At 32.0% G+C, this 51754-nt stretch carries 48 protein-coding genes, 1 tRNA gene and 1 other RNA gene; 34 read left to right on the top strand and 16 right to left on the bottom strand.

The genetic code is table 11. The features are described from left to right. The 3 genes from CCE28_RS19955 to CCE28_RS19945 form a co-directional block, all read right to left on the bottom strand. Positions 1 to 336 (bottom strand): Na+/H+ antiporter subunit E (locus CCE28_RS19955; protein ID WP_141228394.1); only part of this gene is annotated, 336 nt, incomplete at its 3' end. 10 nt (positions 337 to 346) lie between these two features. Further along, the gene (locus CCE28_RS19950; protein ID WP_095135681.1) at positions 347 to 733 is read right to left on the bottom strand and encodes a hypothetical protein; all 387 of its coding nucleotides are present in this window, start codon (positions 731 to 733) and stop codon (positions 347 to 349) included. A gap of 770 nt (positions 734 to 1503) precedes the next feature. Continuing rightward, positions 1504 to 2523, bottom strand: coding sequence for an alpha-hydroxy-acid oxidizing protein (locus CCE28_RS19945; protein WP_095135679.1), 1020 nt, complete (start codon positions 2521 to 2523; stop codon positions 1504 to 1506). A gap of 380 nt (positions 2524 to 2903) precedes the next feature. Between CCE28_RS19945 and CCE28_RS19940 the strand changes: the two genes are divergently transcribed. From CCE28_RS19940 to CCE28_RS19865, 16 genes are all read left to right on the top strand, one after another. Next, positions 2904 to 3773 (top strand): pyridoxamine kinase, encoded by an 870-nt coding sequence (locus tag CCE28_RS19940; protein WP_095135677.1) that lies wholly within the window; start codon positions 2904 to 2906, stop codon positions 3771 to 3773. Positions 3774 to 4008: 235 nt separating this feature from the next. Then, complete coding sequence (locus CCE28_RS19935; RefSeq protein ID WP_095135675.1) at positions 4009 to 4563, top strand: nitroreductase family protein; 555 nt, start codon at positions 4009 to 4011, stop codon at positions 4561 to 4563. Between the two features lie 370 nt (positions 4564 to 4933). Then, positions 4934 to 6256: a sodium-dependent transporter gene (locus CCE28_RS19930; protein WP_095135673.1), complete on the top strand. Its 1323-nt coding sequence runs from the start codon at positions 4934 to 4936 to the stop codon at positions 6254 to 6256. Positions 6257 to 6427: 171 nt separating this feature from the next. After that, on the top strand, positions 6428 to 7360 hold the full coding sequence (locus tag CCE28_RS19925) for a hypothetical protein (protein WP_095135671.1): 933 nt from the start codon (positions 6428 to 6430) through the stop codon (positions 7358 to 7360). A gap of 44 nt (positions 7361 to 7404) precedes the next feature. Next, a complete protein-coding gene (locus tag CCE28_RS19920; protein WP_095135669.1) occupies positions 7405 to 9405 on the top strand; it encodes a sigma-54-dependent Fis family transcriptional regulator in 2001 nt (666 codons plus the stop codon). 224 nt (positions 9406 to 9629) lie between these two features. Then, entirely contained in the window at positions 9630 to 10121 is a 492-nt protein-coding gene (locus CCE28_RS19915) for a Na+/H+ antiporter subunit E (RefSeq protein WP_176461939.1), read from the top strand. Next, positions 10111 to 10362 (top strand): monovalent cation/H+ antiporter complex subunit F, encoded by a 252-nt coding sequence (locus CCE28_RS19910; RefSeq protein WP_095135665.1) that lies wholly within the window; start codon positions 10111 to 10113, stop codon positions 10360 to 10362. Before CCE28_RS19915 ends, CCE28_RS19910 begins: the two co-directional genes overlap by 11 nt. 6 nt (positions 10363 to 10368) lie before the next feature. Next, positions 10369 to 10668: a monovalent cation/H(+) antiporter subunit G gene (gene mnhG / locus CCE28_RS19905; protein WP_095135663.1), complete on the top strand. Its 300-nt coding sequence runs from the start codon at positions 10369 to 10371 to the stop codon at positions 10666 to 10668. Next, positions 10655 to 10894 (top strand): Na(+)/H(+) antiporter subunit B, encoded by a 240-nt coding sequence (locus tag CCE28_RS19900; RefSeq protein WP_095135661.1) that lies wholly within the window; start codon positions 10655 to 10657, stop codon positions 10892 to 10894. The genes mnhG and CCE28_RS19900 overlap by 14 nt, the downstream gene beginning before the upstream one ends. Further along, positions 10891 to 11178: a hydrogen gas-evolving membrane-bound hydrogenase subunit E gene (mbhE, locus tag CCE28_RS19895; RefSeq protein WP_095135660.1), complete on the top strand. Its 288-nt coding sequence runs from the start codon at positions 10891 to 10893 to the stop codon at positions 11176 to 11178. The genes CCE28_RS19900 and mbhE overlap by 4 nt, the downstream gene beginning before the upstream one ends. Continuing rightward, positions 11171 to 11584 carry an MnhB domain-containing protein gene (locus CCE28_RS19890; protein ID WP_095135659.1) on the top strand — a complete coding sequence of 138 codons (414 nt, stop codon included), beginning with the start codon at positions 11171 to 11173 and terminating at the stop codon, positions 11582 to 11584. Before mbhE ends, CCE28_RS19890 begins: the two co-directional genes overlap by 8 nt. Positions 11585 to 11586: 2 nt before the next feature. After that, complete coding sequence (locus CCE28_RS19885; RefSeq protein WP_095135658.1) at positions 11587 to 11940, top strand: sodium:proton antiporter; 354 nt, start codon at positions 11587 to 11589, stop codon at positions 11938 to 11940. A 2-nt stretch (positions 11941 to 11942) separates the two neighbouring features. Then, a complete protein-coding gene (locus tag CCE28_RS19880) occupies positions 11943 to 13412 on the top strand; it encodes a complex I subunit 5 family protein (RefSeq protein ID WP_095135657.1) in 1470 nt (489 codons plus the stop codon). 9 nt (positions 13413 to 13421) lie between these two features. After that, positions 13422 to 14867 (top strand): complex I subunit 5 family protein, encoded by a 1446-nt coding sequence (locus tag CCE28_RS19875; RefSeq protein ID WP_095135656.1) that lies wholly within the window; start codon positions 13422 to 13424, stop codon positions 14865 to 14867. Positions 14868 to 14885: 18 nt separating this feature from the next. After that, the gene (locus CCE28_RS19870) at positions 14886 to 16850 is read left to right on the top strand and encodes a complex I subunit 5 family protein (RefSeq protein ID WP_095135655.1); all 1965 of its coding nucleotides are present in this window, start codon (positions 14886 to 14888) and stop codon (positions 16848 to 16850) included. A gap of 100 nt (positions 16851 to 16950) precedes the next feature. Continuing rightward, positions 16951 to 17163 carry a hypothetical protein gene (locus tag CCE28_RS19865; protein ID WP_095135654.1) on the top strand — a complete coding sequence of 71 codons (213 nt, stop codon included), beginning with the start codon at positions 16951 to 16953 and terminating at the stop codon, positions 17161 to 17163. A 44-nt stretch (positions 17164 to 17207) separates the two neighbouring features. On the opposite strand, the gene CCE28_RS19860 is transcribed toward CCE28_RS19865, so the two are convergent. After that, positions 17208 to 17453, bottom strand: a complete 246-nt coding sequence (locus CCE28_RS19860; protein ID WP_095135653.1) for a hypothetical protein — start codon at positions 17451 to 17453, stop codon at positions 17208 to 17210. 301 nt (positions 17454 to 17754) lie between these two features. Between CCE28_RS19860 and CCE28_RS19855 the strand changes: the two genes are divergently transcribed. The 3 genes from CCE28_RS19855 to CCE28_RS19845 all read left to right on the top strand — a co-directional run bounded on the left by CCE28_RS19855 (position 17755) and on the right by CCE28_RS19845 (position 20660). Next, positions 17755 to 18912 carry an MFS transporter gene (locus CCE28_RS19855; protein WP_095135652.1) on the top strand — a complete coding sequence of 386 codons (1158 nt, stop codon included), beginning with the start codon at positions 17755 to 17757 and terminating at the stop codon, positions 18910 to 18912. A gap of 344 nt (positions 18913 to 19256) precedes the next feature. Next, a complete protein-coding gene (locus CCE28_RS19850) occupies positions 19257 to 19841 on the top strand; it encodes an N-acetylmuramoyl-L-alanine amidase (RefSeq protein ID WP_095135651.1) in 585 nt (194 codons plus the stop codon). A 198-nt stretch (positions 19842 to 20039) separates the two neighbouring features. Beyond that, positions 20040 to 20660 carry a hypothetical protein gene (locus CCE28_RS19845; RefSeq protein WP_095135650.1) on the top strand — a complete coding sequence of 207 codons (621 nt, stop codon included), beginning with the start codon at positions 20040 to 20042 and terminating at the stop codon, positions 20658 to 20660. 55 nt (positions 20661 to 20715) lie between these two features. On the opposite strand, the gene CCE28_RS19840 is transcribed toward CCE28_RS19845, so the two are convergent. After that, positions 20716 to 23088: an ATP-binding protein gene (locus tag CCE28_RS19840; protein ID WP_095135649.1), complete on the bottom strand. Its 2373-nt coding sequence runs from the start codon at positions 23086 to 23088 to the stop codon at positions 20716 to 20718. A gap of 242 nt (positions 23089 to 23330) precedes the next feature. Here CCE28_RS19840 and CCE28_RS19835 point away from each other — a divergent pair, with 242 nt between their 5' ends. After that, on the top strand, positions 23331 to 24683 hold the full coding sequence (locus tag CCE28_RS19835) for an MATE family efflux transporter (protein ID WP_095135648.1): 1353 nt from the start codon (positions 23331 to 23333) through the stop codon (positions 24681 to 24683). Between the two features lie 31 nt (positions 24684 to 24714). On the opposite strand, the gene CCE28_RS19830 is transcribed toward CCE28_RS19835, so the two are convergent. Continuing rightward, positions 24715 to 24993 carry a 2Fe-2S iron-sulfur cluster-binding protein gene (locus CCE28_RS19830; RefSeq protein ID WP_095135647.1) on the bottom strand — a complete coding sequence of 93 codons (279 nt, stop codon included), beginning with the start codon at positions 24991 to 24993 and terminating at the stop codon, positions 24715 to 24717. Between the two features lie 632 nt (positions 24994 to 25625). On the opposite strand from CCE28_RS19830, the gene CCE28_RS19825 reads away from it, so the two are divergent. Together CCE28_RS19825 and CCE28_RS19820 are read left to right on the top strand one after the other, a co-directional pair. Beyond that, the gene (locus CCE28_RS19825; protein WP_095135646.1) at positions 25626 to 26657 is read left to right on the top strand and encodes a dipeptidase; all 1032 of its coding nucleotides are present in this window, start codon (positions 25626 to 25628) and stop codon (positions 26655 to 26657) included. A 43-nt stretch (positions 26658 to 26700) separates the two neighbouring features. Next, on the top strand, positions 26701 to 27648 hold the full coding sequence (locus CCE28_RS19820; RefSeq protein WP_095135645.1) for an ornithine cyclodeaminase family protein: 948 nt from the start codon (positions 26701 to 26703) through the stop codon (positions 27646 to 27648). A 10-nt stretch (positions 27649 to 27658) separates the two neighbouring features. Here CCE28_RS19820 and CCE28_RS19815 read toward each other — a convergent pair whose 3' ends face one another. The 5 genes from CCE28_RS19815 to CCE28_RS19795 form a co-directional block, all read right to left on the bottom strand. Then, on the bottom strand, positions 27659 to 28321 hold the full coding sequence (locus CCE28_RS19815; RefSeq protein WP_095135643.1) for a helix-turn-helix transcriptional regulator: 663 nt from the start codon (positions 28319 to 28321) through the stop codon (positions 27659 to 27661). A gap of 150 nt (positions 28322 to 28471) precedes the next feature. Beyond that, on the bottom strand, positions 28472 to 30220 hold the full coding sequence (locus CCE28_RS19810; protein ID WP_095135641.1) for an NADH-dependent [FeFe] hydrogenase, group A6: 1749 nt from the start codon (positions 30218 to 30220) through the stop codon (positions 28472 to 28474). A 19-nt stretch (positions 30221 to 30239) separates the two neighbouring features. Further along, positions 30240 to 32033: an NADH-quinone oxidoreductase subunit NuoF gene (nuoF, locus tag CCE28_RS19805; RefSeq protein ID WP_095135639.1), complete on the bottom strand. Its 1794-nt coding sequence runs from the start codon at positions 32031 to 32033 to the stop codon at positions 30240 to 30242. 48 nt (positions 32034 to 32081) lie between these two features. Continuing rightward, positions 32082 to 32474, bottom strand: a complete 393-nt coding sequence (locus tag CCE28_RS19800) for a (2Fe-2S) ferredoxin domain-containing protein (protein WP_242973040.1) — start codon at positions 32472 to 32474, stop codon at positions 32082 to 32084. A 2-nt stretch (positions 32475 to 32476) separates the two neighbouring features. Beyond that, positions 32477 to 32995, bottom strand: a complete 519-nt coding sequence (locus CCE28_RS19795) for an NADH-quinone oxidoreductase subunit NuoE family protein (protein ID WP_095135637.1) — start codon at positions 32993 to 32995, stop codon at positions 32477 to 32479. A gap of 274 nt (positions 32996 to 33269) precedes the next feature. Here CCE28_RS19795 and CCE28_RS19790 point away from each other — a divergent pair. From CCE28_RS19790 to dnaX, 3 genes are all read left to right on the top strand, one after another. Beyond that, positions 33270 to 33357, top strand: a tRNA-Ser gene (locus CCE28_RS19790). A gap of 22 nt (positions 33358 to 33379) precedes the next feature. After that, positions 33380 to 33643: signal recognition particle sRNA large type (ffs, locus tag CCE28_RS19785), an RNA gene on the top strand. Positions 33644 to 34026: 383 nt separating this feature from the next. After that, the gene (gene dnaX / locus CCE28_RS19780) at positions 34027 to 35673 is read left to right on the top strand and encodes a DNA polymerase III subunit gamma/tau (RefSeq protein ID WP_095135635.1); all 1647 of its coding nucleotides are present in this window, start codon (positions 34027 to 34029) and stop codon (positions 35671 to 35673) included. 12 nt (positions 35674 to 35685) lie between these two features. Here dnaX and CCE28_RS19775 read toward each other — a convergent pair whose 3' ends face one another. From CCE28_RS19775 to CCE28_RS19765, 3 genes are all read right to left on the bottom strand, one after another. After that, entirely contained in the window at positions 35686 to 37401 is a 1716-nt protein-coding gene (locus CCE28_RS19775; RefSeq protein WP_176461938.1) for a HAMP domain-containing sensor histidine kinase, read from the bottom strand. Between the two features lie 97 nt (positions 37402 to 37498). Next, positions 37499 to 38176 (bottom strand): response regulator transcription factor, encoded by a 678-nt coding sequence (locus CCE28_RS19770; protein ID WP_095135631.1) that lies wholly within the window; start codon positions 38174 to 38176, stop codon positions 37499 to 37501. A gap of 104 nt (positions 38177 to 38280) precedes the next feature. After that, positions 38281 to 39201: a hypothetical protein gene (locus CCE28_RS19765; protein ID WP_095135629.1), complete on the bottom strand. Its 921-nt coding sequence runs from the start codon at positions 39199 to 39201 to the stop codon at positions 38281 to 38283. Between the two features lie 221 nt (positions 39202 to 39422). On the opposite strand from CCE28_RS19765, the gene CCE28_RS19760 reads away from it, so the two are divergent. The 7 genes from CCE28_RS19760 (at position 39423) to CCE28_RS19730 (ending at position 49249) form a co-directional block, all read left to right on the top strand. Continuing rightward, a complete protein-coding gene (locus CCE28_RS19760) occupies positions 39423 to 39770 on the top strand; it encodes a YbaB/EbfC family nucleoid-associated protein (RefSeq protein ID WP_095135627.1) in 348 nt (115 codons plus the stop codon). Positions 39771 to 39816: 46 nt separating this feature from the next. Next, positions 39817 to 40416: a recombination mediator RecR gene (gene recR / locus CCE28_RS19755; RefSeq protein ID WP_095135625.1), complete on the top strand. Its 600-nt coding sequence runs from the start codon at positions 39817 to 39819 to the stop codon at positions 40414 to 40416. Positions 40417 to 40718: 302 nt separating this feature from the next. Then, entirely contained in the window at positions 40719 to 41021 is a 303-nt protein-coding gene (locus CCE28_RS19750) for a DUF2508 family protein (protein ID WP_095135623.1), read from the top strand. Positions 41022 to 41292: 271 nt separating this feature from the next. Next, positions 41293 to 41559, top strand: coding sequence for a pro-sigmaK processing inhibitor BofA family protein (locus CCE28_RS19745; RefSeq protein WP_176461937.1), 267 nt, complete (start codon positions 41293 to 41295; stop codon positions 41557 to 41559). Between the two features lie 166 nt (positions 41560 to 41725). After that, complete coding sequence (gene nifJ, locus CCE28_RS19740; RefSeq protein WP_095135619.1) at positions 41726 to 45259, top strand: pyruvate:ferredoxin (flavodoxin) oxidoreductase; 3534 nt, start codon at positions 41726 to 41728, stop codon at positions 45257 to 45259. A gap of 313 nt (positions 45260 to 45572) precedes the next feature. After that, the gene (locus CCE28_RS19735) at positions 45573 to 46985 is read left to right on the top strand and encodes a phospholipase D family protein (protein ID WP_207652938.1); all 1413 of its coding nucleotides are present in this window, start codon (positions 45573 to 45575) and stop codon (positions 46983 to 46985) included. A gap of 239 nt (positions 46986 to 47224) precedes the next feature. Continuing rightward, positions 47225 to 49249: a methyl-accepting chemotaxis protein gene (locus tag CCE28_RS19730; protein WP_176461936.1), complete on the top strand. Its 2025-nt coding sequence runs from the start codon at positions 47225 to 47227 to the stop codon at positions 49247 to 49249. A 48-nt stretch (positions 49250 to 49297) separates the two neighbouring features. Here the strand turns inward: CCE28_RS19730 and CCE28_RS19725 are convergent, their stop codons facing one another. Together CCE28_RS19725 and CCE28_RS19720 are read right to left on the bottom strand one after the other, a co-directional pair. Beyond that, positions 49298 to 49465 carry a (2Fe-2S)-binding protein gene (locus tag CCE28_RS19725; protein WP_095135614.1) on the bottom strand — a complete coding sequence of 56 codons (168 nt, stop codon included), beginning with the start codon at positions 49463 to 49465 and terminating at the stop codon, positions 49298 to 49300. Positions 49466 to 49605: 140 nt separating this feature from the next. Continuing rightward, complete coding sequence (locus CCE28_RS19720) at positions 49606 to 50007, bottom strand: four-helix bundle copper-binding protein (RefSeq protein WP_207652936.1); 402 nt, start codon at positions 50005 to 50007, stop codon at positions 49606 to 49608. Between the two features lie 200 nt (positions 50008 to 50207). Between CCE28_RS19720 and CCE28_RS19715 the strand changes: the two genes are divergently transcribed. Next, entirely contained in the window at positions 50208 to 50801 is a 594-nt protein-coding gene (locus CCE28_RS19715; RefSeq protein WP_176461935.1) for a 50S ribosomal protein L25, read from the top strand. Positions 50802 to 50904: 103 nt separating this feature from the next. Then, complete coding sequence (locus tag CCE28_RS19710) at positions 50905 to 51528, top strand: 50S ribosomal protein L25 (protein ID WP_095135611.1); 624 nt, start codon at positions 50905 to 50907, stop codon at positions 51526 to 51528. The last annotated feature ends 226 nt before the right edge of the window (positions 51529 to 51754 follow it).

Genomic DNA, 51754 nt, shown 5'->3' with positions numbered 1-51754 from the left:
TGAAATAATTGTTATAATAAGCGGATCTTTAACCTCTAAGTCAACTTCTACAATAATTGGTTCACAATCCTTCTTAATGATCCTTAAAATATAACTAAATGAAGATTTATAAATCTCAACTATTAATTTTAAAATATAGTTAATGAAAGTTGATATTCTTGGAAAATCAAATTTATAGCCATTGTTATCATATAATACTCCATATGATGCCTTAGTGACAATGGAGGAGAACACTATTCCTATAATAAAGTTTAGGGGGGTAAAATCTAGGGTAAGGAACATCCAAAACAAGAATTGTATTAAAAATAACTTGAAATTCTGTTTCATTTTTTTCATATGATCCTCCTTATCTCATTTCACCTTTATCTTTCTCATTTGGTTTATTTGTTTCCTTTGCCCTATATAAAATAATTTTAAGTCCTATAAAAGGTTTGTAATCAATATGAAACTTATCTATCATCATACCTACTAGATATAAATTATTAGGATTATGTTTATAACCTATTAACTCCCAATAATATTCTTCTATTTCTTGAAGTCTATCTACATTAAGCTTATTCTTTAAGTCCTTTATAATTTTTTCATCTTTTATAAATAAATTACTGTCAATTTGAATGTTTATATAATTGCCAGTCTCAGAAAGTTCTATTCGTATCTCTGTAGCATTATGTTCAAGTAAAAAGTTTATTATCTCATTAATAATCCCATTAACTTTTTGTTTTTCCTTATTCATTGAACCACTCCTTTTAGCAATATTATATAGGTAAAAGCTTGGAGCATTTTGAAATAGGTATGAACATTTAACACAAAATATATTTGTTTACAGCTAAGGTTATGAATCTCTTTTCACTACAATCAAATTACATTATTTTGATAAATTTTGTATGAGTTTAGTGAGGTTCATTTTCTATTTACTGTTAAGAAAATAAAAACAACCTATTAGTTAGTTTTTGAGAGTATATCTAATCTTGGCTCAATATCTTTATGCTTTTTACATAGTCATTTAATTTTGTATTCTAAAAATACATTTACTTAATAGTAAAATATGAATTATAGATTGTTATAAAAATGGTGGAGAAGTTATTTTGTCACAAGATAAGAATTAGATTGAAATTTTAAGATGGTATTTTGAATTGAAATGTTATGAAGTGTTAAAAAATGAAATTATATATGTATTTAATTATATGGAATGATTATGTATTTAGAACTGAGAGAAAAATAAATATGGAGTTAATGAAATTTTCAAAAGAGGATAGTATGTAACTTGATTGTTATAAAATATTATATTGAAAAAAAATGTAAATTACAATATATATTTACATAAAATAAAAGAATTATTGAATTTTTTGCTGTACTATTTGCTACATTTGATCTTGCCAACATTAAACTTTAACTATTATTATTTTATATTTTCAACTAAAAATAATTGTATCTAAGAAGGGCTACTAGACTATTTTTCTGTAGCCCTATATTAGAAATACATGTTTATTTACTATTATAGTTTTAACCCTTATACAATACTCTATCGTCAATATCCTCAATAGATTTACATCCAGTAAGAACCATAGCTGATTTAATATCTGATTTTAATCTATCTAAATAGATTTTTACACCTTCATCTTGTCCCCCGAAGGAAGTCATAACAAAAGGTCTACCAATTAATACGGCATCGGCACCTAGGGCAATCATTTTAATTACATCAATTCCATTTCTAATTCCCCCATCAGCAAGGATTGTTATTTTTCCCTTTACAGCCTTTGCTATGGCAGGAAGAACATCTGCCACACCAGGAGTATGATCTAGAACCCTTCCTCCATGGTTAGATACTACTATTGCATCTGCTCCTGTTTCTACAGCGAGTTTTGCTTCGTCTACAGTCATAATTCCCTTTAATATGAAAGGCAAATTAGTACTATCTACGATTTCTTTTATTTCTTCTACTGTTTTTGGCATTACAGGTTTTCCATGTAGAGCTAATGTTATTAGACCACAGGCATCAATATCCATACCTACTGCAAAGGCACCTGCCTTTTCTGCTTTTCTAATTTTTTCTATGACATTTTTATTTTCCCATGGCTTTATTATGGCGATTCCTTGTCCGTCAAATTTCTTTAAAGCTTCTAGGTTTTTAATTAAGAATGAATCTACAGCCGTGTCACCTACCATAGGATATATACCACCATCTAAACAACCTTTTATAACCCATGATATATACTCTTCCTCAGTGAATTTACCTCCCATGTTTAAAGTTGTTCCTGAAACAGGGGCAGCAAATACGGGAATATCTAATGTTTTTCCAAATAAGTGTATAGATGTATCTGGATCTTTAACATCATGGATAGTCCTCATGTTTACTTTATATTTATTCAGAGATAATACGTTAGCCTTAAAGGAACTGCCAGTACCCTTTCCTCCCATTCCAGGTACTTCACCACTGCAAACAGTACCATCACATACTCTACAGACACTACAGCTGCCCCTTAAGTTTAATCGTCCATCCCTTAATACATCAGGAAAATTCATTTAAATACCTCCTTAAGTTGTTATCCTAATAATTATTATAAGATTGAATTGGTCATTTGAAAAGTCTGGAAAAATTATTGTTAAAAATCTATATAGATTTGTCAACTCAAAGCTTGATTTATACATTTAATTTTACGGAATAACATACTAAAGTTTTCATAAAGTTTAGAGTTTATGGTTTAGGGTTTTTGTTTGTTTTTAAACTCTTAACCCTTAACTCTAATCCCTAAACCAAATATAATAAAGTCTTAGGTTAACAAAAAAACATTTTGTATAAATCAAGTTTATATGTGATAAATCTATATATAAGTTTAAAATAGTTTATAATAGAATTGTAAATAAGCGTTTATAGGATAATTCCTAAAAAGAGGGGGAAAAATATGAAGCATTTAGTAAAAAGAGTAGCGGCAATACATGATTTATCAGGATTTGGAAGAGCATCCTTATCTGTTATAGTACCCATACTATCTACTATGAAAGTGCAAGTCTGTGCATTGCCTACGGCTGTTTTATCTACCCATACGGGAGGATTTGAAGGATATAATTTTATAGATTTAACAGATACTATGGAACCTACTATAGAACATTGGAAAGAATTGGGGATAAATTTTGATTGTATATATAGTGGCTTTTTAGGATCTCCTAAACAAGTACATATAGTATCTAAATGTATAGATACGTTTAAAAGAGAAGACAATCTAGTAGTGGTAGATCCTGTTATGGGCGATAATGGGGAACTATATGATACTATGGATGATGAAATGGTAACTAATATGAGAATGCTAATAAAAAAAGCAGATATAATAACTCCTAATTTTACGGAGGTAATGTATCTACTTGGAGAAGAGGCAGGGAGAGAACCTGATGCTAAAAATATAAAGGAGTATCTTGTGAGATTGGCTCAGATGGGTCCTAACATAGTCATAATAACTAGTGTTCCAGATAAAGATAAAAGGACTAGCGTAGTTGCCTATGATAAAAAATTTAATAGATTTTGGAAAGTAAGTTGTGAATACATACCGGCCCATTACCCTGGAACTGGAGATTCTTTTACTAGTGTAGTTATAGGAAGTTTGTTACAAGGAGACAGTTTACCAATGGCTTTAGACCGTGGAGTACAGTTTATAAGTTCTTGTATTAAGGCTAGTTATGGTTTTGATTATAAGGAAAGGGAAGGTGTTTTACTGGAATTAGTTTTAGAAAATTTAAAAATGCCTATACTTATGAGTAGTTATGAATTATTAGAATAAAATAGGCATACTTCGTATGCTTCGCTATGGAACCCTATGGTTCCCTTCGACGCAACTAAAGTTGCTGAGCACCCTCCTTTAAAGAGGCAGGGGAATTCTTCCCCCACACCCCCTCGTTTTTTACTTATACGTAGTTTGAGGGGTATTCTAATTTTTCATAAAGTAAAAAATTAAAAAAATCCTTACATTTAACAAAGAAAAATGAACATAATAATTTGTAAGGAGTGTGATTTAATTGAATTTTTATGACGTAATAAATAAAAGAAGTAGTGAGAAAAGTTTTAAAGATACGCCCATATGTGAAAAGAAGATGGGAAGGATAATGGAAGCTACCATGAAGTCTCCTTCTTGGAAAAATCAAAGTTCTTACAAAATTATTTTAGTAAATGAAAAATTAGAAAAAGAGAAATTAGCTAAGGCTGTCATGAATGATGGGGATAATGCAGGAAATGCTTTGGAAGAAGCTCCTATGATGGCAGTTGTAGTGGGAAATCCAAATGTTTCTGGAAGAATTGGAGATAAAGAATACTATTTAGTAGATGGAGCAATTGCCATGGAACATCTTATTTTGGCAGCTACTAATGAGGGGTATGGTACTTGTTGGATAGGTGCAATTGATGAGACAAAAGTAAAAAGTATTTTAAATATACCTAATGAATATAAGGTTATAGGAGTGACTCCTATAGGAGAAGTAAATGAACATGAAAAACAAGATAGTAAGACTGAAATTTCTGAGCATGTATTTATAAATAAATGGGAAAACAAATTTGATAAAAATAAACTTCATTAAAATCAGGTCCAAAGGGACCTGTTTTTTTCTTTTAGTATAGCTATAATAGAAAACAACTAAGTTTTTTAAAGTGTAGTTTGACAACTCTGCTCATCTTAACTTATACTGAATAAGGTAGTATATTATTTTAAGATAGTATGGTAGATTAAATTGTTTTTTAAAAGTAAGATGGCAGAATAGTAGGACAAAATTATAGTAATTAAATTTATTAGAACATTACTATGCCCTCCTACGGAGGGCTTATATTATTAAGGTATAGCTTTTTATTGGAATGGTTATTTAACAACCATTTCTATATTGCTGTTAAAATTTCTTAATAATATAAGTCCACCATCTAGGAGGGTTTTATTATTTTTAAGGCGGTGATAATATGGAGCAAAATAATTCTAGAGAAACTTGGAGTTCAAAATTAGGATTTGTATTAGCTTGTATAGGATCTGCCATCGGACTAGGAAACATATGGATGTTCCCCTGGAGATTGGGGCAATTTGGAGGAGCAGCATTTTTAATACCATACCTATTATTTGTATTTGTACTAGGAACTACAGGCCTTATGGGGGAGTTTGCCTTTGGAAGATCTCAACAAAGGGGGGCCATAGGAGCCTTTGAGAAAGTATTTAAAGAAAAAAAACTTTCTGGAGGAACATTAATAGGAACCATACCTGTAGTAGCTCAAACGGGTGTATTTATATTCTACTCCGTAGTTGTAGGATGGGTATTGAGATTTTTTGTGTTTGCGCTTAAAAACGAGTTCCCGACTATGGACATAAATACAGCCTTTGAAAATTTTGCAGGTCATACGGAAAGTGTAGGTTGGACTATAGGTGCTATACTTATAACATTATGCATAGTTACTTTAGGAGTAAAGAGTGGAATTGAAAAAGTAAATAAAGTAATAATGCCTGCTCTATTTGGCATTTTTATTATGCTTATGATAAATACTTTATTATTAAAGGGGTCTATGGAAGGTGTTAAATATTTATTATTACCCGATTGGTCTTATCTCTTAAGAATAGATACTTGGGTAATGGCATTAGGACAAGCCTTTTTTACTGTTTCATTAGGAGGAGCAGGAATGGTTGTATTAGGAAGTTATCTACCAAAGGACATGGACATACCTTCATCAGCATTTAGTACGGCTCTATTTGATACATTGGCAGCTCTAATGGCAGCATTTATCATAATACCTGCAGCATTTGCCTTTGATTTGGACCCAGGAGCAGGACCCCAATTATTGTTTATAACTATGCCAAGGGTATTTAATATGATGGGTGGAGGATATGTATTTGGAATACTATTTTTCCTATGTCTGGTATTTGCAGCCATATCCACAGAAATAGTGCTCATGGAAGTTGCTGTGGAAGCCTTCATGGATAAATTCGGAATTAAAAGGACAAGTAGTGCAATGTTAACAGCATTCATAGGAAGTATTGCTGCTGGACTTTTAAGTACGAACATGGAGTGGTTTGGTAAGTTTGCCGATGTGGTTACCATATATTTATTACCATTCAGTGCCCTTTTAGGAGCCATAGCATTTTTCTGGATTTATGGAATAGATAGAGCTAGAAATGAAGTTAATATGGGCGCTAAGATAAAGATGGTAAAAGGTTGGGAAATATTAGCTAAATATATATTTGTATTTACTGCAACAGCAGTATTAGTATTGGGTATTTTATATGGGGGAATAGGTTAGACTTTAGTATAAGGGATGATTAATAATTAATTATTAATCATCCCTTTTTTATTGCACGATCATATGGATATAAATGTAATTTATTACAAAAACTAGTTCAAGATACTGTGTTTGTAAATGCATACATGTTTGATATACTTATAATATATAATAGTGTGGGGAGCGTGAAGGATGAAAAAAGTTATTGTGCCTATTTTAGCTACAGTTATGATTTTTACAGGGTGTTCAAGTACGGAAACGTCAATGGAAGAAAGTGCAGTGGTAGAAGTAGTAAATATGGAATCAGATAAAATAATGGCTCAATATAATCATCTTATTGAGAAGGAAAGTAAACCTGAAGAAATAATCTTATTTATTGATGATAATATGGATTATTTATCGGAAGAAAATGCAGATGAAGTAATGATAGACTTGTTTAACTATCTGTCCCATTATGGAGACGTATATATGGAAAAATTATTTAAAGATAAAACTCAGGAAACTTTAGAAAATATTTTTCCAAATGAATTTCATGAAAGTGAAATTCATCATATATCTAATAGAAGGATTAGGGGACTTTTGAGAGAAATAGTTAATGGTAGATATAAGTTAGTTAGATTTGAGGGCAGTTATTATCCTGTTGTGGACTATGACTATTTAAAAAAATATGGTCCTTATGTTTCTGATGAAATAAAAGACTATTTAAAATTAATGGGAAGAGAATCGGCGAAAGTTATGAGTAAAGATTCGGCTTTAAATATAAGTTGGGATGAATTAGGAGAAAGATTAGTTCAAACTGAAACTTATTTAGAGAAATATCCAAACTCTCTACTTAAAAAGCAATGTACAAGCCTATACTTAGCTTATCTGCAAGTATATATATGGGGGCTTGAGAATACACGTATAGATAACGACCAGTCTATTATACTAGAGGATCCATATAATAGTTATGAAAAAATAGCTACAAAATACCAGGATACAAGTATAGGAGACATGTTAGGCCAATATGTGAATATTTTAAACAAAAGTAATAGGATAATAAATGAAGATATTGAAAAGTCTAGAGAAGGACTATACAAAAATGCCATGTCCGTATTAGATGAAGAAGTGAAAAATGGTCAGTAAATTGCTGACCATTTTCTTTAGGTAAATAGTGGGAGGTGTTCTGATTGGACAAGGAAATGCTCGTATCCACAAATAAAAGTTTTAAGGGCCCTTGGACTGAATTTATGGAAAAGGGATATGTGAAAAAGGGCTCTGTTAGAAAAAGAATATATAATTCATGGATTAGAAGTAAAAACTATGGAATAGACCCTTTTGTAGATAAAATAAAGATAAGTCTTACTAATAAAGAACTTCATCAAAGGTATCAACGTTGTACTAATCTTACAAAAAGGGCAAAACCCTTTATGGATAGTTTGAATAAGATTGTGGGAAGTTCTAACCTTATAATAAGACTTACAGATAAGGACGGATATGTACTAGATTTTTTAGGAGACAGTAGCCTAGTTGAAAAATATGGAGAATTGAACCTGTATAAAGGTTGTAATGTGAAAGAGGAAAGTATAGGAACTAATGCTATTGGATTAGCCCTTATTATAGGAGAACCTATACAAGTTGTGGGAGAAGAACATTATTGTAAAATATATCATAATTGGACTTCATCTGCTTGTCCCATAAGGGATGAAGATAACAATTTAATGGGAGTATTAAGCATAACAGGGGCTAGTAGTGAAGTACATCCTCATACTTTAGGTATGTTAATAGCAGCTTCTGAAGCTATTGAAAATGAATTGAAGTTAGAAAAAAGTAATAAACAATTAGACTTAGCTAATAAACATTTTCATGCTATTATGGAATCCATATCAGAAGGTCTTATATGTACAGACAATGAAGGCATTGTTATGGATATAAATTTATTTGCAAGAAGATTTTTAAAGCTGAAGGAAGAAAATATTATTGGGAAAAATATTAAAAGCATATTATATAAAAAGGATTACAAAAGAGTAAAAGAATTTATGAGTAGTGGTAAAAAAATGGAAGAAGAAGAAATTTATTTTAAAACAGAAAAGGGGAGGGCAGATCCTTGTATAGTAGACTTAACCCCTATAAAAGTTTTGGCTTCAAATGAACTAGAAGGTGTAGTGATAACTTTTAAACAGGAAAAAATAGTACATAAATTAGTTAATAAAATAGTAGGGGCTCAAGCTAGATTTACCTTTGATGATATATTAGGTGAAAGCATGAATATCCAAAGTGCTAAAAAGATAGCTTCTATGGCAGCTACTACAAATACAACAACCCTATTGTTAGGTGAAAGTGGAGTAGGAAAAGAGATGTTTGCTCAGGCCATACATAATGGAGGAGCAAGAAATGGCAAACCCTTTGTAGTATTAAATTGTGGTGCTATACCTAGAGATTTAGTTGCTAGTGAACTCTTTGGATATGTGGAAGGAGCCTTTACTGGAGCTAGAAGAGGAGGACACCATGGTAAATTTGAGCTTGCAGATGGAGGAACTATATTTTTAGATGAGATAGGAGATATGCCCCTAGATGCCCAGGTGAGTTTACTTAGAGTGTTAGAAACTAAACAGATAGTTAGGATTGGAGGCCATGAAGTAATTCCTATAGATGTTAGAGTTATAGCAGCAACTCATAAGAATCTAGAAAAGGAAGTTGAAAGGGGTAACTTTAGAGAAGATTTGTTCTATAGGTTAAATGTAATGCCCGTATCTATTCCTGCCCTTAGGGAAAGAAAAGAAGATGTAAGTATTTTTGCCCATTACTTTATAAATAAGTTCACAAAGAATATGAACAAAACTATTAAGGGAATAGATAAAAGCTTTTATAAGGGTTTGAAAAATTACTCTTGGCCAGGAAATGTACGTGAATTGCAAAATATTATTCAATTAGTAATAAATATGATACCAGATGGGGAATATATAACAAAAAAAAATTTGCCTAATCATATATTAGAGAAGGCCCTGTTACCAGACATAGAAATGGATGAAAAATTATATTCCCTTGAGGATGTAGAAAAAATGGCCATAATTAAGACTGTAAAAATGACAAAAAATAATTTAGCTCTAGCGGCTAAGATACTAGGCATAGGAAGAAGTACTTTATACAGGAAAATGGATAAGTATTCAATTAAAAGTGTGTTAAAATGATACACATGTACCAAAATGAAACAGGTGTATACAAGCGGCAGTGTGTCAAAATGATACAAATGAGTGAAACAGGGTGTTGTGAAACATTCTGTTTTGTTATTTTAAAAAACATATTTATATTGAAAACGCTATCATAGAAAGCGATGTTAAAAAAATATCTAAGTGTTGGCTCGATTATTGCATATAGTATGTATGTAAATAAAAGAATTGATTTGGGAGGAAAAATGAATAATTTTATAAAACCCATTATAGTTTTTATTTTATTTTTTATTATACTTGCTGAAAAATTTAACATGGAGGTTTTAATTATAGGACTGATTGTTAGTTTGTCCATAAGTATTTTCAATAAAAAGGAAAAGGAAACTATAGATAAACCAAAAACATTAACAGTGAAAAAAATCCTATATTTTATTCTATATGGAGCAGTTTTACTTAAGGAAATAGTCATAGCGAATATTCAGGTAGCTAAAATAGTTCTTAGTCCAAAGATGAATATATGCCCTAAAATAGTAAAGTATGAAACAAAATTAATGTCTAAAATTTATCAAAGTATTTTAGCAAATTCCATAACGTTAACTCCTGGAACTTTAACTATGGACTTAGAAGGCAATATACTGACAGTACATTGTTTGAGAGAAGAGGATAGTCTTGGTTTAAAAGATTCTAAGTTTGAACAAATACTATTAAAGATTGAGGAGATTGATTATGACAAATAGTATTTTTATTGTATCTATAATAGTCCTTAGTATAACTATTATGATATGCATGATAAGAGCCTTTATAGGTCCTACTAAATTAGATAGATTAGTAGTAATAAACGTAATAGGAACTAAAACTATAGTTTTAATATCTATAATATCTTTCGTATTGCGTGAAACTTATTTTATAGATGTGGTATTAGTTTATGCATTGATAAGCTTTGTAGCTACTACTGTCATTGCGGGAGATTGGAGGTAGAAAATCATGAAGATGGTTTTTATAACATTGTTTCTATTGGGAGGATTATTTTTCTTTTCCGTAGGAACTATTGGGATACTAAGGTTTCCAGATCTACAAACGAGAATACATAGTGCTGCCAAATGTGATACATTAGGGGCTGTACTATGTTTGTTAGCACTAGTTATATATAGTGGTATAAGTTTTGTATCTTTAAAAATTTTGCTAGTAATAGTATTTATTTGGGTGACAAATCCTACGGCAACCCATTTAATAGGAAAGGCTAGTATGAAAAGTGGGGAAGTAAATAATCATGAAGACATTTAGTATTATTATGATGATATTTTTAATCGTATCGGCCATATCCGCATCTGTTATAAAAAATTTACTATCAACAGTCATTGTTTTTATGGTTTATTCATTAGTAATGGCCATACTGTGGCAACAACTCAATGCGCCAGATTTAGCCATAACAGAAGCTGCTGTAGGCGCAGGGATAACTACTTTACTATTCGTAATTACCCTAAAACAGATAAGGGGTGTTAAAAAATGAGAAAAATCATAGCCATAATCTGTACCCTTACAATAATAGGTGTATTGCTTATAGGAATAACTAGTTTGCCTCAGTTTGGTGATGAAAATATTTTAAAAGACAGGCCTTTAGCAAACAAATATATAAAGGACGGATTAAAGGATACAGGTTCAACTAACATAGTAACGGGTATTATATTAGATTATAGGGCCTTTGACACCTTTGCAGAAGCTACAGTACTTTTCACAGGAATTATATGTGTAATGTTACTTTTAAAAAAGGGAGATGAAGAGTTAGATGGATAGTATTATTTTAAGAGAGATTCTAAGGTTTCTAATTCCCTTAATACAAGTCTTTGGAATTTATGTAATATTGTTTGGTCACCTATCTCCTGGAGGGGGATTTTCAGGAGGGACTATAATCGGAGCTAGTTTTATACTTTATAGATTAGTAAATGATAAAAAAGAAGTTAATTCTAAACTACCCTATGAAAAGCTTATGAAGTCCATGTGTTTATCCTTAGTTTTTTATGGGTTATTAAAGGGATACTATTTTATAGGAGATTCTTTTCATCTACCTGTAATTCCTTTAGGTAAAGTAGGTAATATACTCAGTGCAGGAGCCATATTGCCCCTTAATATAGCAGTTGGAATTATAGTGGCTATAACAGTATATTTTTTATTTTCACTTTTTAATGAAGGAGAAATATGAACATGAAGAGTTTAACTACAAATTATTATGAAACGGGTTCAATAATATTATTTGGAATAGGATTTACCATGTTGTTACTTCATAACAACATAATAAAAAAAATAATAGGAATGAATATAATGGATACGGCCATTTTTCTGTTTTTTATAGCTAAGGGATATGTACACGGAAAGGATGCCCCCATAATAAGAGGCACAGCTGCAGGGTATATAGACCCAGTACCAAGTGCACTTATGCTTACAGGAATCGTAGTGGCAGTAAGTGTGACGGCATTTTTATTAGCATTGACGGTAAGGCTATATAAAGCCTATGGAACAGTTGAATTAGATGAGATTATGAAAATGAGAGGTGATTAATAATGAATGTTATAAGGAGTAGCCCCCTTGTTATTATATTATTGCTTTTTATTACAGCATTTTGTATGCCCATTATAAAAAACAATAAGAGAGTGAAAGTTCTATCAGGTACAAGTTTAGGTTTAAGTTTTATACTTTCTATTATAAACTTTATAAATGTATTAAATAATGGTGGATTTTCATATAGAATAGGTCACTATGATTCTCCTTGGGGAATTTCATTTTATATAGGTAATGTGGAAGCTATTATGTGTGTAGTGTTTACATTAGTAGCCCTTTTGGTCATGGTATATAGCTATATGACCATTGAAAAGGAAATAGGAAAAAAGAGAGTAAACTTATATTATACTCTAGTGAATCTTCTAGTAGGGTCACTCCTTGGTATAGTATTTACTAATGATTTATTTAATGGATTTGTATTTCTAGAAGTAAGTACTTTAGCAGGTTGTGGGATTATAGTAATTAAAGATGAGAAAGAAAATATAAAGGCCACTTTGAAATATTTAGTTTTAAGTAGTTTAGGTTCAGGATTAGTATTAATGGGAATTGCCTTTATCTATCCTGTATCTGGATATCTTGATATGGATTTTATAGGTAAATCCATCCAATCTCTAGAAGGAGCAAATAGAAACTTAATAGTAATAAGTGCTTCCTTGTTTACTATAGGTTTAGGAGTAAAAAGTGCCATGTTCCCACTTCATGTATGGTTACCAGATGCTCATTCATCAGCTCCATCACCTTCAAGTGCAATTCTATCGGCTTTAGTCTTGAAGCCACCAGTACTATTTTTAATAAAAATTTTATATAAGGTATATAAGATTGAGGTTTTAAGAGAAATGGGAATACTAAACATATTATTGGTCTTAGGAAGTATAGGAATGATTGCAGGTTCCATATTTGCCATAAACCAAAAGGAAGTAAAGAGAGTAATAGCCTACTCTAGTGTGGCTCAAATGGGATATGTATTCTATGGAATTGGTCTTGGCAGTAAGCTTGGAGTTATTATGGCTATATTCCATATGATTGGTCATAGTTTAACTAAATCAGCTTTATTTTTAATAGGTGGTTCCATGATAAAAAAGACTGGTTCTAAGTATGTGAAGGATTTAAAGGGAATTGGAAGAGAGATGCCTATTACACTGGGATTATTTACTCTATGTGCTTTATCCATGGTGGGGATACCCATATTACCAGGATTTATTAGTAAGTGGAAATTAGCCATAGCTACTATAGAGTCAGGAAAAATATATTTAATGGGTGTAATACTACTTAGTAGTTTGTTAAATGTTGCTTATTACTTCCCTATAGTTATAAATGGATTTTTCGGCCATGAAAACCTAGAAGGAAAGACATACATGAGTAAAGAGCTTAGAAAACCTAAAATAATACCAATAGGAATCTTGGTTATATGCGTAATATTAACTGGAGTCTTTTCTATTCAAATAATAGACTTTATAGGTCAAGGTTTTTAGGAGGATTATATGAAGTATTTTGTATTAATTCCCATAGTTTTTCCTATGATTATGGCCATCATAGGTACTAAGGTGAAGTTTAAAAGTGAAAAAGAAAGAAATGTATTTCTATATACTACAGTAATATTGAATCTGGCAGTATTAATAGAATTATTCATACAGGGAGAAGCCTTTACTATTCATTTAGTAAAGGTGAGTTCCTTTTTAGATGTATATTTTAAGATTGATAAACTGGGAATATTGTTTTCCATATTAGCTTCTACCCTTTGGATATTTACTACTAGTTATTCTATAGAGTATATGAAGCATGAAAGGGATGAAAAAAGATTTTTCATTTTCTTTTTAGCTACTCTGGGAATAACAGTAGGTATAGCTCTATCGGGAAATTTATTCACCATGTATATATTTTATGAATTATTGACCCTATCAACCTTTCCACTGGTTATTCATGCGGAAAGTAAGGATGCCCTATATAGTGGTAAAAAGTATCTTATATATTCCTTTGGAGGAGCCACATTGGCCCTACTTGGGATGATGATTCTTTATAGTATCACTAATAATCTAGACTTTATACCAAAGGGTGTGGTAATGGGGATAAGTTATGATAAGACTTTAATGTTAATAGCATATATGAGCATGTTCATAGGATTTGGAGTAAAGGCTGCTATGGTTCCCCTACACTCCTGGCTACCAGCAGCCATGGTTGCTCCAACCCCAGTAAGTTCATTACTTCATGCTGTGGCAGTTGTAAAATCTGGAGTATTTGCTTTAATAAGAGTAAGTTACTTTCTAGTAGGAGCTCAAGTTATAGCAGAAATAAATGGAAATAAGTATATAAGTGTTTTAGTAGTTTTAACTATTTTAATGGGGTCTTTTTTAGCCCTTCATCAGGATAACTTAAAGAAGAGGCTTGCTTACTCTACCATAAGTCAACTTGGATATATGGTATTAGGTATTGTTCTTCTGAATAAAGAGGCTTTAACGGGGGCTATAATGCACCTTATAAACCATGCAGTAATAAAAATAACACTATTTTTCTGTGTGGGAGCCATATATTACAAAACTCATAAAAAGAATATAGGTGACATTGAGGCCATAGGAAAAAATATGCCCATAACCATGTGGTGTTTTTCCATAGCAGCCATATCTCTAATAGGTATACCACCTACTAATGCTTTTGTAAGTAAATGGTACTTGGCTTTAGGAGGACTTGATGATAAGATAATATTTCCTATAATCATATTGTTAAGTGCATTCTTAACGGCCATGTATATATTACCTATAGTTATTACAGCCTTCTTCCATATAGAAGAGAATAAGGATGAAAGAAATTTAGATCCATCTAGAAAAATGTTAATTCCTATTATAACTTTGACTGGAATAATTGTATTTTTAGGGTTATTTCCTAATGTGGTTTTAAATTTTGTTAAAAGTATAGTTGCAGAAGTATTATAGAAAGGAGAAAGCAGATTTATGACAAATATAATGATTTTAAGCCTTATAGTACTACCGGCCATAGGAGCAGGAGTAGGTTTTTTAATCGGTATGAAAAGTGAAAAATATAGAGATTTGTTCAATGTAATAATAACTGCTTTGACTCTCCTTATAATAAGCTCCATGTACAGGCAGGTATTGTCATCTGATATAAAGGTATTTATTCCAGATATAATGGGAACGGGACTGGAATTAAAGTTAGATTCATTTAGGTATATATTTGTATGGGTTACTAGCTTCGTTTGGTTTTTATGTACCCTTTATTCAACGGGATACCTTATTAAGTATAAAAATAGAAATAGATACTATGCATTTTTTATGCTCACATTAAGCAGTACTATAGGCATGTTTTTATCTAATAATATAGTGAATTTATTCACCTTCTTTGAAATAATGTCATTCACATCTTATGCTCTAATAATCCATGACCAGGATAAATATTCATTAGATGCAGGAAAATCCTATATTAGTATGGCCATAGGAGCAGGATTGGTATTATTAATGGGAATATATTTATTATTTGACTACGCTGAAACTTTAAATATAGAGGAAATACCTCACAAGTTACAAATGTTAGGTAATTTAAAATATGTAATAAGTGCTTTGATACTAATAGGATTTGGAGCTAAGGCCAGTGTATATCCACTGCACATCTGGCTTCCAAAGGCCCACCCAGCAGCACCTACACCTGCTAGTGCCATATTGTCTGGTATTTTAATTAAAACAGGTATATTTGGTATGATCATAACTGTAAATATGCTTATGGAATCAGATATGATCTTGTCTATGATAATGTTAGGTTTTGGAGCTATAAACATGTTCTTTGGAGGATTTATGGCCCTATTCCAAAGGAATATAAAGAGGATTTTAGCTTATAGTAGTATGAGTCAGGCAGGATATATCATATTAGGTATGGGTCTTATAGGAATACTGGAAGAAAAGGGATTGGCTATATATGCGACTTTATATCATATATTTAACCATGCCATATTTAAAGTGTTGTTATTTATGGGAGCTGGAATCATATATATGGTATTACACGAACTTAGTATAAATAAGATACGTGGATTTGGTAGAAATAAAAATATAGTAAAGGGAATGTTTTTGATAGGGTTATTAGCCATAACGGGAACTCCAGGGTTTAATGGTTTTATAAGTAAGATCTTACTTCATGAGGCTTTAGCGGAAGGTGCTCATCTTTATCACAATGGCTACTTTATGATTTTGGAAGTAGTTTTTTACTTGAGTAGTGCTTTTACTGTGGCATATCTATTAAAGATATTTGGCTTTGTATTTATGGAGGAAAATCCAGAATTTTATGGCCAGTATAAGGAACACATTAAGAAAAGATCTTTAGTTCCTATGGTCATATTAGGAGGTACTATTGTATACATCGGGTTTAATCCACATATATTAGAACCTCTATTAAAGAGATCTTTAAGTGCTTTTGGTGTGGAAGAAAGTATACATCTTCATATATATACTTGGGGCAATATAAAGGGTTCTCTAATTTCTATAGGATTAGGATTGACAATATATTTTGCATATATTAATAGGGTCTTATTGAAGGATAAATTATATGTAAATCCTACTTTAGGATGGATAAACTTAGAAGAAGATATATATAAGCCTGTACTATTTACTGCCTTTAGGGCAAGTTCTTTTGTATTCCATATTATAGATAAGATGGTTGTTAGCAGTGTTCATTTAGTGGCAGATACGATGAAGGCCATAAGTGAAATAGATATAGATATAAGTAAAGAGAGGAATATAAGAATTAAAAATATAATAAATCCTCAAAAGGTTATGGAAGAAATGGAAGATTATAAATATAGTGTTTCTGAGGTAATAGCAAAAATAAACCTTAGAGTAAATAGTTTAATGTATGCAATTTTAATATTTGCAGTAGTTTTTGCAACCATATTAGTTATGATGATTAATTAAACTAAGCTTTGAAGAATTTAAATTGAAAAAAAGTCCATACTAATTAATGTTGGGGCAATGAAAATACTTCAACAATTAAAAATTAGGAGGATTAATATTTATGGAAAAGAATGCTAGACAAAATGTAGAAGATTCTTTAAATAAATTAAACCAAGTTGAAAGTGATTTAACTAATGCGGTTGAAATGGTTGAAAATCCTAATGCCAAAAAGAAAATGAAAAAGGTACTAAGAAAAGTAAATAATATGACAAATTCCATGGAAGGTATAACTAATCAATTATCAGATGATACTCCAGTTGGAGGAATTCACTAAAAAATTGCCCCCTTTAGGTTAAAGGGGGCTTTTATCATTTGAAATTATTTTTCTTTTTCTTTTTTACATACGTTACAGAGGGTATCACAAGTTCCAACAGCAGTAATACCAGCAAATATGCCATAAATTATATTGTCTATTGCTGAACTGTAACGTAAAAATATGAATCCACCAACTATTCCTAGTGGAATAGCCAATAGATGAGCATACTTACGACTTAATCCGAATTTTTCAAGAGCTTCTACGATTGCGTAGATGATGGCTGCTAGTATGGCTAGCTTAGAAGTCATAGTAGTTCACCTCCACTTTATAATATGAAAAGTAGGACAAGTTGTTACTTGAATGTAGAGAGATATATATAAACCATTTTTGAATTTAATTTATACCGTAAATTTTAATGGTTAAGAGTTTAGGGTTAAGAATTTGGCGTTTAATAATTAAAACTCTTAACTCTTAAATCTAATCTCTTAACCTTATTAATGCAAGACTAAAAATTTTCAAAATAGCTGTTTAATAAATAAAGTTCTAAGGTAGTATATATATGTTATAATTATCTGAATGTGATTTTTAACAAAAAATGGAGGACGATTCATGAATAAACTTGCAGTTAGATTTTTCGCTTATTATTTCGTGTATTTTGGAAGTCTTCCTATGTTTAATTTGTTTATTCCTATATTTTTAAAAAATAAGGGATTCACTCAAACAAAGATAGGGATACTTTTATCATTGGCTCAAATAATAGGAATAGGTGCTATGCCTTTTTGGGCTAACATAACAGATAAAAGCAAAAGTAAAAATAATATACTTAGATTGATTTTAATTTGTTCTGCCATTGCCATGTTTACATTTAGTAAAATGGACAATGAGTATTCTTTATATATTCTTTATGGATTATTTGCCTTTTTTAATTGTGCACTAATATTTTTAGGAGATACCATAACGTTAGAAGTAGCAGATAAGAACAATTTAGATTATGGAAAGATAAGACTAGGAGGAACTCTAGGTTTTAGTGTTTTTGCTATTGTTGCAGGAAAAATTGCATCTATAAAATTAGATTATGTATTTGTAGCTTATGTAATAATGATTATATTGTCCATATGCGTTTTAAGTAGTTTGCCAAAGGTAGAAGGGCATGGAACTAAAAAGAATAAAGGTAATATAGCTTTATTGCTAAAAAATAAAAACATTAGAATAGTATTATGTTTTAATGCTATGATTTTTATAACTATAGCTTTTTATAATTCCTTTTTCTCTATTTATTTTAATGAACTTACTCAAGATAGTTTATTAATGGGATTAGCGTTTTTTATGGCGGCTTTTATGGAAATTCCTTTTCTGTTAAAGTCTAAATATATATTAAAAAAGATGGGACCTTACAAACTTATGATGAGTGGTCTAGTGATTACTAGTGCTAGATGGATAATTATGAGTTTTAACTTTAACCCTTATATAGCCATATTACTTCAAGGTCTTCATGGTTGGGGATTTATAGTATTTACTTACGTAATGATAAATTATATTTACAACAATGTGCCTAAAGAACTGAGAGCTTCTGGGCAATCTCTAGTATCTCTAAGTAGTGCAGCCGGAATATCTGGCATAATAGGTAATCAATTAGGAGGATATTTATCAGATGCATTTGGAGTGAGAAATGTATTTTTAGGGAATGGAATATTCTTAGTAGTAGTGATGATACTGTTGATGATGTTTTATCCAAGAGATAATGTTGTAAAGGAAGATAAAATTTAATTGAAAAGATATACATAAATAGAGGTGTTAGTATTTTATTTACATACTAATACCTCTATTTTTTATGGTAGGTTTACTTTTTAGAATAGAATGTCTCTTTATATAGTGAGAATAAAATAATCGATTATAACTTCTCAATATAGTTAAGGGTATAGGCATAATGGAAATCATAGAGAAAAACAGATATAAAATGATTTTTCAAAATTTTTTGTCAAATCTACCTGTTTTTATCTACCTATTTATTAAAGACGTTTTTCATGAACAAAATTTTGTTTGTATATAGTAACAAGTGATTAACTGGTTAAAGAATTTCTCATCATATAAATTTAAAGGATGTGAGCAAAATGAACTTTATAGAACATGATTTAAATTTTAAAAATAAGCTTAAAAAGTTAAATAAACCTTCTATGATAGTGATACATCATGCAGCACATGCAAGTGCTAATGTATTGGATGTACATAGATGGCATAAACAAAATGGATGGAGTGGAATTGGCTATCACTTTTACATAGGAAAAGATGGACAAATTCACAAAGGTAGACCTGAAAATAGTATAGGAGCACATTGCAAAGATTACAACAAGGTTTCTTTAGGAATATGCTTACAAGGAAACTTTCAATTAGAAGAAGTAAATAAGATTCAATTAGATGCTCTTATAGGATTATGCCAGTGCTTATGTGACAAATACAGTATAAGTACTATAAAAGGCCATGGAGAATTGAAAAGCACAAGCTGTCCTGGACTAAACTTTCCTTTAATGAAAGTAAGGCAGAGGGTATTAAGAATGTTTGATAACTATATAGTTAAGGCTGGAGATACTCTGTGGTCTATAGCAAGACATTATAATTTAACAGTTCTAAGACTCATGGAGCTTAACGGACTAAAGGATAGCTTGATTTACCCTAATCAAATATTAAAAATTATATAAAAAAGAAGGTGACATATTAGATGAAGCAGAGGTTTAACTCTCTGTTTTTTCTATTTTTAGAAACTATAATATTTATATGGAAATAATTCCACAAACTTTCAAAGAAACCACATAAAAACATCACAATTAAATTCTATAATTAATAACATAGATTGGCAAAATGGAAAAATAGGAGAAGGAAAAAGGAGCTGTGTAAACATGAAAAAATTAATCAGTACATTATTGATAGGAGCAACATTATTATCAGGGGTAGCTGTATTTGCGGATAGTACTCAAATGCAACAGAGAAGACCTGTAACTAAGGTAGCACCAGCGGGACAAAAGGAATTTAATGTGGATTCAATTAAAGAAAGAATAGAATCTTTAGTGGCGGAAGGCAGAATTACTAGAGAGGAAGCTGATGAGATTTTAAGTAGAGTAAATGAAGTATCTTACTATGAAGAAATAAAAAATCTTACTCCAGAAGAAAGAACTGTTAAAATAGATCAGTTAGTGGCAGAAGGAAAGATCACTAGAGAAAAAGCAGATCAAATGATAGCAAAGATTATAGATGGTGAAATATTAAATGAAGTTAAAAGTTTAACCCCAGAACAGAGAGAAGCTAGATTAGACCAATTAGTGGCTGAGGGAAAGATCACTAGAGAAAGAGCCAATGCAATATTAGTTAAGATAAAGGCTAGTGAAGCATTACAGGAAGTTAAAAACTTAACTCCAGAAGAAAGGCAGGCTAGATTAGAGGAATTAGTAGCAGAGGGAGCTATTACTAGGGAACAAGCAGATGAATTTTTAAACAGAGGTACTAAAACTAAAAATAGATAATAAATAACATGTACAAAACAAAAACCATGATAAATTTATCATGGTTTTTTAAAGTTTAGGCCTCTGTTGTTTTGCATGTTTCTGCCTCTGCCAATTCTGATAGCTTTTCATTAACTAAATAATGAATAGAACCTTCAGGGTATTCATCAAAATTATTTAGTGTTCCAGCTTCCACATCTGTTAGTATTTCAATACCTTCATTGATAGTTCTAACTGAATAAATGTGGAACATTCCGTTTTCTACAGCTTCAACTACTTCATCGGAAAGCATTAGATTTTTAACATTTTGATGGGGAATCATAACTCCCTGTTCTCCTGTTAAGCCTTTTAATTTACATATCTTATAGAAACCTTCAATTTTTTCATTAACTCCACCAATAGGTTGGATTTCTCCCCTTTGATTTACGGAGCCTGTTACGGCTATAGATTGTTTAATAGGTATTCCTGATATGCTGGATAGTATGGCATATAATTCTGTAGAGGATGCACTATCTCCATCTACTCCAGAGTATAATTGCTCAAATACTATACTGGCAGATATGGCTAAAGGTTTATCTTGTGCATATTTATGTCCAAGGTATCCACTTATTATCATGACACCCTTATCATGAATACTACCACTAGACTTTACTTCCCTTTCGATATTAATGATTCCAGCACGGCCACGATAGGTGGATACGGTAATTTTGCTAGGTTTACCAAAGGAATATTCACCTACTCCTATAACTGCTAATCCATTTATCTCTCCTACTCGTCTGCCATCTACGTTTAATAAAATGTCTTCTGCTTCAAACATTTCAAATATCTTCTCTTCATAAATTCCATTTCTGTACATTTTTTGTTCAATGGCCTTTTTAACATGGGATTTTTCAACTATAGGACTACTATCAAATTCAGCCCAAGTATTTGCTTCATATATGATTTCAGCTATTGAATTAAATTTAGCACTTAATTTTTGTTTATGATCTGCAAGGCGAGAACAGTGTTCAATAACCTTTTCTACAGCCTTTTTAGTAAAATGACGTAAGTTCTTTTCTTCGCAATGGGCACCTATGAAACGGGCCATTTTAATTGAATTATCTTTATTTCGTATCATTTGAGTATCGTAGTCTGCCATTATTTTAAATAATTTTCTAAAGTCTTCATCATAGGAGTATAAAGTGTTATAAGCATAGTGACTTCCAATTATGATAACTTTTAAATTTAAAGGAATCGGCTCAGGTTTTAAAGTTCCTGCAACAATATAATTTAATTGTTTGTTTAAATCACCTATGATAGATTCATTATTAATTAACATTCTTTTAAGGCTAGTCCAAGTTATGGAATTAGATAATATATCTTTAGCTTGAAGAACTAAATATCCTCCATTAGCCTCATGTATGGTCCCTGGTTTTATTTGAGTAAAGTCTGTTCTCATAATTCCCATTTCATTTTTATATTCAATACTTCCTAATAAGTTATGATAAGTGGAATTTGATTCAAATACTACAGGTGCCTTATTTAAACAAGAATTATCAATAAATAAGTTTACTTTATATCTAAGGAAAAAATCTTCGAATCCTTCTGGTTGTTTATCTGTTTTAAACATTGATATGTTTTTTAATATATCTTCAGATAACATATTAAAATACTCTATAGTCTTTTGAGAAAAGGAATATTTTTCTTTTAAAGGAGTTAGGTAAAAATCAATTAAATTACTTACTGTATCCTTATCTAATTGCTTGAATTTTAATTTTATATAGGCATCCTTATTTTTTAAATCATTGAATATATCCGTAGTTTCTATGGCTAGTTTATCAGATTTTATTTTTATATCTTCAATTTCTTCATCGGAGAGTTTATTTATGTCTTCTTCATTCATAGGTTCATTATCTTTCAGAGGTAAACTTAGTATGCCTCGATCTGAATTAATAAAGGCAAATTCATATTCTTTTCCTATAGTATTTAATTCTTCTATTAGTTTGTTTACATAGTCTTCATATTCTTTAGATATGCTATTTTTTGCTCTTTGATATTCTTTAGAATGAAATACCTTTTTTATATCTCTTTTTAGTAATGTTATGGTATTTTCCATATCCTTTGAAAAATCTTTTCCTAAACCAGCTTTCAAATTAATGCTAATTGGAGTGTATGGATTTTTAAAGTTATATACATAAATCCAATCATCAGGGGTAGGAAGTTTCTTTGAAAATTCATTTGCAATATGTTTCACGTAACTATTTCGACCAGTACCACTTTCGCCGGCCACAAAAATATTGTAACCTTTATTTTTTACTGAAAGGCCAAACTGTATAGCTTCAGAAGCTCTCTTTTGACCTATAATTTCATGGCCTAAGGGAATTAAGTCTTTTGTGGTAGTAAATTTAATAGAGTCTAAATTACATGTGTTTTTTAGATTTTCTATAGATATTTTATACTTATTATTCATAAGAATTCCCCCTTTAATTAATATATACCCTAATAAAAAGTAAAGTACCATGTAAATTATTAGTAAATTATGAAAAAAGTTTATATTAAAAATATTGTAATGGAAAAATAGTGGTTGAGTACAATTAGAATTTATGGTAATATGTAAAAAAATATCCACTAAGGGTGATTGATAAGCACTATAAAACTTTCGAGTTTTATAGTGCTTTTTTGTTTTGGAAAAATTTTGAAGTAGGTGATAATATGAGTGATTCAAAATCCTTTTATAAGCTGTTGGTGAAGGTGGCCTTTCCCATTATGATTCAGTATTTTATAACTTCCTCTGTAAACATGATGGATAGCTTTATGATAGGGAAATTAGGAGAGGAAGCAGTAGCCGCGTTGGGTATTTCAAACCAATACTTTTTTATGTTTAATTTACTCATAATGGGTATCTGTTCTGGATGTAATGTTTTAATAGCCCAGTTTTGGGGGAAGGAAGATACTAAAAGTATAAGGAAGGTATTAGGAGTATCTTTGGCATTAGGTATAAGTACTAGTGTTATATTTTTAATAGGGGGAACTTTCTTTAGTGAAAATATAATACATGTATTTAATAAGAGTAATGAAGTTATATCTTTAGGTAAAGATTATTTAACTATAGTGAGTATAAGTTATGTATTCACGGCAATATCCTTATCCTATGGAATTGGAAGCAGGGGAGTGCAACAAACAGTTTTACCTATGGTATGTAGTAGTGTTGCCTTTTTATTAAATGTAGTATTTAATTATGGTCTTATATTTGGTAATTTAGGAATGCCTGCCTTAGGTATAAAGGGAGCAGCTGTAGCTACTTTAATAGCTAGGGTTGTGGAAATGATTTTAATTATAATTTTAATATACGGAAAAAATCACGTACTTAAGGCTTCCTTTAAGAGTTTAATAGATTTTGATAGAAAGTTTTTCAAAAGAGTTATGGACGTTACTATTCCTGTTATAATAAATGAAATTTGTTGGGGGTTAGGTATAGTTATATATGCTATCATATATGGAAATATGGGAACAAGATCCATGGCAGCAGTTCAAATATGCACATCTATACAAAATATGTTCTTAATTGTACTCTTTGCCATTGCCAATGGAGCCTGTGCCATTGTAGGAACTGAAGTGGGTAGAGGGGATTATGATAAAAGTAGATATTATTCTAAAAAATTACTCCAAACTACATTAGTATTATCTGTAGTGATAGGAATAGTTTTAGTAATATCATCTAAATATGTATTAAGAATTTACAATGTATCTAATGAAGTTTATATGAACGCCTATTACATGATTATAATAACATCCATAGTTCTTCCAGCACGTTTTATAGGAGGAATACTAATTATTGGAATCCTAAGAGGTGGAGGAGACACCAAGTATGTTTTAAGGGTAGAATTCATTACCATGTGGTTTTTAGGAGTTCCCCTTTGTCTAATAGGAGCTATGTTGTTTAAACTAAAAATATATGAAGTATACATGTTAGTAGCCCTAGAAGAAGTGGTGAAATGTATAGTATCGTTTATGAGATATAAATCTGGGAAGTGGATAAGAAATTTAACAGTAGTAGAACATTAAGAAAAAGCTAATACAATTTGTATTAGCTTTTTTAAGCTTCAACTACTATATCTTCCCTGGGAATATAACTACAAGCTAATCTCCAATTATCTTCTATTTGTTCATCAGATAATTTGTTGTATTCTTCTGCGCTAACATCCATTAGATCATTTCCTTTTGTTACTCTAACTCTACATCCTCCACAAATGGCATTACCCCCACAAGGTGAAGGAATGAAAATATTATTATCCCTTGCCATTTGGAGTAATGTACTTCCAGGGATTGTTTCTATAGTTTTATTAGATTTAGAAAAAGTGATTTTTATATACATACTATACACACCCTTGCCCTAAATAAATGTAGATTTGTTAAATTAAAATCATGGTTGTTAGTTTAAAAAAATGGATCCCAAATACTTAACTCTAATCTCCTAACCTTATAAAAATGTAGAGTATAGAAAGACTATTAATAGTATATACCAACATATAAAATTATATATTTAAATTTAAAAAAGGATTTTATAGATTAGCCATGTCCAATCTAAATGTATGTGAACTCACTTCGGTCATATAAATAAAAACGTTTATAAGGTAAGTCACTATCGGACTATAGAGTGTGAATATTATAATAACCATAGAAGGTTCAAAAATGTTTACAGCATAGGATGTTCTGATATTTCACCTTTTAAAAATTTTTAAGTTATGATCCTTTGTAAGTAGATAGAGTTTATTGAGTTTGGAAGTGGTATATCTATAATAATACATTATGATTTGGATATGAATAGGTATTTAAATTATTTAGAAAATCTGTTGAACATAGATAGTCACAGTGAAGATATATCTTGACATAAAAAAGGTAATTCTATATGATTAAAACATGACAAAAAGTTTTGAGAACTAAAAAAAAGTTAGATATGTAATGTAGGTTTTTTAAAGACTATAAAATAATTTGTAAGGAGGATTTATGTTATTTCGAAAAGTTGCGGAATCATTATTTCAAAAGAACTTTATCGTTGATGCCCACTATGATTTGGGAGAAGTAATTTATAATCGCACTCAGTTAGGTGAAAAGGAAATCATTAAAAATCATCTATTGGAAATATATAAGAAAACTAATGTTAAGCTTATTGTTGCCGCTATATTTGTTGATAGCCATTATTTATGTGAAAAAGCTTTAAGAATTGCACTTGATCAAATTAATTTGATTTACAAGGACGTGGAAAGTGTTTCAGATTCTGTTATGATTGTTAAGGATTTAGATGACTTAAAGACAGTTCAATCTATTGATAAAATAGGCATCATATTGTCTTTAGAAGGGTTGGCTCCAATTATGGACGATATTCACCTTCTTGAAATCTTTAATCGACTAGGTGTTCTAGGGGCTGGTTTAGTTTGGTCTAGAAGGAATGCTGTAGGAGAGGGTTCTAGATTTGACGGTAAACTAGCCAAGGGTGGGTTATCAGTCTTTGGTTGTGATGTTGTGAAGAAGATGGAGTCATTGAATATGTTTGTAGATGTATCTCATCTAAATGATGCTGGTGTGGAAGATGTCATATCTATTTCCAAAAGACCTTTTATTGCATCTCATTCAAATGCGAGATCTATTAATTATATAACAAGAAATTTATCAGATGAGCACATTAAAGCTATTGCAGCTTCTGGAGGAATAATAGGGATTAATAATATAAAACCTATTGTAGGAGCTGAGGTAGAGGATTATATTTCAAAGATATGTGATCATATTGATCACATGAAAGGCCTTATTGGCTGTGAGCAAATAGGATTTGGCTTTGACCTTTGTAACGATCTAGGTAAAACAGGAGTGAGATATGGAACTTTAACAGAAGAACCAATTGATGCTTTAGAAAGTTATGAAGACATTATTTTAATTATAGAAGAACTTTTAAAGAGAGAATACTCAGAAGAAGACATTAAAAAGATTATGGGTTTAAATTTAATGAGATTTTTTGAAAGTGTATTAGCAAGGGATGAATAACGGAATGAGTATTTCAAATTATTAAAATATATTTGGAGGTTATATGAGAATAATCAATGAAGAGACCGTAAGAAAATATTTAACCATGTCTGCAGGGATTCGGGTTATGGAAGATACATTAAAGGCACTATCTAATGAAGATGTGGTTCAAAAGCTTAGGATGAGCATACATCTAGAGGAAAACAATATTTTTGGCCTAATGCCATCTTACTTAAAATATAAAAATGTCTTTGGTGCCAAGGTCATTTCTGTGTTTCCTGAAAATAAGAAACGCTTTTTACCGTCCCATCAAGGGATAGTTGTATTGTTCGAAAATACATCAGGACAATTAGTTGCTATTGTAGATGGTGAAGGAATTACTGCAGTTAGAACTGCTGCTGTAAGTGCTGTAGCAACAAGAGCTTTATCAAGAGAGGATAGCGAAATTTTGACGATTATGGGGACTGGTGTTCAAGCAAAAAGCCACATTGAAGCTATTCTGCTGGTAAGGCCCATAAAGAAAATCAAAATTTGGGACTATAAAGTTGATTATGCAGAAGCATTTGTAGAAACATTGAGATCGGAATTAGATTTAGAAATAGAATATTATAAGAGTGCTAAAGATGCATTATCAGAAAGCGATATTGTATGCACCGTTACTTCAGCTCGAACACCAATTATTAAGAGAGAATGGCTAAAAACAGGTGTACATATAAATGCTGTTGGATCATGTACTCCTGATGCAAGGGAAATTGATTCTGAGACCATGAGAGATTGTACTTTGTTTGTTGATTCATTAGAGTCTGCAACCCATGAAGCGGGAGACTATCTGATTCCCTTGAAAGAAGGAATTATTAAGGAGGGACACATAAAAGCTGAAATTGGTCATGTGTTAACTCAAAAGAAAGCCGGTAGGACTTCAGATGAGGAGATAACATTGTTTGAAGCGCTAGGACTTTCTATTGAAGATATTGCAGCAGCTTATTATATTTATGAAAAAGTACAACAGTAGAATTACATTTTTATTTATCTTGTTGATTTCTTATTTCGTCTAAATAGTTGTAAAGCGTATACTTTGATATACCAAACATTTCACAAACTCGCTTGCCAGATTTAGTAATAAGGAAAGCTCCCTTTTGATCTAAATATGAAATCGCTTTTATTTTATCCTCTTTTTGCATAAGAGCAATTGGTTTTCCGACATGCTTAATACACTCTTTTAAATATATATCAAAAAGTTCGTTAACATCATTTACAAAAACTTCGTTTTGAAGGGTTGGGGTTTCAAACTCGATCATTTGCTTCATGGTGTTACTAGCTAGTATAAAGTCTGTAATATCAAAGTTAATACAGAGGGATCCAATAACTTCACCCTGGTCATTAGTTATAATAGAAGAAGAAGACCGTAAGGTTTTACCATCTTTGGTAATGGTCATATAGTTATGAAAACCATCTTTTGGATTCATTTTAGAATCTTGTATACGTTTAAGGTTTTCAAGGCCTGTGTTTGTGATAGAAGATCCGATTTTTCGTCCTGTAATATGACCATTTTCTATTGCGACAATACTATTATCATAGCCATTAGAAAAATCATGCAAAACAACTTCACATTTATCACCAAATTGCTTTGCAATGGTCTTAGCGATGGATTGGAGTGTTTTAAGTTCATCTGTTAATTTAATCATATGCACCTCTCAAAAAAATTATTAATAAGGAATATTAATTATATTATAACACCAAAAAATAAAATGTAGTACAGTGGAGACAGGGGTGTAGTAAATTTTAATCAATAAAAATTAAAAGAAGATGAGTTTTTCTCATCTTCTTTAGTGTTGTTATATTCTATCTCTCTTTTCGTAGTGAGTGTGTAATAAATCATGAGACTTGTGACCAAGTGGCTTACCTAGGAATTCATCATATAACTTGATGATCTCTGGGTTCTCATGAGACTTTCTTAACTTCTTACCAGCATCTTCTTCATAGATTGCCTTATGACGAGCTTCCACTATAGATGCATCTCCATGGTGATATGGTTGTCCACCTCCACCAACGCATCCACCAGGACAGGCCATGATTTCTATAGCGTGGTAGTGAGACTTTCCATCCCTAATATCTTCTAATAATCTTCTGGCATTTCCAAGTCCATGAGCAATACCAATCTTAAGTTCTTTTCCTTTTAAGTCAACAGAAGCTTCTCTGATACCGTCAAGCCCACGTAATTGTTTAAAGTCAACCTTTTCTAAAGTTTCTCCAGTTGCCCACTCATATGCAGTACGAAGGGCAGCTTCAATAACTCCACCAGTTGTACCAAATATTACAGATGCTCCAGTACTTTCTCCCATTAATTTATCAAATTCTCCATCTGGTAAATTAGGGAAGTCCATACCTGCTTCTTTAATCATTGTGGCAAACTCTCTTGTAGTAACTACTAAGTCAACATTGTTAGCTTCATCCTTAGTAAGCTCTGGTCTTTCAGCCTCTGCTTTCTTAGCTATACATGGCATAACAGAGACTACTACGATCTTATCTGGGTCTACTCCAATTTTCTCAGCATAGTAGGTCTTAGCAATGGCACCAAACATAATATGTGGTGACTTACATGAAGATGGTATATCTAATAACTCTGGGAATTGATGCTCAATGAACTTAACCCAAGCTGGACAGCAGCTAGTTAACATTGGAAGGGTTCCATTGTTTTCTAATCTGTGAATTAACTCAGATGCTTCTTCCATGATAGTTAAGTCAGCGGCAAAGTCCGTATCAAATACTCCGTCAAATCCCATTCGCTTCATAGCTGTAGCAATCTTTCCAGTTACGATAGTTCCTGGTGCCATTCCAAATTCTTCACCTAAGGCAACACGAATTGCTGGTGCTATTTGGGCAACAACATATTTATCTTTATCTTCAATAGCGCTCCATACCTTATCTGTAGCGTTAACCTCCGTTAAAGCTGCTGTAGGACATACTGCAACACATTGTCCGCAGTAAGTACATGAAGTATCTTTCATTGGAAGGTTAAATGCAGGTCCAACGATAGCATCGAAGCCTCTATCTAACCCAGATAATATTCCACAGGTTTGAACGTCATTACACATAGTTTCACAACGTCTACACATGATACATTTGCTTGGGTCCTTTACGATTGAAGAACTTGAAGTATCTTTTGCATATTCTTTTCTTTCACCATCAAACTTGATTCTAGTAATACCTAAATTCTTAGCTAGTGATTGTAATTCACAATCTAAGTTCTTAGGACAGGTAAAACACTCGTTTGGATGATTTGATAATAATAACTCTACAGCCATTCTTCTAGCCTTAATAGATTTAATAGAGTCTGTCTTGATGTTCATTCCCTCAGTTACTTTAGTAACGCAGGCTGGAGCTAAATTATTTCTTCCTTCTACTTCTACCATACAAACACGGCAAGAAGCAGCCTTGTTTACAGCTTTTAGATTGTGTAAATCTAAGTGACATAATGTAGGAATATGAATACGTGCTTCCTTAGCCACATCTAATATTGTACTATCTTTAGGTACTTGGTAATCTTCACCGTTTATAATAATTGAAACTGTTTCTTTAGACATATTATCACCTCGCTCTTTACTATGGTTTAACTATTGCACTGAATTTACATGTATTAAAACATGCTCCGCACTTTATACATCTACTTTCATCTATAACATGAACTTTCTTAACTTCCCCTTCAATACAATCTACAGGGCAAACTCTAGCACAGGCAGTACATCCCACACATTTTTCAGGAATGATTTTATACTTAGCAAGACCAGTACATTCTCCCGTTGGACAGTGCTTGTCATTAACGTGGGCAACATATTCATCCCAGAAGAAGTGCATAGTACTAAGTACTGGGTTAGGAGCCGTTTGTCCTAGTCCACATAGGGAACTTCCCTTAATCATATGAGATAGTTCTTTTAGGTTTTGTAAATCGTCCATACTTCCTTCGCCGTCAGTGATTTTTTGTAAGATTTCATACATTCTCTTAGTACCTACACGACAAGGAGTACATCTACCACAAGATTCTTCCATAGTAAACTCTAAGTAGAACTTAGCAATGTTAACCATACAATTATCTTCGTCCATTACGATCATACCACCAGAACCCATCATAGATCCGATACCCATTAAACTTTCATAATCAATTGGAGTATCTAAGTCTTTCTCAGTGATTACACCACCAGATGGTCCTCCAGTTTGAACTGCCTTAAATTTCTTTCCGTGTTGGATTCCTCCACCAATATCATAAATTATTTCTCTTAAAGTAATACCCATAGGAACTTCAACTAGACCTACGTTGTTTACTTTTCCAGCTAAGGCAAAAACTTTAGTTCCTTTAGATTTTTCACTTCCAATGCTGCTAAACCATTTAGCACCCTTTAAAATGATAGGTGGAATATTTGCGAATGTCTCCACGTTGTTAACAGATGTTGGCATTCCTTTGTATCCACTTTCAGCCGGATATGGAGGCTTGTAAGTAGGCTCTCCACGCTTACCTTCTAAGGAGTGGATAAGTGCAGTTTCTTCACCACACACGAAAGCTCCAGCACCGTATTTAATATCTATATCAAAGTTAAATCCTGTACCGAATAGATCTTTTCCTAATAATCCAGCTTCACGAGCTTGCTTTATAGCCACATTTAATCTTTCGATTGCCAATGGATATTCAGCACGGATGTAGATGTATCCATAATCAGCTCCTATGGCATAACCTGCTATGGCCATGGATTCTAATACGGAATGCGGGTCACCTTCTAGGATACTTCTATCCATGAATGCTCCTGGATCTCCTTCGTCAGCATTACATATGATATACTTTTGATCAGCCTTTGATTGTCTAGTGAATTTCCACTTAAGTCCTGTTGGGAATCCACCACCGCCACGACCGCGAAGTCCTGATTGTTGGATTTCTTCAATAACTTCATCTGGAGTCATTTTAGTTAATACTTTCCCAAGGGCTGCATATCCATCAAATGCTATGTATTCGTGAATATCCTCTGGATTAACTAAACCACAATTTCTTAAAGCTACACGTAATTGCTTTTGATAGAAAGGCATATTTTCGTGTTCTTCGATCTTCTTCTGCATGTTTGGTTCTTCGTAAAGAAGTCTTTCAACTTTTCTTCCCTTGATGATGTGTTCATCAATAATTTCTTTGGCATCCTGTGGCTTAACTTTTACGTAGAATACATTATCTGGATGGATTTTTATGATAGGACCTTGTTCACAGAATCCAAAACATCCAGTTTTAACAACTTGTACTTCTTTGTCATAGCCACGAGCCTTCAAGATAAGTTCTAGGTTTCTAATTACTTTGTCACCCTCTGATGCAAGGCACCCAGTACCTCCACAGACCATTATATTTATGCGATAATTGCTCATGATTTACCTCCTAACCTAATATGAAATTTTTCATTTGCAAACCCTAATTTATGGACGAGCAAAGTCAGCATCAATTACATATTGGTCTAATACTTTTCCATTGATAATGTGCTCTTTAATGATTTCACGACCCGTTTGGGCGTCGATTTTTCCATATACTACAGGTTTTTCGTTAGGACGATTTACCTGAACTATTGGCTCTGAATGGCAAAGACCTATGCAACCTACTTGGATAACTTTAACATCCATTAAGTTATTGTTATTAACTTCTTCAACTAAAGCATTTAATGTTTCTCTAGCACCAGATGCGATACCACATGTAGACATTCCCACAAGGATTTCAGTATGTGGTGAATCAGACTCCCCAGTTTGTCTTAAATTCACCTTTTTAAGGGAGTTTTCTCTTATCTTTTTTAATTCATCTAAAGATTTAATTTGCATACTTATGCCTCCTCACCTGTATAGGAATCTAGAATTTCATCCATTTCATCTACAGTAACTCTACCGTATACTTTTTCACCGATAGTTACTACTGGTGCAAGACCACAGGCTCCTATACAGCGAACGCTTTTTAATGTGAATAAACCATCCCCCGTAGTTTCCTCAGGTTTGATATTTAATCTTTCACTGATTCTTTCTACTACTTTATCAGCACCTCTTACAAAGCATGCAGTCCCCATACACACGCTTACTGTATATTTACCAACAGGTTCAGTTGTGAAATATGAGTAAAAACTTACAACACCATAAACTTCAGCACCTGGAAGATCTAATGTTCTAGCTACGAATAATTGAACTTCTTTTGGTAAGTAACCAAAGATAGTTTGAGCTTTGTGTAATATACTAATTAAAGCACCATCAATTGTATCTAAGCTTTTTATATATTCTCTTAGCTCTTCAAATTTTTCTTTTCCTAGATTTTCAGTTTCTGGAATTTGTACATCAAGATTTAAGTGACTCATATATTTTTTCACCTTCCTTTCATATTAATAAAAAGACTTTTACTTATATAATTTACCCTTTTAAAAGGGAAAATAATCCTTTTGTATTAAAAAATATAGTTATAATAATTTTCCTAAAATTTATATGACAATTCAATGATAAATTATTAACAAGAACAGAAAAAATTTACAATTACTTGAATAAACTTACAGTTGAGAATCTATTGCAAATTACTTTTAGATGTGTTAACATAGTATATGTCGTGGTTGAGGCGAAAAACTTTAACCCTTATATGGAGAGATGACCGAGTGGCTAAGGAGCACGCCTGGAAAGCGTGTAAGGCTTAACGGCCCCGCGGGTTCGAGTCCCGCTCTCTCCGCCAGTTAAAAAGTTTATAAAGTTTGCTGTGCTAGATGGGAAGTTGGCGGTGTCCTGTAACCTGCAATCCGCCTTAGCAGGGTCGAACGCCTATTAGAGGCCTGTCGTTGTGAGGTCTGCCCCGTACAAGTGGCGATGAGATTTGGGTCTTGTGCAATGAAAGCCTATGAACCTCGTCAGATCCGGAAGGAAGCAGCGATAAGTAGTCACTTTCATGTGCCACAAGGGTGCCTGAGTTGAGTTAACTATACGGGTCACGCTTGTAACGGCTTGTCGATATAGGTGCACAGCTTTTACATATAGTATAATAGCATGTAGAATGATATAAATTCTACATGTTTTTTTATTCTTAATAAAAAATTAAGAAATTTTCAAAATATTTACAAATGTCACTCTATGTGTTGAAAATGCTTGATTACAGAGGATATAATCATGATTAAGTGTAATAAAATGTAAAAAATAAATTGGATAAATTTGCAATTTCATAAAGAAATGCAATCAAATTTCAGTTAAATTTGGATAAAAAATTAACTCATTTTATAAAGAGAACTGTTATGCAATATGACCGTTCTTAATAATAATTTAATTTACATATGGGAGCCTGTATTTTAAAATAATAGTAGTGAATAATAGCCAATATAAATTAAAATATACAAAAGAAAGGTAATGTGTTATGGGATATATAGCGTTATATAGAAAGTATAGACCAAATAAATTTGAAGATGTAGTAGGGCAAAGCCATATTACAAGAACACTTAAAAACCAAATAGAGAATGATAATGTTGCTCATGCATACTTATTTTGTGGAACTAGGGGTACGGGGAAAACTTCTACGGCCAAAATATTTGCTCGTGCAGTAAATTGTTTAAATCCCATAGATAATAATCCATGTAATGAGTGTGAAGTTTGTTTGGGAATTTTAAATGAGAGCATAATGGATGTAATTGAAATAGATGCAGCATCTAATAATGGTGTGGATGATGTAAGGGAAATCAGGGAAAATGTAAAATATCCACCGACTAAAGGGAAGTATAAAGTGTATATAGTAGATGAGGTTCATATGTTGTCTACTGGTGCTTTTAATGCCCTTTTGAAAACTTTAGAAGAACCGCCTAGTTATGTGATATTTATCTTAGCTACAACAGAACCTCATAAAATACCGGCTACCATATTATCCAGGTGTCAAAGGTTTGATTTAAAGAGAATTAAGGAAGGTGATATATCAGATACTATGGAATCCATTTGTAACAACATGAATATCCATGTGGATAGACAAGCACTGGAGCTTATAGCCAGAAATTCAGATGGAGCCTTAAGGGATGCCCTTAGTATATTAGATCAGTGCGTGTCAATTAATGAAAATAATATAACATATGACAATGTGATAGATATATTAGGAACTGTAAATGATTCATATTTATTGGATTTAGTAGACAATATACAAAATGAGAATACTAAGGAATGCATGAAACTCATAGAAAATTTAGTGGATTCAGGTAAAGATATACATCAATTTATTAAGGACTTAATAACTCATTATAGGAATTTGATGATGAGCAAAATATCAGATGATTTAGAGGGAATAATAAATCTATCTAAGGAAAATGTAGAAAGGCTTTGTAACCAGAGCGAAAGCTTACCTATGAATTCTATTAGTAGAAGTATAAATCTATTATCCAAATTATCTGCCGATGCTAAATGGGCATCTCAACCAAGGGTCTTGTTAGAACTTACAATTATAAAGTTATCTTCTCCTGAGGTGGATAATTCTGTTGAAGGGCTTTTAGATAGGATAGAGTCCCTAGAGAGAAGAATAAAATTAGGTCAAATAAATGTAGTTTCTAATCCTTCTCCTATGGAAGAGGTGAAAGAAGAAGCAAAAGGTGAGTTAAAAGAGGAAATAAAAGAAGAAGTAAAGGAAGAAATGAAGCCTTCCACAGTAGTTTCCAGGGGAGATAGGTTTAATAGCATTAAAAAGGGATGGAATGATATATTAAAAGTTATTAAGAAAAAGAAAATATCATTACATGCCGTACTAATAGAAGGAAATCTAGTTGGATTTAAAAACAATAAGTTAGTAATATCCTTTGGTGATGCCTTTTCATTCCATAAAGAGATGGCAGCTCAAGGGGCTGGTTTTATACAAAGTGTAATGGAAGAGATGTATGGAAAAAAGATTGGATTGGATTTTGTTATGGAATCAGATATAAAGAACTTATCTGTTAAAAAAGAGGATGAACCAGAGACTCCACAAAATGTGGAAGGGGAAGTTGAAAAAATAAAAGAAAAGTTTGGAGATTTTAATTTAGAAATAGTTTAAGGGTGATGTTAATCACCCTTTTTTTAAACTAAAAAAGAACTTTACTCCTTTGTTAGTATTCTTTACTCCAAAGGTGCTATTGTGAAGTTCTAATATATTTTTAACTATTAGTAAACCTAGTCCCGTACCTCCTGATACTTTACTTCTAGATTTTTCAACTCTATAAAATCTATCCCATATCCTATGAATTTCATCCTCTGGTATATGAGTTCCTGTGTTTTCCATATAAAAACAAATATCCTTATCACTTGCATCTATGGATATATTTATTTCTTCATTTTGTGGACTATATCTTATGGCGTTGGAAAATAGATTATTTACAACCTGTTCTATTTTAGACTTATCAGCATATACTGTAGATTCTTTTAGATTTAAGTTTACTTTAATGCCTTTACTTTCAATCATAGCTCCAAATTTATCATTTGAATAATAGATTAATTTATCTAAGGAGAAAGAACTTTTGTTTAGTTTGAAATTTTTAGATTCTAGTTTAGATAATTGAAGCATATCTAAAATTAGTTTGTCCATTTGTTCTACTTCATCAATTATTACGTCTAGATAATAATCCCGTTTCTTTTCATATATTCCATCCTTTATTCCTTCAGAAAAGCTCTTAATTACACCGAGTGGTGTTTTTAACTCGTGGGATATATTTGCTACAAATTCTCGCCTGATATTTTCTTGTTGGCGTTCCTTTTCCATATCATCTACTAATTTTGCATTAGCTATTTTTAATTCATTTAGATTATGTTCTAAGTTTTTAGATAGTATATTTAAATTGTTTCCTAAACTTCCTAATTCATCATCACTATTTACTTCACAATAGGTGCTAAAGTCTAGGATGGCCATTTTTTTAGCCACATTATTAATCTTTATAAGGGGTTTTGAGATCATTTTGGAATAAAAGAATGACAAAAGACCTATTAATAATAATGCAACTATGAAAAAGTATATATAGTATTTTTCTATTACAGTGAGGGCTTCACTAACAGGTTGAAGTGAAGTTGATACAAATATATATTTAGTTTCATCTCCTGCTTTAAATGCTTTTATAAAAATCATGTGTTGTACATTAGTCATTTCATCTAAATAATCATAACTTATAAAGTCATTCTTTGAAGGATCAAGAAAATTTGAATCTGTAAAAAAGCTATTAATTTGTGCTAATAATAGATCATCATAAAAAAAGGTCAAATCCTTAGAATAATCTGTACGATTTAAGTTTACAATAGTCCCTGTAATAGAAGTTTCTTTTAAATAGTCGTCTAACTCTAAACTATCTTCATCAGTGGTATCTTCTATGCTTATATAGTATTCTGTGTTTTCGCCTGGCACATATTCTTTGTCTTTATATTTAATAGAATAAATATCTATAAATTCCTTAAAGTTTTCATCCATTAAACCATCTACGTATATTTCATCATTTAATTTAAATTCTAAATTTTGAAAGTCCTCACTATCTAGTAGGCTATCTAAATATACCTTATAAAGGTTATTATCTTCTCCTCTAATTACCATAGTATCTGGAATTGGATTTATCATATAAGACAATTCTATGTTACCAGAACTATCCGTTATGGCCAGGTAAGAATTATTTTCTTCTATGAACTTATTTACTTCCTCAGATAGGAGTTTAAAGTTTTCTTCTGTAGAAGGATACTTTTCAATAAATTCGTTTATACTGTCTTTGGTATTTTTAATTTTTTCATTATAGTATACGCGTTCCAAAAAAAGGCTTTGGAAAACCATTTGAAATAATAGGAATAATAAAAAGGTGCAGGTGGTTATTAAAAATAATTTAAATACTATGCTCTTTCTTTTCATTTTAAAGGACCTCAAATTTATATCCTACTCTTATTAGAGTATGAATATAGGAAGATTTATCACCAAGTTTTTTCCTTAATTTCTTTATATGGGTGTCTACAACCCTTAAATCTCCGAAAAAGTCATATCCCCATACATTGTTCAAAATAGTTTCTCTAGATAATACCAATCCTTTGTTTTCTATAAGATAAACCAATAGGGAAAATTCCTTAGGAGCTAAATCTAATTGCTCATCACCTATTGTGACCATATAAGAACTTTTATCTATTTTAATATCTCCAGCTTTTAAGATATTAATTGATGAATTAATAGAACCGGATGCTCTCTTGAGAAGATTTTTAGCCCTTGCCACTAATACTTTAGGGCTAAAGGGTTTTGTTACGTATTCATCAGCTCCTAATTCAAAGCCCATTAATTTATCATCTTCATCGGAACGGGCTGTAATTATGATGATAGGTACATCTGAATTCTTTCTAATTCTCCTACATACAGACCAACCATCTAATTTAGGCATCATTATATCTAATACTACTAAATCTATTTTATTAGAGTTAAATACATCTAAGGCTTCTTGGCCATCTATTGCTTCAAATACATGAAAATCATTTGCCTTAAAATAATCTGAAGTGATTTCTAATATTCTAGCTTCATCTTCTACTATAAGCACACTTTTATTCAAAAGAATACCTCCTTTATATTTTCCTTAATAATCTATAATATAGCATAAAAACAAGGGAGGACAAAAGTTGTTAAACTTTATGTACACCCTTGTTGTAGGATAAACTATTTATCTGTATCTTCACATTCTTCCCAATCAATGTTTTCATCTAATTCATCAAAAAACTTATCCCATATTTTATCTGCATCGTCGTATTTCTCTTTTTTATCTAAATTCAAAGCTTTATTGTAAAGGTCTTCTAACTTTTTTAATTCATCCTTTTTTAAATCCTTAGAAAAATCCTTTATAAAATCTTTGAAGTCTATATCTTCTAGTTGGATAACTACATCATTCTTATCCAAGAATTTAAAAAGGTCATCCCATAGTTTATCTGCTTCGTCGTATTTATCACTTTTTTCTAAATCTAATATTTTATTATAGATTTTTTCTATTTTAGGTAAGTCCTTCTTATCATAGGCATCTTCTAAATCCTTGATGAAATCCTTAAAGGAAGGAAGTTCTTCATCAAAATCTTCATACTTGTCAGTAATGCTAAAAATCTTATCCCATAGTTTATCTGCTTCATCAAACTTTTCCTTTTCTTCTAAAGCCACTGCGTCCTTATATAGCTTTTCTAATTCTCTTATTTGGTCTTTGCTTAAGTCATCCTTTATAGGTTCTATGAAATCATCAAAATTGTCAAAGTCTTCATCAAAATCTTCATATTTATCAGTAAGGCTAAAAATTTTATCCCATAGTTTATCTGCTTCATCAAACTTTTCATTTTCTTCTAAAGCTACTGCATCCTTATGTAGCTTTTCTAATTTTTTTATTTCATCCTTACTTAAGTCATCCTTTATAGATTCTATGAAATCATCGAAGTTGTCAAAGTCTTCATCAAAGTCAACCTCATCATCTAGTTCAATTTGTTGTATTTTATATGTTTTTACTTGAGCTTTTGAATTTGTTGCTGCAAATACTGGGCTGACACCTGATGCTAAAATAACTCCGCTTAGTATTAATGTTAATATTCTTGATTTTTTCATTTTAAATTCCTCCTCATAATTGTGTGCTGCGATTTAACTTAACTTAAGTTTAATGAGTTGGTATGTTCTCTTTGTGTCCTTCATATGTTTTCTTAAAGTTTTATGGAAAATCTATAAACACTTATGAAAAAAATATTATATATATTTGCATATATGGTATAATATTAAACGTATAATAGTATAAAAATTGAAAAATTTAATATAAATGGAGGAGAGTTTAAATGGCTAAAGGTAGAGGTAAATTTTCAGGAGGAATGCCTGGAAATATGAATAATATGATGAAGCAAGTTCAAAAGATGCAAAAGGAAATGGAAAAAATGCAAAGTGAACTTGAAGAAAAAGAAGTAGAGGCTAGTGCTGGCGGAAGTGCTGTTACTGTTAAAGTAAATGGTAAGAAGGAAATACTAGATGTGGTTATAAAACCAGAAGTAGTAGATCCAGATGATATAGAAATGTTACAAGATTTAATTCTAGCTGCTACAAATGAGGCTTTAAGAAAAGCAGATGAAATGATGAATAGTGAAATGGGTAAAGTAACAGGTGGACTTAACATACCAGGATTATTCTAGTAAAAGACCGAGCTTAAGCTCGGTTTAATTTTTGGAGGTGGATAGTATGGAATATTATGCAGGTCCTGTTGCTAGATTAATAGAAGAGTTTTCTAAATTACCTGGTATTGGAAAAAAGACAGCTCAAAGATTAGCCTTTCATGTTTTAAATATTAGTATGGAAGATGCTAATGCTTTATCAGAGGCTATAGTATATGCTAAAGAAAAGACTAGATATTGTTCTGTTTGTGCAAATATAACAGACGTGGACCCTTGTAATATATGTAGAAATGAAAGTAGACAAAAAAATCTTATTTGTGTAGTGGAAAGTCCAAAGGATGTAATAGCTATGGAAAAAACTCGAGAATTCAGAGGTTTTTATCATGTATTACATGGAGCCATATCTCCTATGGAAGGTATAGGGCCTGAAAGTATAAAGATAAAGGAACTTATAGTTAGATTACAACAAAATCCTGTGGAGGAAGTTATAATCGCTACTAATCCTACTATAGAGGGAGAAGCTACTGCCATGTATATTTCTAAGCTTATAAAACCAGCTGGAATAAAGGTTACTAGAATAGCCCATGGTGTTCCTGTAGGTGGAGATTTAGAATATGCAGATGAGGTAACTTTATCAAAGGCATTAGAAGGCAGACGCGAAATATAAGAATGGCTATTAAATAGCCATTCTTTTTTTACTTACTAGGAAATTATATATTTTCAAAACTGTGGATAAGTAAAAAAATAAGGGGGTGCGGGGGAAGTATTCCCCTGCCTCTTTAAAGGAGGGTGCTCAGCAACTTTCGTTGCGTCGAAGGGAACCATAGGGTTCCATAGCGAAGCGTACGGAGTATGCCTTTTTTATTATATTTTATTATAAAATCTTTTTTAAAAACCCCTAAAAAAGGTATACCTACCTAAAAATGTGGAGAAGTTATATATAAGAAGATTTTTTTAGGGGGGTTAGTTATGCAAGAGGCTGTTAAAAATATTAAAAGAAGTGAAAAGGTAAAGAAGAACAATTTTTTAAATAGCATAAACAACATATATTCACAACTATTAACAGGGCAAGAAGTAAAAAGTGAAGCTGATAAAATGCTAGACAATATAAGATTAGCTCATGATGAATGGGGAAATGCAGAAAACTTTTTTCAAAACGCCACAGATCCTGATTTGATAGATCATGCCATATTTAGAATGGAAGCGGCTAGGACAAAATATATATATCTTATGAGATTGGCAAGGGAAATGGGAATATATATCGAATTATAATGAGGTGGGGTTAAAAGGCAGCCCGCCTCGTTATGTTTTTTGTATACGAGTGCAAATATAGAAATATACAATCTTAAAAACATCATTGTATACTTTATACTTTATACTTTGTGCTTTATACTAGATAAAAAAATATGTAGGTGCCAGTAGGAAGTCCATGAAAAAATTTTATGAAAGAAGATTATAATTTCAGTAATATTTTTGATACAACCTTTAATATACTAAATATAGAAATGTTTTTTTATAAATGAACCATGGAGGGTGGTTGTGCATGGCTGTAGAATTACAAGTAATACTGGCTTATGCCTTTGGATTAATACTTCTGTACATATTAGGATATGTTCTTTTAATACCCATTAAGATAACTTTGAAATTAATTTGGAATGGTGTATTAGGAGGTATATTATTAATAGCAGTAAACTTTTTAGGAAAGTTTATAGGATTTAAAATAGGCATAAATATTTTAACTGCATTAGTGGCGGGTTTATTAGGAATTCCTGGTGTAATACTATTGGTTTTCCTTCAGAAGGTTCTATAAACAGATGAGATAATTGTAGTGAAATGTATGAAAAATAAAAAAAATAAAAAAAAATACTTCATATTCTAGTGAAAACTACTAGAATTTTTCTTTGGAATGTAATAAAATTAATTGTAGGACATATATTTCTCAAAGAAAGTATATTGTATACAAGGGGGGTCTACAAATGGCTAGACAAATGAAGACAATGGACGGAAATACGGCTGCGGCTTATGTTTCATATGCATTTACAGATGTGGCAGCAATATATCCGATTACACCATCATCAAATATGGCAGAGTTTGTTGATGAGTGGTCAGCAAATGGACAAAAAAATATTTTTGGTCAAACTGTACAAGTTACAGAAATGCAATCAGAGGCAGGAGCAGCAGGTGCTGTTCATGGATCATTACAAGCAGGAGCATTAACTACTACTTTTACTGCTTCTCAAGGTTTATTATTAATGATTCCTAACATGTATAAGATTGCTGGGGAGTTATTACCTGGAGTATTCCACGTAAGTGCTCGTGCTGTAGCAAGTCATGCATTATCAATTTTCGGAGATCATTCAGACGTTATGGCAACTAGACAAACTGGATTTGCTATGCTTGCATCTGGATCTGTACAAGAAGTTATGGACTTAGGTGGAATTGCTCACTTAACTTCTATTAAGAGTAGAGTACCATTCCTACATTTCTTTGATGGATTTAGAACATCTCACGAAATTCAAAAGATTGAAACTATCGACTATAATGAGTTTGCTAAATTAGTTGACTACGATGCAGTTAAAGAATTTAGAGCAAGAGCTTTAAATCCAGAGCATCCAGTAACTAGAGGATCGGCTCAAAACCCAGATATTTTCTTCCAAGCTAGAGAAGCCTGTAACAGATTCTATGATGACGTGCCAGACATGGTTAACTCATACATGGAAGAAATTAGTAAAGTTACAGGAAGAGAATATAAGCCTTTTGACTATGTAGGAGCACCAGATGCTGAAAATGTAGTTATAGCTATGGGTTCTGTAGTTGAAACTATAGAAGAAACTATTGATCACTTAGTAGCTCAAGGAGAAAAAATTGGTTTAGTTAAAGTAAGATTATATAGACCATTTAGTGAAAAGTACTTCCTGAATGTACTGCCTAAGACTGCTAAGAAGATTGCTGTTTTAGATAGAACAAAAGAACCAGGATCATTAGGAGAACCATTATATCAAGATGTTAGAACATTATTCTATAATAAAAAAGATGCTCCTATGGTTATTGGTGGTAGATATGGATTAGGATCTAAAGACACTACTCCATCTCAAGTTAAAGCTATATTTGATAACTTAAAGGCAGATGAGCCTAAGAATGGATTTACAGTAGGTATCGTTGATGATGTAACTAATACATCTATTGAGATTAAAGATTCTATTGTAACTGCTCCAGAAGGAACTATTAGATGTAAGTTCTGGGGACTTGGTTCTGACGGAACAGTTGGAGCTAATAAAAATGCTATTAAGATCATCGGAGATAAGACTGATCTTTATGCACAGGGATATTTCTCTTATGACTCTAAAAAGTCTGGTGGAGTAACAGTATCTCACTTAAGATTTGGTAAGAAGCCTATTAAATCTACATACTTAATCAGTACTGCTGACTTTGTATCTTGTTCAACTCCTGCATACGTAAATCAGTATGACGTATTAGATGGACTTAAGACGGGTGGAACATTCTTACTTAACTGTAAGTGGTCACCTGAAGAATTAGAAGAAAGATTACCTTCTTCAATGAAGAAGTACATAGCAGATAATGAAATTAACTTATATACAATCAATGCTACTGATATAGCTACAGAAATTGGTCTTGGAAACAGAACTAACATGATTATGCAATCGGCATTCTTCAAGTTAGCTAAGGTTATTGACGATCAAAAAGCTGTTGAGTACCTAAAAGAGGCTGTAGTGAAGTCTTATGGTAAAAAAGGTGAAAAGATTGTTAACATGAACCAATCAGCTGTAGAAAGAGGAATCAGTGCATTAGTTAAGATAGAGGTACCTGCTTCTTGGTCAGCACTAGTAGAGGAAGCTGCTGCAACTGCAGAAGTATGTGAACCAGAATTTATTACAAACGTATTAAAGCCAGTAAATGGACAAAAGGGAGACGAACTACCTGTAAGTACATTTGTTGGAAGAGAAGATGGAACATTACCTATGGGAACTTCTGCATACGAGAAGAGAGGTATTGCAGTTAACGTACCAGAGTGGAATATAGATAAGTGTATTCAATGTAATCAATGTTCTTTCGTTTGTCCACATGCTGCAATTAGACCAGTATTAGCAGACGATGCAGAATGTACGAATGCACCAGAATCATTTAAGACTAAGAAAGCTATGGGTAAAGGATTCGAAGGATTAGAGTACAGAATTCAAGTAAGTCCACTAGACTGTACAGGTTGTGGTAACTGTGCTGATATCTGTCCAGCTAAGGAAACTGCTCTTGAAATGAAGCCAATCGATTCTCAAGAAGTAGAAGTAGCTAACTGGGATTATGCTATGACTGTAGAACCTAAGAAAAACCCAATGAATAATAAGACAGTTAAGGGAAGTCAATTCGAGCATCCATACTTAGAGTTCTCTGGAGCTTGTGCTGGATGTGGAGAGACTCCATACGCTAAGGTTATTACTCAATTATATGGAGACAGAATGATGATAGCTAACGCCACTGGATGTTCTTCTATCTGGGGAGCTTCAGCACCAGCTACACCATACTGTACAGATAAGAATGGAAGAGGTCCAGCTTGGGCTAACTCACTATTCGAAGATAACGCTGAGTATGGATTTGGTATGCACTTAGGAGTTAAGCAAATTAGAAATAAATTAGCAGACCTTGTTAACGAATTATTAGAAACTAATGTTTCTGATGATGTTAAAGCTCCATTTGCTAAGTGGGTAGATGGAATTGAGGATGCTGAAGTAACTAAGGAAGCTTACGAAGAAATGTTACCAGTATTTGCATCAAGTGTAGAAGATGAAAAGGCTAATGCAATATTAGCTGAAATTGAAGAAAGAAAATCCTACATCATCAAAAAGTCTGTATGGATTATTGGTGGAGACGGATGGGCTAATGACATTGGTTATGGTGGACTTGATCACGTACTTGCTTCTGGTGAGAACGTAAATGTATTAGTATTTGATACGGAAGTTTACTCAAATACTGGTGGACAGTCTTCTAAAGCAACTCCAACTGCTGCTGTAGCTAAGTTTGCTGCTTCTGGTAAGAAGGTTAAGAAGAAGGACTTAGGATTAATGGCTGCAAGCTACGGATACGTATATGTGGCACAAGTTGGTATGGGTGCTGATAAGAACCAATTCATGAAGGCTATAACTGAAGCTGAGAAGTATGATGGACCATCAATCATTATCGCATACGCTCCTTGTATCAACCATGGTATAAAAGAGGGTATGGGAAGAGCACAAGCTAACATTAAGCAAGCTGTAGATTGTGGATACTGGAACTTATACAGATTCAACCCAGAACTTAAGAAAGAAGGAAAGAATCCATTTGTACTTGATTCTAAAGAACCAGACTTTGCTAAGTTTAGAGGTTTCTTAGAAGGGCAAGTAAGATATACTTCATTACAAAAGCAATTCCCAGAAATAGCGAAAGAATTATTCGTTAAGGCTGAGGGAGAAGCACAAGACAAGTATACTACTTACAAGACAATGGCTCAATTAGGATAGTATATTAAAGGATGCAGATTAATCTGCATCCTTTTTTTATTAGTCTTAACTATTACTTGAATTATTTGATAATCTAAATTATGATAACTCTTATATAAAGTAAATATTATATATCTATATGGATAAACCATGTTCAATCTAAATGTATGTGAACTTACTTCGGGCATATAAATAAAAGCGTTTATAAGGTAAGTCACTATCAGACTATGGAGTGTAAATATTATATTGCCTTGTAAGTAGCTGGGATTTATTGAGTTTGGACGTAGTTTATCTATATAATATTAGATAAGAAATTGTTTGAGGAGGTGGTAGGGTGAAAAAAGATAAATACAAAATAATATTATGGGCAATTGTTTTTATTGTAATTATGAATGGTTTTTTTAGAAGTGTACCTGATGGTGTATCTTATAAAAGTGAAGAAAAGGATGGGAATATAGAGTTTTTATATGATATAACCTATATGAAAGGTAAGGAATATATTAAGGAACAAAAAATATTTAATGAGCAGCTAAAGTTAATAGATGAAGCTGAAGACTTCATATTAGTAGATATGTTTTTATTTAATGATGATTATAACAGAAATACTAAAGTTAAGTATCCAGAAATATCAAAAACATTAACGGAAGCTCTTATTAATAAGAAGAAAGAGAATCCTCATGTAAAAATACTATTTATAACAGATGAGATTAATAATTTTTATGGAGTATATGAATCGGAATATATAAAGGAATTAAAAGCGAATAATATTCCAGTTATAATTACTAATATGGAAAAGATGAGGGATTCAAATCCTATGTACTCAGGTGTTTGGAGGAGTTTTATAAAATGGTCTGGAGTTGGACACAAGGGTCTATTGCCAAACCCTTTTAGGGCAGATTCATCTAAGGTGACTTTGAGAGGATATTTAAAGCTTTTAAATTTCAAAGCAAATCATAGAAAGGTTATAATAACTGATAGAGGTGCCATAGTAGCCTCCATGAATCCCCATGATGCCAGTGGAAATCACTCCAATATGGCATTTAAAGTAACGGGGCCAATAATAGAAGATTTAATCAAGTCAGAACTGAATGTTCTTAAACTCTCTGGGCTTGAAGAAGATATATCTATTGAATATAAAGGAGACAATATGGCTCCTAATGGAAAAGTTACCTTAATAACAGAAGGAAAAATAAAGGAAAGTCTAATAAAAGAAATTAAAGAGGCTAAAAAGGGTGATGAAATAAAAATTGCCATGTTTTATTTGTCTGAAAGGGAAGTTATAAAGGAACTCATAAATGCTTCTAGGAGAGGTGTGAATGTAAGAATAATCTTAGATTGTAATAAGGATGCCTTTGGAGTTAAGAAAAATGGTATTCCAAATAGGCAAGTTGCTTTGGAACTTAAAAATAAGAGTGAAAATAATATAGAAATAAAATGGTATGATACCCATGGGGAACAATTTCATACTAAACTAATAGTCATAAAGAAAAAGAAAGAAACCATAATAATAGGTGGTTCTGCTAACTTAACTAGAAGAAATATAGGAGATTACAATTTAGAAACAGATTTGATGGTAAGAGTTAATAAAGATGATGGAATTGAAAGAATTATATTAAATTACTTTGATAGAATATGGAATAATGATGATGGTTTATACACGGTTGATTATTCTGAATATGAGGATGAATCCATATTTAGAACTATGATTTATCGTTTTCAGGAGTGGAGCGGATTTAGCACATTTTAAAAAACAGATGGGGGCATTGCTACCCATCTGTTTTTTATGTGGTAAATAAGAAATTTATTTAACAAATCATACAATCGTCCATTTGTGGAATTATATACCAATGATTATTGGAAGAAAATCTGGAAAAAAGTGTTGGGAAAAGTAGAAATATGTCGATAATATAGATGGGGAGATGAATGCTTACACATTTAAGTTCATTTACTTAAATAATAAATTGATTAGGGGAGGTATTCATGTATATGATGAAATCAAAAAAGTTAAAAAAAATGAAAATGGGGATAGACGCGAAATTAGCAATTGTATTCGTGTTATTAATAGCTATTCCACTTATGACTCTAGGTTTTATGTCCTATGAAAAAGCTTCTGATATTATGGAACAAAATTTCAAGCAAACAACCCTTCAGATGACTAACGAAATAAAAGAGTCTATTAATAATATGATGTATGGCTATGAAGAGAGTATGATTCAAATGTCTCATGAAGCAAATGTACAGGAAGTTCTAATGAATCCACATTATTCAAAATGGATGTTAAAAAACTTTGAAAGTTACATAAAGGGCCATGAAAATGTTCTATCCATTTATCTGGGAACAAAGAACAGCGATATTTTTCTTTATCCAGAAGCTCAAGTACCAGAAGGTTATGATCCTATACAACGAGGCTGGTATAAGGAGGCTGTTAAGGAAAATGGGTTGATATGGACAGATCCGTACATAGATGCTTTTACAGGAAAACAGGTTATTACAGTCGCAATACCTATATACAATACTTCTAATGGAAATGAATTTGTAGGAGTTGTAGGTGCTGATATATCTTTGGAAAACTTGGCAAATAGAATGAATATGATTAAAGTTGGTAAAAGAGGCTATCCTGCTATATTGGATAGAAATTTAAATACTATGACCCATAAAAATAAAGAGCTTATTGGGAAACCTTTACCAATTGAAGAATTGAAAGAGGCTATAGAGCAACAGGATGAAGGTATAGTAGATTATGATTGGGAAGAAAATGGACAAACATATAATAAATTTGGTACATTTACAAAATTAGATAAATTAGGATGGACTGTATTTTCAGCTATGTATGAGAATGAAATAGAAGAGGATGTAAGGGCTTTGCTTTGGAATGCTTTAATGATTGGAAGTATTGCCTTAATAATTGCTCTTTTCATTTCATTTATATTCTCTAGGGGTTTAACAAAGAAAATAAAAATACTGGTTGAGGATATGGAAAGAATTAAAGAAGGTGACTTAACTGTATTGACAAAGATTAAATCAAAGGATGAGTTAGGTCAATTAGGAGACAGTTTTAATGTAATGATAGACGAAATCGGAAATCTAGTAAGGAATGTACAAAGTGTTTCTACAGAGTTAATTGCATCGGCAGAAAATTTGGCGGCAACTTCAGAGGAAACTAGTGCATCAGCAGAAGAAGTGGCTAAGACTGTTGAAGAAATAGCAAAAGGGGCAACGGAACAGGCAGCCGATGCAGAGAGAGGAGCTACACTTACTGGCAACCTTTCAGAGAAATTTATTCAGCTTACTAACAATACGGATAATATGCTAAAATCTGCAAATGAAGTAATGGAAGCAAATTTAGATGGAGTTAAGGCTGTCGAAGACTTAAAGGATAGAACTGAGTTAAATGGTGAAGCTACTGGAAAAATAGAAGAAGCTATTATGGAGCTAGATAATAAAACTAAATATATAGGAAGTATTTTAGATACAATTGCTTCCATATCAGAACAAACTAATCTGTTGGCATTAAATGCTTCTATTGAAGCTGCAAGAGCAGGAGAGTATGGAAGAGGATTTGCAGTTGTTGCGGATGAAATAAGAAAATTAGCGGAAGAATCAAGACATGCAGCAGATAAGATAAAAGGAATCGTCACAACTATTCAAAGTGATAGTACCAATACGGTAGAAGTAATGAAGGAAGTAAAAGAAAGATATGAGGAGCAGTCTAATGCAGTTGGCAAGGTGAGTGAGTCCTTTGATACCATTTATAAATCTATAGATAGCATTACAGGGAAAATTGAAGCTATGGGTGAATTTGTCCATGTATTAAATGGGGATAAGGATAATATCGTAGGAGCAATAGAAAATATATCTGCCGTATCAGAAGAGACGGCGGCGGCCTCAGAAGAGGTAAGTGCTTCTATGCAACAGCAATCTATGGCTGTAGAAGAAGTAGCATCAGCAGCTGATAAATTAAATGGACTAGCTGTAAAAATGAATGAAGAAATAAAGAGATTCAAAATATAAAAGGTAAGGCATAAGCTTGATAAAAGGAATTAAGCTTATGCCTTTTTATTATTTTGCTTCTTCATCAATAATTTCTTGGATTCTTCCTACACAACCTCCGCATCCAGTTCCAGCTTGTGTTTTATCTCCCACTGCTTCTACTGTAGTAGCGCCATTTCTTACTGCTTCACGAATAGTTTCTTCCGTTACTTCAAAACATCCACATACAACTGACATATCCATTCACCTCCATTTAAAATAAATGCGTAATACACGTTTATTTTAAATATATTTGCCCCGAAATATTCATATTTTAACAAAAATATAATTTAGCTAAGTATATTTTAGAAAAGGATGTGATGGAAATAATATAATACTTAGGCCATCATCGCAAATTCTCTACATTCTCTTGCACAATTTAAGCAGATTCGACCACAATGCTGTGATTCTCGATCGGGAAATTTTAAACATTCTTTTCCACAAACTTCACAAATGAATGCACATAGATCGGCAGTACACTTTGCAAAGCCACTGTTGCGTGCCATGTATTTGGCCGTTAAGGTACAAATATCTGCGCAATCACGGAGTAATTTAAGTTGCATTACTCTCGATTGAAGATCCTTTTTTCTTTTTAAAAAGTTGGTCATATGTTCACACATGGCTTCGCAATCTTGAACGGTCATTAATATAGGTGGTTGACGATAAGGTTTTGAATAAGGATGGTTACAATAAGGGTCTTTAGGGTAATTGGGGTGATGTTGAGATAAGCTTTCGGACATTTTCATTCTCCTTTCTAAATTAATTTACGCCTACATAATAATATATTCGTGGAACTACATAGGTGTGTGTTAAAAAGTGTGCTTGGGGTTTCGTCTGTAATATGGTGAGAAGAAAATGAACTAAATATTTGTAATATTTATGAAAGAAATATAATACATATATATAGGACATGTATACTTTTCAAAGGGGGATAAAGATTATGGCTATACCATTATTAAAAGCGGGAATGAGAAAAAGAAAGCAAAAAACTCAATTGAAATACTTAAGAAGAGAAGGTTTAGTTCCAGCAACCTTATATTCACGTGGGAAGGAAACTAAAAGTATTGAACTTAGTAAGTTGGAACTGGAAAGGATGTTTAATAAATGTGGAACAGGGGCCACTGTACAATTAGATTTTGGAGAAGAGACTAAATCGGCAATTATTAAGGAAGTACAAAGACATATTACTAAAAATTATATATTGCATTTAGATCTACAAGAATTAGATGAAAATCAAGAAATTAGTGTTAAGATTCCTCTGTACATATTGAATAAATCTGCAGTTGAATCAAGTGTATCTGTAATACAACAACAAAAGACGGAAATAGAGATTCAAACTTATCCTAAATATTTACCACAATCTATAGAGTTTGATGCAACTAATATGAAGTTTGGAGAACCTGTATTAGTTAAGGATTTAGATGTATTTGAAAATGAAAATATAGATGTATTAGATGATTCGGAGGCAATTGTGGCTTTGCTTGCTTCTACGAGTAAGATAGAGGAGCCTGTGGAACAACCTAGTTTATATTAAGTTTAAGGAGTTAGCTTTTTTGGCTAACTCTTTTTTATTCTATAAGTATATAAACTTAAACTTTGGAAATACTGACTAGTAGATAAATACTAGGAGGGATAAGATGCTTAAGTCTAATGCACATGCCAACATGAGAAATCAAATAGGATCAAATGCTTGCCACAGGATGAGAACAGAAGGCCGTATTCCAGGGGTAGTTTATGGCCATGATATTGAAAATTCTGTTATTGAATTAGATAAAAGAGATTTAGATACTTTAATAAAATCCTATGGATCTAATGCATTAATCGATCTACATACGGAAGGAAGCCAAAATCTTGTAATGATAAAGGAAGTTCAACGGGATATTGTTAGTAATGATATAATTCACATAGATTTTCAAAAAATATCTTATGGTACTCCTATACATACTATGGTGCCAATAAGATTAGTGGGCAAAGGAAAGGTTGAATCTAGTGAAGGGGTAGTTCAGCAGCAAATGTCACAAATAGAAGTAGAGTGCTTGCCGCAAAATATTCCAGATAGTATTGATGTAGACGTGTCAATGCTTAAACCAGGAAATCCTCTGAAAATTGGAGATGTGGAGTTTGCTGAGGAAATAAGTATAATGAACAATGGAGAAGATGTTATAGCGGCTCTTATAAAGGCAGATAGAAAAATAGAAGAACCTGAAGTGGAACAATTGGACATAGTAACAGAAGTTCTTTTTGGTGACAAAGACGATTAATATGCATGTGTAATATAATATTACACATGCATATTAATCTGTTAATTAGTTGGAGCTAACCACATATATATAGTTATGAGAGTGTTGGGATAAAATTCAAGAATAATTAATGTTGACTTTATATAATAGAGGTGTTAAAGTATTACATGTTGTCAACAACAGCAGAAAAATAAAATCCAAAAATGTGTTGACACATCAAATCAAAAATGATATGATTTAATAGTCG

The sequence above is a fragment of the Anaeromicrobium sediminis genome (assembly GCF_002270055.1).
In the GTDB taxonomy this organism is placed as follows: Bacteria; Bacillota; Clostridia; order Peptostreptococcales; family Thermotaleaceae; genus Anaeromicrobium; species Anaeromicrobium sediminis.
Note: the sequence above shows the minus strand (reverse complement) of the source record. Positions and strands in the feature narration are given on the sequence as shown.

Excerpts from the sequence above, each read along its gene's own strand:
- CCE28_RS19950 (WP_095135681.1), bottom strand. The coding sequence starts at position 733 with ATGAATAAGGAAAAACAAAAAGTTAATGGGATTATTAATGAGATAATA.
- CCE28_RS19945 (WP_095135679.1), bottom strand. The coding sequence starts at position 2,523 with ATGAATTTTCCTGATGTATTAAGGGATGGACGATTAAACTTAAGGGGC.
- CCE28_RS19940 (WP_095135677.1), top strand. The coding sequence starts at position 2,904 with ATGAAGCATTTAGTAAAAAGAGTAGCGGCAATACATGATTTATCAGGA.
- CCE28_RS19930 (WP_095135673.1), top strand. The coding sequence starts at position 4,934 with ATGGAGCAAAATAATTCTAGAGAAACTTGGAGTTCAAAATTAGGATTT.
- CCE28_RS19925 (WP_095135671.1), top strand. The coding sequence starts at position 6,428 with ATGAAAAAAGTTATTGTGCCTATTTTAGCTACAGTTATGATTTTTACA.
- CCE28_RS19915 (WP_176461939.1), top strand. The coding sequence starts at position 9,630 with ATGAATAATTTTATAAAACCCATTATAGTTTTTATTTTATTTTTTATT.
- CCE28_RS19910 (WP_095135665.1), top strand. The coding sequence starts at position 10,111 with ATGACAAATAGTATTTTTATTGTATCTATAATAGTCCTTAGTATAACT.
- mnhG (WP_095135663.1), top strand. The coding sequence starts at position 10,369 with ATGAAGATGGTTTTTATAACATTGTTTCTATTGGGAGGATTATTTTTC.
- CCE28_RS19900 (WP_095135661.1), top strand. The coding sequence starts at position 10,655 with ATGAAGACATTTAGTATTATTATGATGATATTTTTAATCGTATCGGCC.
- mbhE (WP_095135660.1), top strand. The coding sequence starts at position 10,891 with ATGAGAAAAATCATAGCCATAATCTGTACCCTTACAATAATAGGTGTA.
- CCE28_RS19890 (WP_095135659.1), top strand. The coding sequence starts at position 11,171 with ATGGATAGTATTATTTTAAGAGAGATTCTAAGGTTTCTAATTCCCTTA.
- CCE28_RS19885 (WP_095135658.1), top strand. The coding sequence starts at position 11,587 with ATGAAGAGTTTAACTACAAATTATTATGAAACGGGTTCAATAATATTA.
- CCE28_RS19880 (WP_095135657.1), top strand. The coding sequence starts at position 11,943 with ATGAATGTTATAAGGAGTAGCCCCCTTGTTATTATATTATTGCTTTTT.
- CCE28_RS19875 (WP_095135656.1), top strand. The coding sequence starts at position 13,422 with ATGAAGTATTTTGTATTAATTCCCATAGTTTTTCCTATGATTATGGCC.
- CCE28_RS19870 (WP_095135655.1), top strand. The coding sequence starts at position 14,886 with ATGACAAATATAATGATTTTAAGCCTTATAGTACTACCGGCCATAGGA.
- CCE28_RS19865 (WP_095135654.1), top strand. The coding sequence starts at position 16,951 with ATGGAAAAGAATGCTAGACAAAATGTAGAAGATTCTTTAAATAAATTA.
- CCE28_RS19860 (WP_095135653.1), bottom strand. The coding sequence starts at position 17,453 with ATGACTTCTAAGCTAGCCATACTAGCAGCCATCATCTACGCAATCGTA.
- CCE28_RS19855 (WP_095135652.1), top strand. The coding sequence starts at position 17,755 with ATGAATAAACTTGCAGTTAGATTTTTCGCTTATTATTTCGTGTATTTT.
- CCE28_RS19850 (WP_095135651.1), top strand. The coding sequence starts at position 19,257 with ATGAACTTTATAGAACATGATTTAAATTTTAAAAATAAGCTTAAAAAG.
- CCE28_RS19845 (WP_095135650.1), top strand. The coding sequence starts at position 20,040 with ATGAAAAAATTAATCAGTACATTATTGATAGGAGCAACATTATTATCA.
- CCE28_RS19840 (WP_095135649.1), bottom strand. The coding sequence starts at position 23,088 with ATGAATAATAAGTATAAAATATCTATAGAAAATCTAAAAAACACATGT.
- CCE28_RS19835 (WP_095135648.1), top strand. The coding sequence starts at position 23,331 with ATGAGTGATTCAAAATCCTTTTATAAGCTGTTGGTGAAGGTGGCCTTT.
- CCE28_RS19830 (WP_095135647.1), bottom strand. The coding sequence starts at position 24,993 with ATGTATATAAAAATCACTTTTTCTAAATCTAATAAAACTATAGAAACA.
- CCE28_RS19825 (WP_095135646.1), top strand. The coding sequence starts at position 25,626 with ATGTTATTTCGAAAAGTTGCGGAATCATTATTTCAAAAGAACTTTATC.
- CCE28_RS19820 (WP_095135645.1), top strand. The coding sequence starts at position 26,701 with ATGAGAATAATCAATGAAGAGACCGTAAGAAAATATTTAACCATGTCT.
- CCE28_RS19815 (WP_095135643.1), bottom strand. The coding sequence starts at position 28,321 with ATGATTAAATTAACAGATGAACTTAAAACACTCCAATCCATCGCTAAG.
- CCE28_RS19810 (WP_095135641.1), bottom strand. The coding sequence starts at position 30,220 with ATGTCTAAAGAAACAGTTTCAATTATTATAAACGGTGAAGATTACCAA.
- nuoF (WP_095135639.1), bottom strand. The coding sequence starts at position 32,033 with ATGAGCAATTATCGCATAAATATAATGGTCTGTGGAGGTACTGGGTGC.
- CCE28_RS19800 (WP_242973040.1), bottom strand. The coding sequence starts at position 32,474 with ATGCAAATTAAATCTTTAGATGAATTAAAAAAGATAAGAGAAAACTCC.
- CCE28_RS19795 (WP_095135637.1), bottom strand. The coding sequence starts at position 32,995 with ATGAGTCACTTAAATCTTGATGTACAAATTCCAGAAACTGAAAATCTA.
- dnaX (WP_095135635.1), top strand. The coding sequence starts at position 34,027 with ATGGGATATATAGCGTTATATAGAAAGTATAGACCAAATAAATTTGAA.
- CCE28_RS19765 (WP_095135629.1), bottom strand. The coding sequence starts at position 39,201 with ATGAAAAAATCAAGAATATTAACATTAATACTAAGCGGAGTTATTTTA.
- CCE28_RS19760 (WP_095135627.1), top strand. The coding sequence starts at position 39,423 with ATGGCTAAAGGTAGAGGTAAATTTTCAGGAGGAATGCCTGGAAATATG.
- recR (WP_095135625.1), top strand. The coding sequence starts at position 39,817 with ATGGAATATTATGCAGGTCCTGTTGCTAGATTAATAGAAGAGTTTTCT.
- CCE28_RS19750 (WP_095135623.1), top strand. The coding sequence starts at position 40,719 with ATGCAAGAGGCTGTTAAAAATATTAAAAGAAGTGAAAAGGTAAAGAAG.
- CCE28_RS19745 (WP_176461937.1), top strand. The coding sequence starts at position 41,293 with ATGGCTGTAGAATTACAAGTAATACTGGCTTATGCCTTTGGATTAATA.
- nifJ (WP_095135619.1), top strand. The coding sequence starts at position 41,726 with ATGGCTAGACAAATGAAGACAATGGACGGAAATACGGCTGCGGCTTAT.
- CCE28_RS19730 (WP_176461936.1), top strand. The coding sequence starts at position 47,225 with ATGATGAAATCAAAAAAGTTAAAAAAAATGAAAATGGGGATAGACGCG.
- CCE28_RS19725 (WP_095135614.1), bottom strand. The coding sequence starts at position 49,465 with ATGTCAGTTGTATGTGGATGTTTTGAAGTAACGGAAGAAACTATTCGT.
- CCE28_RS19720 (WP_207652936.1), bottom strand. The coding sequence starts at position 50,007 with ATGTCCGAAAGCTTATCTCAACATCACCCCAATTACCCTAAAGACCCT.
- CCE28_RS19715 (WP_176461935.1), top strand. The coding sequence starts at position 50,208 with ATGGCTATACCATTATTAAAAGCGGGAATGAGAAAAAGAAAGCAAAAA.
- CCE28_RS19710 (WP_095135611.1), top strand. The coding sequence starts at position 50,905 with ATGCTTAAGTCTAATGCACATGCCAACATGAGAAATCAAATAGGATCA.